This window comes from Candidatus Jettenia sp. AMX1 (assembly GCF_030263775.1).
Classification (GTDB): Bacteria; Planctomycetota; Brocadiia; order Brocadiales; family Brocadiaceae; genus Jettenia; species Jettenia caeni.
The window spans coordinates 1-45215 of sequence record NZ_SZPP01000032.1; the positions used below are offsets into that span (position 1 = coordinate 1).

At 39.7% G+C, this 45215-nt stretch carries 40 protein-coding genes, 1 pseudogene and 1 CRISPR repeat array; of the genes and pseudogenes, 20 read left to right on the forward strand and 21 right to left on the reverse strand.

Features of this window, described 5'->3' with window-relative positions; translation table 11 throughout:
- Nucleotides 1-284: 284 nt before the first annotated feature.
- A pseudogene (locus FBQ94_RS17465) lies at nt 285-428 on the reverse strand (type II toxin-antitoxin system HicB family antitoxin); the annotation flags it as partial.
- 564 nt (nt 429-992) lie between these two features.
- Between FBQ94_RS17465 and FBQ94_RS10505 the strand changes: the two are divergent.
- The 5 genes from FBQ94_RS10505 to cas2 all read left to right on the forward strand — a co-directional run bounded on the left by FBQ94_RS10505 (nt 993) and on the right by cas2 (nt 4576).
- Entirely contained in the window at nt 993-1886 is an 894-nt protein-coding gene (locus FBQ94_RS10505) for an SEC-C metal-binding domain-containing protein (protein ID WP_040544422.1), read from the forward strand.
- 157 nt (nt 1887-2043) lie between these two features.
- A complete protein-coding gene (gene cas4 / locus FBQ94_RS10510; RefSeq protein WP_007222608.1) occupies nt 2044-2553 on the forward strand; it encodes a CRISPR-associated protein Cas4 in 510 nt (169 codons plus the stop codon).
- Between the two features lie 73 nt (nt 2554-2626).
- Complete coding sequence (locus FBQ94_RS10515) at nt 2627-2995, forward strand: four helix bundle protein (protein ID WP_040544751.1); 369 nt, start codon at nt 2627-2629, stop codon at nt 2993-2995.
- A gap of 89 nt (nt 2996-3084) precedes the next feature.
- Nucleotides 3085-4077 carry a type I-B CRISPR-associated endonuclease Cas1b gene (cas1b, locus tag FBQ94_RS10520; RefSeq protein WP_007222610.1) on the forward strand — a complete coding sequence of 331 codons (993 nt, stop codon included), beginning with the start codon at nt 3085-3087 and terminating at the stop codon, nt 4075-4077.
- A 232-nt stretch (nt 4078-4309) separates the two neighbouring features.
- Nucleotides 4310-4576, forward strand: coding sequence for a CRISPR-associated endonuclease Cas2 (cas2, locus tag FBQ94_RS10525; protein WP_007222611.1), 267 nt, complete (start codon nt 4310-4312; stop codon nt 4574-4576).
- Nucleotides 4577-4901: 325 nt separating this feature from the next.
- Nucleotides 4902-5508: a CRISPR direct-repeat array (repeat unit 29 nt; unit sequence CTTTCATTGAACCTATAAGGAATTGAAAC).
- Between the two features lie 490 nt (nt 5509-5998).
- Here cas2 and FBQ94_RS10530 read toward each other — a convergent pair.
- From FBQ94_RS10530 to hemB, 14 genes are all read right to left on the reverse strand, one after another.
- Nucleotides 5999-7015 (reverse strand): DNA/RNA non-specific endonuclease, encoded by a 1017-nt coding sequence (locus FBQ94_RS10530; RefSeq protein WP_007222612.1) that lies wholly within the window; start codon nt 7013-7015, stop codon nt 5999-6001.
- Between the two features lie 600 nt (nt 7016-7615).
- Entirely contained in the window at nt 7616-8011 is a 396-nt protein-coding gene (locus tag FBQ94_RS10535; protein ID WP_083849305.1) for an acyl-CoA thioesterase, read from the reverse strand.
- Between the two features lie 121 nt (nt 8012-8132).
- On the reverse strand, nt 8133-8918 hold the full coding sequence (locus FBQ94_RS10540) for a dihydropteroate synthase (RefSeq protein WP_007222615.1): 786 nt from the start codon (nt 8916-8918) through the stop codon (nt 8133-8135).
- Nucleotides 8919-9072: 154 nt separating this feature from the next.
- Nucleotides 9073-10032 carry an acetyl-CoA decarbonylase/synthase complex subunit delta gene (locus tag FBQ94_RS10545; protein WP_007222616.1) on the reverse strand — a complete coding sequence of 320 codons (960 nt, stop codon included), beginning with the start codon at nt 10030-10032 and terminating at the stop codon, nt 9073-9075.
- Nucleotides 10033-10158: 126 nt separating this feature from the next.
- Nucleotides 10159-10950, reverse strand: a complete 792-nt coding sequence (locus FBQ94_RS10550) for a nucleotide-binding protein (protein ID WP_007222617.1) — start codon at nt 10948-10950, stop codon at nt 10159-10161.
- Nucleotides 10951-11160: 210 nt separating this feature from the next.
- A complete protein-coding gene (locus FBQ94_RS10555; protein WP_007222618.1) occupies nt 11161-13089 on the reverse strand; it encodes an ASKHA domain-containing protein in 1929 nt (642 codons plus the stop codon).
- A 132-nt stretch (nt 13090-13221) separates the two neighbouring features.
- Complete coding sequence (acsC, locus tag FBQ94_RS10560) at nt 13222-14562, reverse strand: acetyl-CoA decarbonylase/synthase complex subunit gamma (RefSeq protein WP_007222619.1); 1341 nt, start codon at nt 14560-14562, stop codon at nt 13222-13224.
- A gap of 199 nt (nt 14563-14761) precedes the next feature.
- Nucleotides 14762-15376 carry an ATP-dependent Clp protease proteolytic subunit gene (locus FBQ94_RS10565; RefSeq protein ID WP_007222620.1) on the reverse strand — a complete coding sequence of 205 codons (615 nt, stop codon included), beginning with the start codon at nt 15374-15376 and terminating at the stop codon, nt 14762-14764.
- A 108-nt stretch (nt 15377-15484) separates the two neighbouring features.
- Complete coding sequence (gene acsB / locus FBQ94_RS10570; protein ID WP_007222621.1) at nt 15485-17668, reverse strand: acetyl-CoA decarbonylase/synthase complex subunit alpha/beta; 2184 nt, start codon at nt 17666-17668, stop codon at nt 15485-15487.
- 27 nt (nt 17669-17695) lie between these two features.
- Nucleotides 17696-19660 (reverse strand): anaerobic carbon-monoxide dehydrogenase catalytic subunit, encoded by a 1965-nt coding sequence (cooS, locus tag FBQ94_RS10575; RefSeq protein WP_007222622.1) that lies wholly within the window; start codon nt 19658-19660, stop codon nt 17696-17698.
- 162 nt (nt 19661-19822) lie between these two features.
- Nucleotides 19823-20599: an ATP-binding protein gene (locus tag FBQ94_RS10580; protein ID WP_007222623.1), complete on the reverse strand. Its 777-nt coding sequence runs from the start codon at nt 20597-20599 to the stop codon at nt 19823-19825.
- A gap of 195 nt (nt 20600-20794) precedes the next feature.
- The gene (locus FBQ94_RS10585; protein WP_007222624.1) at nt 20795-21250 is read right to left on the reverse strand and encodes a hypothetical protein; all 456 of its coding nucleotides are present in this window, start codon (nt 21248-21250) and stop codon (nt 20795-20797) included.
- Nucleotides 21251-21320: 70 nt separating this feature from the next.
- On the reverse strand, nt 21321-23663 hold the full coding sequence (locus tag FBQ94_RS10590; protein ID WP_007222625.1) for a diguanylate cyclase: 2343 nt from the start codon (nt 23661-23663) through the stop codon (nt 21321-21323).
- Complete coding sequence (hemB, locus tag FBQ94_RS10595) at nt 23648-24673, reverse strand: porphobilinogen synthase (RefSeq protein WP_007222626.1); 1026 nt, start codon at nt 24671-24673, stop codon at nt 23648-23650. Before hemB ends, FBQ94_RS10590 begins: the two co-directional genes overlap by 16 nt.
- A gap of 162 nt (nt 24674-24835) precedes the next feature.
- On the opposite strand from hemB, the gene mazG reads away from it, so the two are divergent.
- The 6 genes from mazG (at nt 24836) to FBQ94_RS10625 (ending at nt 31999) form a co-directional block, all read left to right on the forward strand.
- Nucleotides 24836-25642, forward strand: coding sequence for a nucleoside triphosphate pyrophosphohydrolase (gene mazG / locus FBQ94_RS10600; protein WP_007222627.1), 807 nt, complete (start codon nt 24836-24838; stop codon nt 25640-25642).
- 377 nt (nt 25643-26019) lie between these two features.
- The gene (gene mqnE / locus FBQ94_RS10605; protein ID WP_007222628.1) at nt 26020-27240 is read left to right on the forward strand and encodes an aminofutalosine synthase MqnE; all 1221 of its coding nucleotides are present in this window, start codon (nt 26020-26022) and stop codon (nt 27238-27240) included.
- 170 nt (nt 27241-27410) lie between these two features.
- Entirely contained in the window at nt 27411-29336 is a 1926-nt protein-coding gene (locus tag FBQ94_RS10610) for an FAD-dependent oxidoreductase (protein WP_007222629.1), read from the forward strand.
- Nucleotides 29337-29348: 12 nt separating this feature from the next.
- The gene (locus FBQ94_RS10615; RefSeq protein WP_007222630.1) at nt 29349-30689 is read left to right on the forward strand and encodes an alkaline phosphatase family protein; all 1341 of its coding nucleotides are present in this window, start codon (nt 29349-29351) and stop codon (nt 30687-30689) included.
- Nucleotides 30680-31447: an MBL fold metallo-hydrolase gene (locus FBQ94_RS10620; protein WP_007222631.1), complete on the forward strand. Its 768-nt coding sequence runs from the start codon at nt 30680-30682 to the stop codon at nt 31445-31447. The genes FBQ94_RS10615 and FBQ94_RS10620 overlap by 10 nt, the downstream gene beginning before the upstream one ends.
- 12 nt (nt 31448-31459) lie before the next feature.
- Nucleotides 31460-31999, forward strand: coding sequence for a cysteine hydrolase family protein (locus tag FBQ94_RS10625; protein ID WP_007222632.1), 540 nt, complete (start codon nt 31460-31462; stop codon nt 31997-31999).
- Between the two features lie 137 nt (nt 32000-32136).
- Here the strand turns inward: FBQ94_RS10625 and FBQ94_RS10630 are convergent, their stop codons facing one another.
- The 4 genes from FBQ94_RS10630 to FBQ94_RS10645 all read right to left on the reverse strand — a co-directional run bounded on the left by FBQ94_RS10630 (nt 32137) and on the right by FBQ94_RS10645 (nt 35812).
- On the reverse strand, nt 32137-32517 hold the full coding sequence (locus FBQ94_RS10630) for a c-type cytochrome (RefSeq protein WP_007222633.1): 381 nt from the start codon (nt 32515-32517) through the stop codon (nt 32137-32139).
- A gap of 45 nt (nt 32518-32562) precedes the next feature.
- Nucleotides 32563-32970, reverse strand: a complete 408-nt coding sequence (locus FBQ94_RS10635) for a cytochrome c (protein WP_285442124.1) — start codon at nt 32968-32970, stop codon at nt 32563-32565.
- Between the two features lie 732 nt (nt 32971-33702).
- Entirely contained in the window at nt 33703-34242 is a 540-nt protein-coding gene (locus FBQ94_RS10640) for a hypothetical protein (protein WP_007222635.1), read from the reverse strand.
- A gap of 301 nt (nt 34243-34543) precedes the next feature.
- The gene (locus tag FBQ94_RS10645) at nt 34544-35812 is read right to left on the reverse strand and encodes a 4Fe-4S binding protein (protein WP_007222636.1); all 1269 of its coding nucleotides are present in this window, start codon (nt 35810-35812) and stop codon (nt 34544-34546) included.
- A 206-nt stretch (nt 35813-36018) separates the two neighbouring features.
- On the opposite strand from FBQ94_RS10645, the gene era reads away from it, so the two are divergent.
- From era to FBQ94_RS10660, 3 genes are all read left to right on the forward strand, one after another.
- Nucleotides 36019-36918: a GTPase Era gene (gene era, locus FBQ94_RS10650; protein WP_007222637.1), complete on the forward strand. Its 900-nt coding sequence runs from the start codon at nt 36019-36021 to the stop codon at nt 36916-36918.
- Between the two features lie 159 nt (nt 36919-37077).
- Entirely contained in the window at nt 37078-38649 is a 1572-nt protein-coding gene (locus FBQ94_RS10655; protein WP_040544425.1) for a DUF2851 family protein, read from the forward strand.
- Between the two features lie 282 nt (nt 38650-38931).
- On the forward strand, nt 38932-39582 hold the full coding sequence (locus tag FBQ94_RS10660) for a lysophospholipid acyltransferase family protein (protein WP_007222639.1): 651 nt from the start codon (nt 38932-38934) through the stop codon (nt 39580-39582).
- A 176-nt stretch (nt 39583-39758) separates the two neighbouring features.
- On the opposite strand, the gene FBQ94_RS10665 is transcribed toward FBQ94_RS10660, so the two are convergent.
- On the reverse strand, nt 39759-39944 hold the full coding sequence (locus tag FBQ94_RS10665; protein ID WP_040544428.1) for a hypothetical protein: 186 nt from the start codon (nt 39942-39944) through the stop codon (nt 39759-39761).
- Nucleotides 39945-40399: 455 nt separating this feature from the next.
- Here FBQ94_RS10665 and FBQ94_RS10670 point away from each other — a divergent pair, with 455 nt between their 5' ends.
- The 4 genes from FBQ94_RS10670 (at nt 40400) to FBQ94_RS10685 (ending at nt 42108) form a co-directional block, all read left to right on the forward strand.
- Nucleotides 40400-40594 carry a hypothetical protein gene (locus FBQ94_RS10670; RefSeq protein ID WP_007222640.1) on the forward strand — a complete coding sequence of 65 codons (195 nt, stop codon included), beginning with the start codon at nt 40400-40402 and terminating at the stop codon, nt 40592-40594.
- Nucleotides 40581-40943 carry a type II toxin-antitoxin system PemK/MazF family toxin gene (locus FBQ94_RS10675; protein ID WP_051006220.1) on the forward strand — a complete coding sequence of 121 codons (363 nt, stop codon included), beginning with the start codon at nt 40581-40583 and terminating at the stop codon, nt 40941-40943. The genes FBQ94_RS10670 and FBQ94_RS10675 overlap by 14 nt, the downstream gene beginning before the upstream one ends.
- Before the next feature lie 398 nt (nt 40944-41341).
- Nucleotides 41342-41761 carry a DUF433 domain-containing protein gene (locus tag FBQ94_RS10680; protein WP_007222642.1) on the forward strand — a complete coding sequence of 140 codons (420 nt, stop codon included), beginning with the start codon at nt 41342-41344 and terminating at the stop codon, nt 41759-41761.
- Nucleotides 41758-42108: a DUF5615 family PIN-like protein gene (locus FBQ94_RS10685; RefSeq protein WP_007222643.1), complete on the forward strand. Its 351-nt coding sequence runs from the start codon at nt 41758-41760 to the stop codon at nt 42106-42108. Before FBQ94_RS10680 ends, FBQ94_RS10685 begins: the two co-directional genes overlap by 4 nt.
- Nucleotides 42109-42335: 227 nt before the next feature.
- Here FBQ94_RS10685 and FBQ94_RS10690 read toward each other — a convergent pair whose 3' ends face one another.
- A complete protein-coding gene (locus FBQ94_RS10690) occupies nt 42336-43619 on the reverse strand; it encodes an MFS transporter (RefSeq protein WP_007222644.1) in 1284 nt (427 codons plus the stop codon).
- Between the two features lie 798 nt (nt 43620-44417).
- On the opposite strand from FBQ94_RS10690, the gene FBQ94_RS10695 reads away from it, so the two are divergent.
- On the forward strand, nt 44418-44615 hold the full coding sequence (locus FBQ94_RS10695; RefSeq protein WP_007222645.1) for a hypothetical protein: 198 nt from the start codon (nt 44418-44420) through the stop codon (nt 44613-44615).
- The gene (locus FBQ94_RS10700) at nt 44615-45004 is read left to right on the forward strand and encodes a type II toxin-antitoxin system VapC family toxin (protein ID WP_040544430.1); all 390 of its coding nucleotides are present in this window, start codon (nt 44615-44617) and stop codon (nt 45002-45004) included. The genes FBQ94_RS10695 and FBQ94_RS10700 overlap by 1 nt, the downstream gene beginning before the upstream one ends.
- Nucleotides 45005-45215: the final 211 nt, after the last annotated feature.

Sequence of the window (45215 nt, forward strand, 5' to 3'; positions counted from 1 at the left end):
GATGAAATTAGGAATGCCGGAAAGTTATGCGATCTCATAAATTGCATACTACAGGGAAAAACTGCTTTTTTATCGGATTTGTGCAACAAAGCCATTGATACTTGAAGATTTGATACAGGGATTTCGGATTTTCGATTCCTTAAGAATTTCAAGGATGAAGAATTTTCTCAAAAAATAAAAGGTAACAATTTGGCTTTTTAAAAGATATCTTTAAACTGCTTGCTTACAAATAACAAATCGTGCCTGAACAGGCTTTTTGGCTATGATTACTGGAATTTTAGAACTCATGGAGATAATCCAATGGAGATTTCTTTCACATGCATTAACCTTTCTGCCTGCGGGATCTCTTTGGACTGTTTCAAGAGGGATTCTAAATGAAGTTCGATTGCCTCCCGAATATTTTTACGCGTGGTTTCGATTGTCGGCCCGTTGGAATAACATCAGGAAGGGTGGGAGAATATGCATAGTAGTCTAGTCTTCGCCATCATCCTCCTTTTCGATTATAGTTTCACTGGAGATTTTTAGTTCTTCATGTACTTCGGGCTTTTTGTGGTAAAATATGGAGAATCTAAATGAACAGGGATAGGACGAACGGGATAAGAATGATGTACTCAAAATTATAGCATCCAAGAGATGAAATCGAACAGAATAGGGAAAAAGTTGAGTCTTTGGCTGTATGAGAGTGTATGAAATGTATGGGATTCTTAACATGTCATTGCGAGGAGTGAAGCGGTTGCGAGGCGAAGCCGAAGCAAACTCGGAGATCCCTTGCTGATACGCTCGGAACAGGCTCCGCAATCTCTGCCTTTGGGATTGCTTCGGAAAAGACCCTCGCAATGACCGGCAGGATAGTCTTTCCTCAGTCCAAGATATGTTCGGTTTTCATCCTTTGGCTTACTATAAGTTGAAAATCATTACGTATATCCATTCGTGCCTATTCGTGTTCATTCGTGGCTAATCTCAAATATTGTATGCATTAAGAAGGGGTTGCTATGGTGGATTACCAAACATTGGATGACGAGTCGCTCGTAAAACTTCTTTTCACTGAAGCAGATCGGCTGCCACGAGCGGCGGTGGATGAATTTGTTAGACGTGGTGAACGGATGATAAAGCCACTCGATGAGATCGTATCAAAAGAGTCCTGCTGGAGAAGCAGCATACCAGAATGGTGGGCCGTGATACATGCCGTATTTATTCTCGGTGCAATCGATACAAAGGAGGCTGTTTTACCCCTGATGCGTGCTTTACGATTGGCAGAAACGCATGATGTTGATTGGATTACTACGGTACTCCCATCGATATTTGGTAAATTAGGAATGCCAGCAATAGATGAACTGAAAAAGATTGTAAAGGATAAGATGAATGATTGGAGGGTTAAGGATTCAGCAGTAATGGGATTGGCAGCTATTACTATTAACCATCCAGAGATTGAAGATGATATTTTTCCTCTTATCCATTCCGTGTTAACCGATACGGAAGAGGATATCGATGTGAGAGGATGCGCAGGAAATGTACTCCTCGATTTTGTACGCAGCGAATACAAGGAGTCACTTCTTGCTTTTTGTGAGGAAGAGGAAAAAGCAGAAAAGGATGAATTTGAAATTGTTGCATTCAGCGTGGAAGATGTCAAAGAAGTTTTTTCCAAAAATGAAAAAAATATCGACTATTACACAAAAGATTGGTTGTCTTTTTATGATGAAGACGAGATAAAGAAACGGCAAGAACGGTGGAGAAGAGAAGAAGAGGAAGAATTAGAATACCTTGAAGAGGATGAGGAGTTTTTAGAGCCTTTTACCCCTGAAAAGCGAAAAATCGGTCGTAATGAACCCTGCCCATGCGGCAGCGGAAAGAAATATAAGAAATGTTGTATGAATAAAGAAAAATGATTGAAGGCAGAATATAGAAGTCAGAATTCAGGAGCCAGAATCCAGAATTCAAAATAAAGACGTTTTTATTTTTTCCATTCTGACTCCTGACTTCTGGCTCCTGAATTCTTACTCCTGAATTCTGTATTCAGAAAAAAATTGTAACAGGTGCAAAGTTATGAATAGCTCTCTGCATAATATCCGCTTCACCGGTACCCAAATTAACTATTTCTTCCTTTGCAAGAAAAAGCTCTGGTACTTTTCCCATGATATCCAGATGGAACAGAACAGCGATGCCGTCTACCTCGGAAAGTTGATTCATGAGACATCGTATGAACGGGAGAAGAAGGAGATTGATATTGATGATACCATTAAGATCGATTTCATTGGGAACGACAGGGTTATTCATGAGGTAAAGAAATCTGATAAGGTGGAAGAACCGCATATCTGGCAGTTGAAGTATTATATCTGGTATCTGAAGCAGAAGGGTGCTGATGGTATTACCGGTAAAATAAATTATCCCAAACTGAGAAAGACCCTGGATGTATTCTTGGAACCGGAGGATGAAGAGAAGATTCAATCGATTTTAAAGGAAATACAAGGGATTATAAACACTGAACTACCACCAGCAGTAGAGCGGATGAAGATGTGTAGAAATTGTAGTTATGGGGATATTTGCTGGGTGTGATGAGGCAGAATTCAGAATCCAGGAGACAGAATTCAGGAGCCAAAATATAGAGGTGAAGAGAAAGGAGTGTGGTATGGAAAGGTTGCCGGCAAAAAGTTTTCAGGACTTGATTGTTTGGCAAAAGGCGCATCAATTTGTATTAGCTGTTTACGGTTTCAGCAACGACTTCCCTAAAAAAGAGTTGTATGGGTTGACATCTCAAATAAGGAGAGCTGCGATTTCTATTGCAGCAAATATTGCTGAAGGGTTTAAGAAAAAGACCAGGGCTGATAAAGTACGGTTTATGAACATTTCCCAGGGTTCCCTGGAAGAGTGTAGATACTATTTAATCTTAACAGAGGATCTCAAATATGGTAATGGTTTAAAGTTAATGTCACAGCTTGAAGAAGTCAGCAAATTATTAGAATCATACTCTACTTCTATTCTAAAATCTTATTTATAATTAGATGTTATCTAAGTTTTATTATCTTCTGACTCCTGACTCCAGACTCCTGGCTTCTGTCTTCTGTCTTCTGGATTCTACAATCACTTATGAAACAAAACTACTACATCTTTAACAACGGCCGCCTGAAACGGCAGGAGAATACGATCTTCTTTGAAAAGGAAGATGGCTCGAAGTCCGTTATCCCTATCGAGAATACAGAAGCCCTTTACGCCTTTGGGGAAATTGACTTCAATACGAAGCTCTTTAATTACCTGGCACAGAAGGGCATACCGGTACATGTCTTTAACTATTATGGATTTTATTCGGGTAGCTATTATCCGCGAGAATATTTAAACTCGGGACAACTCCTGGTAAAACAGGTGAGCCATTACACGAGCCGTCAAAAGAGGATTGCGATTGCAAGGGCGTTTGTGGATGCAGCCAGTTTTAATATCCTGAAGAATCTGAGATATTACAGTAACAGGGGCAAGGGATTAGACGAATATATTAATACGATTGAAGGATTCAAGGCGCAGGTCGATAAAGTAGAATCAGTTGAAGAGTTGATGGGACTTGAGGGGAATATCCGAAATACCTATTATAAGGCATGGCCTATGATTATTGACCAGGAGATAAAATTTGAACGCAGGGTGAAACAGCCGCCCGATAATATGATCAATGCCCTTATTTCATATCTGAACTCAATGGTCTATACAACATGTCTTGATGAAATATACCATACCCAGTTGAGCCCGCTTATCTCTTATCTCCATGAGCCGGGAGACCGCAGATTTTCGTTAAGTTTAGACCTGGCTGAAATATTTAAACCCATTTTTAGTGATAGAACGATATTTACCCTACTGAACAGACAGCAAATTACCGAGACGGACTTTATGACGGAAGTAAATCTCTGTTATCTTAATGAGAAGGGAAGAAAGGTTGTAATTAAGGAATATGATGAAAGGCTGAAAACCGTAATAACCCATAAGAGACTTGAAAGGCAGGTTTCTTATCGGTACTTAATAAGACTGGAATGTTATAAGCTGGTTAAGCATATTATTGGTGAGCAGGAGTATGAGGGGTTTAAAATTTGGTGGTGAGTTTTTAGCCACAAATGGACACAAATTTACACGAATGGGTTTGCAGAGGCAGATTTAAAATCTTCCTCTTAAAGTAACAGGGGCAGGTAAGATGGGTAAGATAGGAAATGACTGTTTATCCAGCTCATATAAAAAATGGAAATCCTTATCAAACCAATATCGGTTCCTATAGTATTCGATTCGTGTTTATTCGTGACCAACTAATAAAGTGGCTAAAAGGAGAGGGGAAAGAATGTATGTAATCGCCGTTTACGATGTAGATCAAAAGAGGTGTGGAAAGATGTTGAAGCTGTGCAGGAGTTATCTTCACCATATCCAAAATTCTGTATTTGAAGGAGAGATTACCGAAGGCAAGTTGGAAGAGTTGAAGGTAAGTGCCAAAAAGATAATGAATGAAGACGATGAGGATTCGCTCATTTTATTTAAGTCAAGAAATGAAAAATGGCTGGATAAGGAGATCGTTGGTTCTGAAAAAAGATCTGTGGACAATATACTTTAGTCTTCAGAACAGAGTAATATTTTAGCCACGAATGAGCACGAATAAAAAGGGAGCGAATATTTTTATCATATGTGGAAATTTTTGTCTATGTATGGTTAAATACGGAAGTAAAGTCTGTCAACCACAGGGAAAATAGTTACAAAAACATCTTGGATGATCTGTCTCGGAAGTTAAAAAGAAGACTATAGTGTTATCAGAAGGTGACTTAAATATATCCTGTCAACCTATGAGTATTTTTACATAACTGGAGGTCGACGAAAAAAATGATAATTTCTCACATCCAAACGAGCCGAAAACCCTCATATTTCCTGTACCCATAAAGCGGCTTTCATTGAACCTATAAGGAATTGAAACCGATCTGGAATAAGTTCATATCCCTGAACCGATTCCTTTCATTGAACCTATAAGGAATTGAAACTTTTTTACATGGGCATCACTCAGACCACAATAAATGCTTTCATTGAACCTATAAGGAATTGAAACTGATGAGATCATCTACGATGAAGACGAATCCGAAGCTTTCATTGAACCTATAAGGAATTGAAACACAAATATCCAAAGTAATCGGTATGGAAAATACCATCTTTCATTGAACCTATAAGGAATTGAAACTCCATTGTGAATGTGATTTCCCGAAGGCTTTCTTTCTTTCATTGAACCTATAAGGAATTGAAACGGTAGCAAGGGGTTCTGCCTGCCCTGATTGTGCAATCTTTCATTGAACCTATAAGGAATTGAAACTACGATGAGGGGCTTGAAAAGAAATTTCTTTCTGCCTTTCATTGAACCTATAAGGAATTGAAACGAAAATATTACCTTGAATTTCCTGCAAGGTGGTTCCTTTCATTGAACCTATAAGGAATTGAAACGGGGTTCTTTAATATTGCCCTGTGCGTCTACGGGCTTTCATTGAACCTATAAGAAATTGAAACAATCATACAAAGAAAGAATTGTTCCGCTTCACAAGTCTTTCATTCAACATAATTTACAATAAGAGGCTCCAGAGTATTTGTCATTGCGAGGGGTTTTTTCCCGAAGCAATCTTTTCTCAACTATTCAAGAGATTGCTTCGGACAATACCCTCGCAATGACAAGTTAAACACTACACGGACAAACCATGTCCCCGTACGCCTTGAACGGGGGCATGTCCCTGTAAGCATCGTTTGTGTGTGCCACCCTGAAAACCGCTTACATACAATGAAAATTCCTCTACAATGAACCTATAAGGAATTGAAATAACTGTTCGAAAAATATATTTTGTAAGAAACTTATGTAGGATGAACCTTTCGGTTTGCTTCTCTATAATAACAAGGCTAAAACCTCGCCATACATTTTTCCTCCGATGTGAATACAAGAGATTAAAACCCTATGGATAAAGAATAAAAAGAAATCAAAAAGACCTGATATCGTTTCCGCAAGACTTTAATTCATAGTATCGTACCTTTCCGTTTTTCGACTTGTATGAGTTTGATTTTCATGTAAATAACAGTACCCATCAGGATTCTTCGTCTTATTCTTACATCTCTTACCAGACTTGGTTATGCTTTTGCATTGCATCACCGCCATACTTGATTTCCCTACAATATCTGGTGTATCGAATCTCCAATTCTTGAGATTTAACGTTGATTCGATAAGCTCTTCCTGCTCATCAGGAAGAAGATGAAAAAAATCAATTCCTGTTAACTTTTCAATGTTATCAATCGTTAAAGCATATTTTTGTAATGATTCATTTGATCTCATATTCGGAATAACAAAACCGATACCCTTAATATCAGGCTCTCTATAATCTAAAATTATCTTATAAAAATATTTCGGCACAGAAACTTTATTTTTACCAATGGTAGGTAAACCTTTTTTTAAAACAGGACCGGTGACAATATATATTGACCGATTATCCCTTGCCCATTGCCTGACCAACTCTTCTAATTTTTTCCAAATCCCCCTGTTAAAACCAGGCTCTTGCGGACTAATATTACTATAATAAAATGATTCCTGCATTGCTACTGAAGACCATGCCATATCACCAGCAGGCGCTAAATGACCTTTATCATAACCAAATCCCTTGTAATCCTTACCATCTGCCGTTTGCCCTTTAACCCTAAGATCGGGAATAAACTTATCAGACCTCTCATACATGGCATAGGTCTCTTCTCTCGTTAATTCATAAGCAACCCAACTTGCCTGTTCATGCTCTTCGTTATAAGAAAGGACAAATGCTGAATAGGTAAGTATTTCATCATTTTGAGTGCATTTTGGGATTTCTAAATGTTGGATAGTCCGTGGTTTTAGATTGCAAAGAGGCTCCTTTATCAGACAAGTGTGAGCCTTATTCTCGCGAGCAAGAGTTTCTTCTTGCACAGGAGGATTACTCATAATAAATAAAATCAAGATACCTAAGAGGGTAATGGTTTTTATCGTTTTTGTTGAATAGGTTCTCATTGTTCTTCCCAAATAACGTTAGTGTTCTAAGTTTTTAATATTCCTGGTACTCACAGTAATATATGAATAATCCAAAGAAGTTGATTACTTCGGGATTACCCTATTATGCGGGAACTGTCTTTTACCTTTTGGCTGATTATGGTTCTCTTAATTTTCCTTTATCAGCAGTAGGCAGAATTTTTTTAAAAAATCAGAGGGAAAGAGGAGGATATCCACCCTGTAAGATAGAAAGCTTATCGGACAGCAATTTTCTAACAGGGTAAAGGGAATATCTTCTACCGATTTTGGATAATTACGGAATAACTACCTTTTATAGAAAAGTTGGCTCGCAAAGGAGCATCGAAAAATATGTGAGATGGTTGAGACATTGAACTGCGATAGGATGAGGATTTGAACTGGCAGGTATTGATTGTTGCACAACGAAAAATACTGGGATGCAAGCACACACATGGTGAGAAACAAAAAAAATAAGACTGCCTGCATACCGGATTCGATGAGATGATGAGGATGAGATTCGGATTGATTATACATATTGATAATCAAAACAGGCCTGTGCTGAGCAGGATATGCTTTAACAAAATGATTCTTTGTTTACATCTCTCATTGCAAGAGTTTCTTTAGCTTTTCAGGCATGGCGGTAGGCTTACGGCTGGCATTGAGGCAGGCTAGCTTTGTAAAACCTTCGGCGATAAGTTTATTATCGCCTTCGCGGATAATTTTATGTTTAAATTCTACGGTGGCATGTTTTAGTTCTGAAACGAAGGTCTGAATGATCAGGATATCATCGTAATGAGCAGGCACGCGAAACCGGCAATGAGCCTCAGTAACGGGAAAGTAGATATGCTCCCGCTCCAATTCTGAATATGGCAATCCAAGATTTCTCAAAAATTCTGTTCTTCCCATTTCAAAATAAACAAGAAAATTGGCATAATAGACAATACCCATCTGGTCAGTTTCCTGATAACGAACGCGTGTTTTGATTTCGTGAATTTTCATAAAAAAAGGCACGGTTTTAACGTGCCTTATATAAAGAGCCGAAATAGTAAGTTACAGAAGAAAGATAATTGCAGAAAAAAATGTGCCGTGTAAGCCTGAATTCTCTCCATGTTAATCCAATTTATTTTCTACATGCCGTAAGATAGGAATCACTGTAAACGTGCTGATTCATAATAATCTCTGCTGTTATTGCAGCATCCATTAAATCCTTATCAAGCACATCCATGACAGCAGCATCCAGTCCATATGAGATTCCCATGGTTAAAAATATACGGGCTAAAAGTCTTTTTTCCTTTGTTCCCTGAGAGAAATTACTGAGCCCTACATTTCGGTGTGGCGGCGGATCAGAGATCATTTTGATCTGGTTGAAGATGTCAAACATGAGCGCAGGCTGTTTCTGATCGACATTAATAGGGAAAAGTACGGGGTCTATGTATACCTTTGACAGTTCATACTCATGCTCTACCGCCTTTTCCACAATCTTCATGGCAATCTCCATACGCCGTTCAACATCCTGGGGAATACCACATTTATCCATCGTAAGACATATCAGCGATGCGTTGTATTCCTTAGCCAAAGGCATGTATTTATCTAATTCTTCAGGGTCACCCTTTGAGGAATTGATTAAGACCTCATTTTTAATCACCGATAAACCGGCCTTTACGATATCAAATTTTTGACTGTCAATCGCAATGGGCGTCTTTACTGTATCCTGAATAACCTCAATTAACCATTTCATCGCTCCGGCAGGATCAGCCGTAGCAGTGCCCACATTCACGTCCAGAAAACTAGCCCCGGCCTCTGTCTGTTTTATCGCAAGTTCTTGCACAGCCTTTGGGTCCTTATTTTTTATAGCTTCACGTACATCTTTAAACATACCGTTGATACGTTCCCCTATAGAAATCATCGTATGTTTACCCTTTCTCTTTCATAAATTGTCACACCTTAACTTCACCGCAAAGTCTTCTATTACGAGAATTTCATATTTCGTGTTTCTTATTTCCCGTTACACGAGAAACACGAAACGCAAAACATCTTTGCGCTGAACTATTACGCTTTTTTTAGTATAAACGATCAATACATTTTTTTACTGCTGCAACAGCTCTGGGATGATTCATACGAATAATATCAACACCAGATTGCAAAAGGCTGGTGGCAGTAATGGTTTCCCACATCGGACCTCTTTCTTCCCGAGGGCCCCACTGGGGAACATCGTTATCGTTAGATTTAGCCTCTTTTGACCGCCATGCCTCATGACCAACATCGCAGATTACCGGCATGGACATCATTTTATCGCCCGTAAGAGCGGCCAATCGTTCACGTTCCTGAATAGAATAGGTATACTCCAAACCATAGCCCAGGGCGCCGGTTGATTGGAACATTACTATTCGGTTGAGCGGAAAATCCATCTCAGACACGAGAATATTAATCTGTTTTCCAATGTTAATATCTACAGGCGCCATGGTAATAATGCTGTGTCCATCTGCCAGACATGTAGCGGTAAGTGTCTTATAGTTATCCTGTGATACAATGCCTAACAGACAATTTTCTCCCCTGGCAGCCTGGCTCACTTTAGGCATTACCTCGTTATCTTTCTCATCATGCTCACACCCCCAGATAATGAGAGGAACACCTACTGCTGCGAGGATAGATTTTACCGTTTTTACCGCATCTTCTGCACTTTTGTTACCTTTGTCAGGATGGATTCCATCAAGCTTAAGACAGATCAGATCAGCCCCATATTGCTCTACACATTTTTTTGCCCATTGTGCCGGATCGTTGATGACGTCGGCAAAAGGCTCGGTTAAGGTCTCAGTCCAGTCATCAGGCGGTGTATCATACACATCCATAGCAATTACCGGCTTATGGCCTGGATTTCCCTCAAAATCCATAAAAGGAATACATTTTGAGCCACCAACGGTGATCGTCTTTTGTCGGCTACCTCCTTTATCCTTTGTAGCACCAATAGTAATCTCATTGACACCACTTGTCCACTTGTCCGCTACATTTGGTATTTCCATCATTTATCTCCTACTATCTATCAAAAACGTAACCACAGAGTACACAGAGGAAAAACTTTAATAACCTTTGAAATCCAATCCTCAGTAAAATTTTGAAATTTAAGCATGGAACACTATTAAACAATATTATATGAGATCAGGCGCCGTCTTCTGAAGCATACTCGCCGGCAGGTGTTTTTGTAAAAACTCACCCAGTTTTCGGTATAATTCATTTTCACGGAAAATCTCAAATATGGGTGCCCCACACGCTGCAGTATCATACACCTCCTGATCGAACGGGAATATCGCAGATATCTCAATCCCCAAACTATCTAACTTCTGCTGAAGATTCTCATGAATGCCATTTTTCGGTACCCGGTTCAATACACAGAACTTTTGCCTAATCGTAATTGGAAGCGAATCGGCTAATTTAAGGATCCGTTGCATGGTCAATGCGCCAACAATCGTTGGCTCACTTACAATCATCAGGAAATCTACATTATTCGTAGTCCTGCGGGAGAGATGCTCCATACCAGCTTCATTATCTGTTACAATAAAAGGATAGGTTGTTCCTACTTTATCAAGATATTTCCGCAGAAGATTGTTCACATAACAATAGCACTTCGGACCTTCGGGCCTACCCATAGTCAGGAGATCGAATTTGTCCTTTTCAACAATAGATTCCTCAATAGCATACTCAATGTATCTATCCTTGGACATTCCCGAAAAATCAACCTTCTTTTCTACAATATCCTCACGGAGATCAGCAACGGTACTCTGTACATGCAATCCGAGCAACGAACCTAGCGAGGCGTTAGGATCGGCATCGACAGCAGATACAGGCTTACCAATCTCCTCGGTAATATATCGAATAATAAGAGCAGAAAGGGTTGACTTTCCCGTTCCGCCTTTTCCGGCGACTGCAATATTAAACGCCATATAAAAACCTCATAATTATTATCTAAAATCTACTATTACCGCAGAGGACGCAAAGGACGCAGAGAATTAAGTTAAAAGAAAAAAGCCCCATCTTTTATTTAACGCTTTATCATAGTAAAACAGTCGTCTTGCCTGTTCTAACCACTAGTTTATTAAGTCTTTCATCTTCACCCACCTCCGCGCTCTCTGCGCCCTCTGTGGTGAATATTTTTATGAAACCTTCAATTCCTCTACTACTGATGGAAATTTTTCGATGTCGGTATGAGGTAAAAAGTTTGCCGATATATATTCTTCCATATATTTATTGTTATTCATAAGATCGAAATACGTCATCTTTGATGCAATCGCCCTTGATACTTCATAAGCATCTTTGGAGAAGAGAGACATTTTAGCACCGATTACAGAGGTATTTCCAACAAACTGAACTTTCGAGATAGAGATATCAGGCAGCATTCCAATGGTGATTGCGCTTCGCACATCCAAATAGTTACCAAACCCCCCGGCAAGGTAGAGCTGCTCGATATTATTTATATCCATGCCCATAGATTCAATTAATGTAGAAATTGCCGAATAGATAGCAGCCTTAGATCGTATAAGATTTTGAATATCGGCTTGCATAATGACTATATCCTTTTTTGTGGCAGTTTCGCTTTTATCTGCCAGAATAAACTCATATCCATTATCTGTTTTTCTTAACCGGTCTGTATCTATCCCTTTCTGGAAATTTCCCGTCCTGTCAATAACACCGCTTCTTACAAGAGTGGCCAAACAATCCAGCAATCCTGAGCCGCATATCCCACTCGGAGGAGTATCACCAATTGTCTTGTAATTAACATCAAAATTCTTTGTTATGTTTATCTTTTCTATAGCGCCTTTCGCTGCACGCATGCCACATGAAATACCACTACCCTCAAAGGAAGGTCCCGCCGACGCTGAACAGCATACCATCCAATCTTTATTACCCAGTACAATTTCGCCATTAGTACCTATATCAATAAGGAGTGACAATGCCTCAGCCTTATCTAACCGTATAGCAAGAACACCGGATGTAATATCACCACCCACATATGCCCCAACACAGGGCAGTGTATACAGCAAACCCTGATTATTAGTTTTTATACCTACTTCAGCAGCCCGGAGAGAAGGTATAAAACTGACGGATGGAAGATATGGTTCTTTTCTGATATTCGTAGGGTCTAAACCTACCAGGAAGTGAGTCATTACCGTATTTCCAGCACAAACAACAGCGCCGATATCATGAATACTTAATTTATTCCTTTTAACAAGCGTGGATATCAGATGATTTATGTCTTCTATGAGAACCTCTTGCATAATGTCCATTGCATCATGCTGCTCAGCATGGATAATTCTCTGGATGTAGTCATCTCCGTACTTGATTTGAGAATTATAGGTAGCTTCAATATCAATAGTCTCTGCGCGACAAAGGTCAAGAAGATGAGCTACCACGGTAGTTGTACCAACGTCTACAGCAACACCGTAGTTATTTGCGCTCACATCCCCTGCCTGTACCTCAAGGACCTCAACAGAAGGTCCCCGATATCCAAGGGTAGCTGTAACCTTCCATTTACTATTCCTCAAAATAGCAGGCAAATGTTTCAGGACGGTGAAATTTGTTGTCAAATTCTCTAACGGGATATCTGTCTTAACCATAATATCCTGACAGAGTCTTTCATAATCTGCCATACTATCATCCAGGCTGGGAGGGGATAACTCCAGATATAGCTTGCTCACCAGAGGATTTTGCTTAAATTGTTCTGCTCCCAGACTGACCGCCGCAAGTGAACCCGGAAATTGCGGATAATCACTAACAAGAATTTGACTTTTATCAAGCCTTGATTCCTCTGGTATTAAAACCTCCAGGTCATCAACTACTTTTGTCCTGCAGGCCAGGACATATCCTTGCTTTACCTCTGCTGCAGAAATATGAGTGGTCGGCATACTATCTATCTTGCCACTTTTCAGGATTACTTTACATTTACCGCAGGTGCCATCACCACCACAGAGGGCATTGATAAATAAATCACCCTTGTAGGATGCATCAAGAATGGTTTTCCCTTCTTCAATATCTACCGTAACTTCACTGGGAAGAAAATTTATTTTATAATGTGAATTTTTCAATAGTATTATTTAGCATAGATAAAATTTTAAATGAGGATAACGGCTTTCACTGATAAACACAGGCAATTTCTTTCTTCTTATTAAAATCCACACAATCTGTACCCAATATCAATATTCTATAAAAATATATTTTTAAGGCTTCCACACGGTTTTTAGATACGAGGCGAGCCCTGATGCCTCCCGCGGCCCAACCATTATCTCCCAACCGAGTGTCTCTTGCAATTTTCCAGACATCACAGCTACCAGCCCCGGAATGATAAGTTTTCTGTGCTTTACTTTCGTCTCCACCTGAGCATCTGCCATAGCCTTTGCAACAACTTTATCATTCAGTTTGTCGCCAGAATATGCCGTCAATACCGAGGTACCACCGGTATCTACGGATAATATGAACGCAGGAATACGACTTCCCTCAACCTCACCTTCTACCGTATAATAAGTAAGCGAGAAATTTGTTGTGAATAAGACCGGAGAATCTTCCTTTGCATCCCCCACGGCATATAATTTTGGTTCAACCTGAATTGGTTTTTGTGGATCAGTAAATATATTTGTCCTGACAGTAAGCAATGGCATAATTCCCCAGGACTCACAAGTATTGACCACAACAATACCGGCGTACTTCACCAGATAGGTACTGGCCATTGAAATTTCCTGAAATGCATCATCATCACAGGCAAAGGTAATCATAGGAAATCCAAGAGCGCGGAAATTTTTCTTTAATGCAGCTCTTCTTATCCTGGTTAGTTTCTGAAGTACCTCTTTCGGTTTGTCACCGCTCACATCTAATACAATCTCCTCAACGCCAACCTTTTTTACCCGTTCAGCCAGATCGGCAAGCTCTTCAAGCGTTGGAGCAGTTACCGTCATAGGGCAATTCTTTTCCTTCGCTAACGCAGCCATAGATTCACAATTGCCCGCATTTGCACCGTGGATCAGGGGTCTCTTCTCAGCGCAGTTTGCCAGAGCCGCTTTCATATTATCAACGGAGGTACTACTCAAAATAATATTCAAATGAGAGCCATCGCTTACTTTCTTTGCCGCATCAGCAAATTTTTCTGCGCTAGCACTCTTGTTGATGATTGCCACAAGATCGATCTCTATCTCTGTGCCAACACGGGACATTTTTAAATTGTTAATCTTCTTTAAACGATTATCAAAAGCAGCATCATCCAGATCGTCATGAATAGTAACAGCTATGCCTGTAGGATGATAAAATTTTTCTTCATGCCTGAATAATACATTTTCTTCACCAATCTCCACCTTCCTGGCACCTGTACCGACAGTTACAAGTTTAATTGGAGGCGCAGAGGCAGCTCCCAAAACTCTCTTAGCCTCTTCACTCACATCAGGACAATCCGACAGGTTTGCCTTTTTTTGCGCCAATTGCATAGCAAATGCCAGACATGTGGGTCTTCCACACTTTTTACAATTTGTTTTGGGAAGTAATTTGTAAATGTCTAATCCAGTTAGTGCCATTCTTTACTATCCTTTCGCATAAATAACTATTGCCAAAACCTGACCACAGAAAAAATCTTTATCGTTTCACTATGGTCTCTGTATTTCGTCTTTCACTTATCAAATGAAAAACCACCCATTTATCCTCTTTGAACGAAGAGGATAAAGGGTGGTTATACAATAATGAATCTTCCATTGGTATTGGGGCAATTATCATACATTACACTTTTAAATCATCACTCTTCTGTATGATTTTACTGACCAACCCATACTTGAGAGCCTCTTCTGCAGACATCCAAAAATTTCTCTTAGTATCTGTCTCTACCTTTTCTACGGATTGCCCCGTTTCTGCTGAAATTAACCGATTAATCTTTTCCCGGCATTTGAGTATTTCATTCGCTTCAATTTGAATATCAGAAGCCGTTCCATGAATACCGGTAGAAGGCTGATGAATCAGAATACGCGCACTGGGCAAGCTAAACCGGTTTTCTTTTTTTGCTCCGAGAAGGATAATTACAGCAGCGCTGGCAACAACTCCTGTACAGATAGCGTTTATCCTTGGTTTGATAAACCGCATCATATCGTAAATTGCAAAACCAGCATCCGCATCGCCGCCGGGGGAGTTAATGAACATTTTAATATGATCATCACTTTCCGCTTCAAGAAGTAAGAGTTGCGTCATGATCTGTTGCGCCATTTTCTTACTCACCTCATCCGTTACCATAACAGTGCGAGTTTTTAATAATTTTGAAACAAAATCTCCGCCTCGCAGCTTTTCCTTTTCTTCTCCGGCATCTTCATCTTTATTTTCTAATAATGGCATAGTAAAAATCATGAATAAACTCCACAGGCAAAAACAAAAAATATTACCAGCACAATACTCATTTTATCAAGATACTATAAAGCTGGTTATCATTAATGTAATATTGTTTAAGATACATTTTTAGAACATTGGCGCCAGAACTAATGCAGGGTGATTAACCTTTTGCATGTAATTTAAAACCTCTTCCTCTGTCTGTGCAACGGTCTCATCGGCTATTTTATTGAGAAAATCTTCAAGACCCAGTTCTTCTGCCGTCTTAATAAGAGTTTCTGCTAACTCTTCCTTCAAGGCTTTAGGCATCCAAACAACACGCGCAAGACCTCCGTCCGCAGAAATAAATTTTCTGCTGCCCAAATAAAACTTGCTATGCCCCATAAAACCAGGGGTTTGCAATCCACCGCCTACCGTTCCGGCAAGCGTGGAAAATTTCATACCACAAGGGGTCATTTCAGCAAAGTCACGATCTACCACCATGATTCCATTGGTCATAGGTAACATGGCAGAAATACATTCAAAACATCCACAACTCGTCATCGGGTCTGTCATAATGCTGTACAAACTTACCTTCTCAAGCGATCTGTTCGAACCGTTGAATATAAACGAATTGGTACCTTCCCACTGCCCCAGTCTTTCATCAACAGTTTTTCCTCTTTCTATTGGTTGGTTTGGACCGGTGGGATTAATTTCATATCCAGCCTTCCCGTCTAACCAGCTAACAGAACCACACAAACCAGAACGTTCCGGAGTAACAACACAAATGTGAGTAGGCGCAAAACTCTGGCAGAGTGTACAACTATAAAACATACTAACCGAATCATCGGTCATACCTTTTAACCTTGCATCACGTTCTGTGTATGCGGCACGCACATCTTTCAGGAGTCTTTCTACATCTTCTTTTTTCGTATATAAAGTCACCTGTACCTTATCCAGAATGGCACCAAATTCACCATGGAATTTAGCATGAATGATATTCCCTATATGCCTGATCCTAAAACCTGCTTTAAAGGCTTCTTTACTGATACGGTGACGAATAATATCCCTCTGGCCCATATGGAATAAACCCTGAGCTTCACCAAGGAATCGATGCATTTGCCGTTCAAAAATAGGTTCAAAATCTGGCTGCATTTTTCGACCAGACACCTCAACCATGATACCCAAAGACACACCGGGGCCGGCGGGAATCTCGTCTAAATCCGGACCTATAACCTGTATCTTACCATCCTCAACCTCATCGATTTCTTTGGTGCACACATATTCAAAAGCAGGTACTCCAGGACCGCCAATCTCAATTTGCATATCCTCTTTCCGTATGCGTTCACCCTCAAAGGCAGGACCATACGGGACAGGGATATCCAACTTATGAATTGATATCTTTAAGCCACGTACCTCAACACATTTATCAACAATCTTATCAACAGGCACCTTAGAAACCACATGCTCATAGGTACAAACACCGGTAGGTAATATTTCAGGAATATCGATATTGGTAATCGTTGGAAAGCCATAGTTAATGGCACCAGCAGCATTTGCATATTGTTCATCAGTAACTTTAGTACCCAATGCAAGGACAAAAGCAAAGATACGGTTCTTATTATACAGAAGATTCCTTTTAAAATCCCCCGGCGGGACATTACCAAACGAGAGAGCTGCCCTATTGGCAAAACCTAAGGAATATACTGCAGCGGAGGTCTCTTTTCCAAAAGGCACAAGACGAGTATCCCAACCCATTTGGACACCTTTTTCAGCTAACTGTTCGGCAAAAGACACACCAAAGTTATCAGATTGTATAAACACATAGAGGTTTTTTTGCTGAAGCTCTCTTGCAATCTTGACGGCTGTATCTGCATCAGGAGCACACCCTACTATGGCAGCAAACCCTGGTGCCGTACCATCGACAAATTCAATACCCCGTTCACGCATAATAACATCATCTGCTGCCCCCAACCATATCCCGTCTACCGGGTGAGGCCCGATTAAATATTTACAGGCCTCATAGATCTCTTCTGCAAAAAGTGTTGCCATACCCGCATCTAAGGTGTGACCCAGGTATGGAACCCAGTGTTTTTCAGCAGGCAATGGAGGTAACATACTCCTTGCCAAACCTATCACATGTACACAATCCTCTAAGGTTTTTACCGGAATACCCGTCATGGAATAAATGATAGGCAAATAATAGGCTGTATTGGGAAATTCCACTTTACAGCCAGCTCCCTTTTGTGCAATTGCTTCAGCAAGCTTTTTATCAGCTTTATCTACAATTTGGTATGCACCGCGAATAGCGGCGGAACAGATGATTTTTGACATAAAAAATACCCCTTTAAATCTTTTTTCTTAATGATGTCCAGGAACAGGTTTACATTCCCTTTCCAATGCTCTTCGCTCTGCCATATCATAGAGTTTTCTCTCTTTTGCTGTATTTATGCCCAGCGCATCTCTCTTTTTCTCTATGTGATCCATCATCATTTTACCTATTTTCTTCAGATCACGCTCAAAATCCCATCGTGCACCAACCAGATCTTCCATCTCTTTGGTTAATAACCTTTGCATATCAGGCGCACCAGCCACCGGCGAATTCATGCCAAAGACGATATAAATACCAGATGCTACAAAAAACTGACCAATAGCAATTGCCTTTTCGCTCATCCATTCCAAACATGCACCGGCAACCGGTAAATCACTAATATCGTTTCCCAAACCGCCTTCTTTTGCCATTTCGGAACATGCTATCAAAATACGGCTATTATCAACACAGGCGCCAGAATGAAGGACAGGTGGTATACCTACCGCTTCACAAACTTCCCGGAGCCCTTTACCGCATTCATCTTTTAATTCAGGGATCATCAATCCACCGGAAGCGCATTGCCCCGCAGCACAACCTGTCGCCACTACTAATATGTTGTTGGCTATGAGTTCTCTTACCAGATTTACGTAATTCTGGTCACATGCGCCTGCCCTGGGACTTGTACAACCGGCAATTCCCACAACACCGCGAATCCTTCCGTTTATGATATTATCGTTCAAAGGACGGTAACTTGCACGGAACCTGCCGCCTAACATATATTTAATTGTCTCATGGCTAAAACCAGCAATAAGGTTCGGCTCGGCACTGCTCGGAATAAACACCTTATTATTATCGCGGTTTTTATAGTTATCGATAGCCATCATAATAATCTTCTTTGCTGCTTCGAGGGCATGCTCATCGCTAAATTCTACATGCTCCGCCCCGTCGATCTTTGCCTTTGATAAGGTTGTTACAATTTTCGTATGGAAGTGCTTTGCCGTTTCAGCTAAAGCCTGCATCACGCATTGTATATCAACAACCATCAACTCAACCACACCAGTCGCTATAGCCCCCTCCTGTATAGTCATATGGCCGGCCATAGGAATTCCATGCCGAACAAGAAGCTCATTTGCAGTACAACACAGACCAGCAATCACAAGACCTTTTGCCCCCGTTGCATGTGTCGCTTTTATGACATCCGGATCACCCGAAGCAAGTACGATGGCTTCGGCAAGCTGAGGTTCATGCCCGTGAACAACGATATTTATATGGTCTTTTTTCATAACACCTAAGTTTGACCTTCCCTGCACAGGCTTCGGCGTACCGAACATAATATCCTGCAGTTCGGTTGCTATCATACAACCACCCCAACCATCTGCTAACGCCACGCGCATGGACTGCTTGGTAAGGTTCCGATAGTCCTGATCACCACCCATCCCTGTTCGGTGCAAACTCTCAGTAACCTCACGGTCAATTGCTCTGGGCGCAATGCCTAATTTTTCCCATATCTTTTGACGCGCTTCCGGCGCCCTTTTAAGGAACAACAAAGTACCATAGGGTTTTCCAAACTCCATTAATGCCATCTCGCCAACTTCTTCAGCGATTTCATTTATCTTGCGGTCCTTTGTCTTCACGCCAAAACACTCAGCAACCATCATAAGTTTATCCACATCTTTAATACGGTAACCTGGTGCTTCACCCCTTGCGGTAGCAACTAAGAGGTGAGCTGCGGCACGCGCATGGTCAGAGTGGCATGCAGTGCCGGCACCATTCATACGAAGATAATGCCGGGCTGCAAAGGTATTGGCATCAGCTCCGCAAACACCTTTCTTTGGTCCGTTTCCAAAAGGATCGATATTGCATGGTCCATAGTTACAATGACGACAACACAATGCAAGACTACCATATCCACACTGAGGAAGCTGGGCCTGGTATCTGTCATACATGGTTTCTACTTTAATTTCTTTCATCCGATCAAGCATTACCTGATCCACTGTTTTTTGTTTTTCTTCCATACAAAAATCCTCCGTTATTGTTTTTAATGAATATCAGTATAACCCCAAGTTAGCTTATACAGCTATACTGAATATTCACTCCATTTCTCTATTTCCTAATGATAAATGGAATGATACATTATAATTGTAAATGCATTATAAAATCAAGGGAAAATACAAACTCTAGCTACCTTTTATACAATCTTCCAGCTTATCTTTTATTTGCTCAACTTCTGATAGCAATTGCTTATTTTCGGCGAAAGCTGCCCGCCCGTCAATATCCGATTCAAGAATCCTATCGCTATAGGAAATAAATCCCAAGACAGGCACACCGTTCAATCCTTTTTCGATCAATACTTTATGCTCTTTCGATGCCACCTTATTGCCCACCGCATAAATCGACTTAAGACCTATATCATCTGCTAATTTTTTGACTTGAAAAGCTGTTTGTATACTCTTCGAGCCAGGTTCTACTATTATAATTAAGGCATTTACGGCCCTTACCGTGGCACGACCAAGATGTTCTACTCCAGCTTCCATGTCCACAATCACAACCTCATCCCGTTGCAAGATTAAATGACTCAATAATGTCCTTAAGAAGGCGCTTTCCGGACACGCGCAGCCACCTCCGCCCCTCTTTACTGCCCCCAGCACCATAAGCTTTATACCATCTTGTTCCAGCGAAAATTTATCAGGCAAATCGGAAACTGTTGGATTTAACTGAAAAAACTTTCCGTATTCTTCGGAAGTAGCACCTGTACGCTCCTTTATCAAGTCCTTCATCTGACTGATCGGTATTATTTCTGTTACATTTTTAACCCCCAGAGTTGCTGCTAAATTTGACACTGGGTCTGCATCTATTGCTATAACCCTTTTCCCACACTCTGTAAAAACCTTTGCCAATGCAGCCACGAAGGTTGTTTTTCCAACGCCGCCCTTGCCTGAGACCGCTATTTTCATATCAATTACCCTTTTCGTTCAAACCAATATTTTAATGAATACTATGCCAGCTATTTGTATTATGTAATCATTATTATTTACCAATAATATTATGTATAAAGTTTAGCAAATAACTAAATGATAACCAAGAAAATTTCAAAAATAACTATTCATTATTTGATCTATTTTTCTTTTTATACACTTCCATAAATTAAATTAATTCTTTGAGAGCATTGATAAAATAGCCTTTTTACAATCTATAAGATTAGAAAGAGTCAAACCAAAAATACGTTGCCCAAAATTAGGAGTCCATGCCCTTGCAGATAATCGGCAATGCCTCTGTTTGTTTTCCTTTGGAAGAGATGGGTAAATCGCAATATCGTACCCCGATGCCTTCCGTAAAATATTCTCATGCTCTTGATGCCAAATTTGCTCATCAATCTCCAGCTCCAGCCCAAACCTAATAAAATGCTCACCAAGTGGCACCTCACAATACAGCCTGTCTTCTTTCAGATTATCTCTGAACCTTATCAGAAATACCCCGTTCCAATTTCCGTCAAAGGGAAAATCCTCTGATTCCAGCTTAAAATCATGCCTGGCACAGGCAAAATCAAGGAGTTGATTTCGCATGGCCTCTAAATCCGATCTATCCGGCCTTCTTTTTTCTTTCATAACGTTCCCCATTCCTCCAAAAACAAAAGAGAACCAATACTTTTATTTTACCCGAATATATTGGTTTTCTTTATCCTTTTTGCTTCCCCCTTTTCTGCTCATACATTCGCTTATCTGCTTGCACAAGCAATTCATCAATAGAGCATGGACGTTCCGGATTATAGTAAGTTATACCCACACTAATCGATATAGCAAAGGAACGATTTCTTTTTTTATTGTGCAGATCGATTTTTTCCTGCAAACGGTCATGAACAATATTACCGTCAGTATCGGTATTTTCCATCATGAGAACCACAAACTCATCCCCACCAATACGGGCACTAATATCCGATTCACGAAAGGTTTCTTTCAGTATATTTGCTACATCAATCAATGCAAAGTCTCCTTCCTGATGACCCAGCGTATCATTAATCCTTTTCAGTCCGTCTAAATCGATAAAAATCAACCACATTCCTCTTTTAATCCTGTTAGCAGTTTTTAACTGTTGTCCGGCAAGGGTTAAAAATCCACGACGGTTATTAAGGCCGGTAAGCTCATCAACAAGTGATAAGACACGGAGTTCTTCCTCCATTCGCTTACGCACAGTAATATCGCGAATAATTGCTGTATAAAATGTCCCCTTTCCCGTCTTCCAATCGCTGATGGAAAGCTCCATTGGAAATTCACTGCCGTCTTTCCTCAGTCCGTGTACCTCAATGGTTTTACCAATAATCTTTTTTTTGCCCGTTAAGTGCATACGCTCTATTCCCTTGATATGGGCATCCCGGTACCGTTCGGGCATCAGGGGAGTTATTGACTTGCCAGATACTTTTTCTTCTGAATAGCCAAAGATGCTCTGAGCTCCTTTATTCCAGGATATAATATTCCCGCTGCTCTCTGCTAAAATGATTGCATCTGTTGCTGTTTGCACTACGGTACGGAACCGCTCTTCACTCTCCCGCAGCAATTTCTCTGTATGCTTTTGCTGTATGCCGAGAGCAATAGTATCCGCTACGGAGCCTAATGCTTCTAAAGTCGATTCCTTAAGCTGTTTTTTACTGAACATCGCCATAACTCCTACAACACTACCTTCAATAATGAGCGGATAGCCAGCGAAAGCAACTATTCCTTCCCGCTTCACCCATTCCTGATCATGGATATGAGAATCGCCGATGATAGCATTCGTCAAATATGGCTTGTGGTTTTTGGCAACAAGTCCAATTTTAAACTTACCAACAGGCACACGGCTATGGGTTCCGTCAATATGGGCATACATCCCTGCACTAGCCCGTAATTCCAGATTTGCATCCTCTTTATTAAGGGTCCAGATACGAGCAAGCGCCGCATCCAGATGTTTAACCATAGACGTGGCACAGCCTTGTAATACATTCTGCAAGGTTTTACCTTGTGTAACAACAATACCCACATCAGCAATGAAGGCTGCCAGGCGCATTCGTTCCGTAAGCTCATCATTCACACGCTTATGCTCAGTTATTTCATGCATCAATTCACGGTTAACCAAATTGATTCCCTTTGCACGCGTTTGAGCTGTCTGGACAAAATAAACGAGCATGGCAAGCAAAATGCTTATAAAAATGCCGGAAATTAAAAAATATTCTGGAATATAAGAGCGTATTTGTGCAAATCGCTCCGATCCGGGCCAAACACGTACAAGCCAGGTAATTCCATAAAGGTTAACGCTTACTTCCCGGCCCCATTTCATTTCATGCAAGTTGTTGTACACTTCCCGCCTGTATATTTCTTCATTATCCTCAAAAATTGCAAGTGAATAGCCAGGGGTAATATTTTTTAATTCGGCATCAAAGAGCGTTTTGAAACGAAATACACCCACAATAAACCCATCAAAATCCTTGCCCTTAAATACCGGCACATAACCCAGAAATCCCTTCCCACCCTGAGCAAAATCTATAGCAGGCGTTATCGTAATTTCTCCTGTAGCACGAGCCTTCTCAAGCGCAATACTTCTTTTCTTCTCATGTAAAAGGTTAAGGTCCAGAGTAACTTCATTTCCTCCAAGCGGCACAATCCACCGTACCAGCGACGAACGGTCTACCCATTCAATAGACTGAAAACCCCTGAGATGTTTAAGATAAAACAGTGCATCCGACTCCCACGCCTCTTTTGGTGTGCCACCCTGTATCTCCCAGCGTTTAGCCATACGCAGGAGTGATGACATTTTATAATCAATACGAGCTAATAACTCATTTTTCGCAATAAGTAATTGCGACTCAGTAAGTTGCTCAATTTGAGAATTCTCATGTCTTAATACTATATGCCATGTAAAAAGCGTTCCTATTATAGCACTTAGGCCGATAATAATAGGGAGTAGTACTTGTACAACTTTCCCTTTCACTTTATTCTTTGTCAATACTTTAGCTACTTCCATTTCGAAAAAATTTATTTTCTCAACCATTGAGCAGCATCTTTTGCCCAGTACGTTAAGATGATATCAGCGCCGGCACGTTTGATGCTTGTCAAAATTTCCAACGCTACACGTTTTTCATCGATCCAGCCCTTCTCCGATGCAGCCTTCACAACAGAAAATTCACCGCTCACATTGTAAGCTGCAACAGGATACTTGAATTTATCTTTTATTATACGGATAATATCAAGATAGGCCAACGCTGGCTTTACCATTACAATATCAGCCCCCTCTTCTATATCCAGCGACACTTCACGAAGCGCCTCAGCGGCGTTGTGAGGGTCCATTTGATATGATGAGCGGTCGCCAAATCCGGGTGTAGACTCAGCGGCCTCCCGGAAAGGACCGTAGAAACCTGATGCGTATTTGGCAGAATATGCCATAACGGGAATGTGCTCAAAACCATTCTCGTCGAGTCCCTGTCGAATCGCTCCTACACGGCCATCCATCATATCACTCGGAGCTATAATGTCTGCGCCTGCCTTCGCATGGGAAACTGATTCTTTTACCAGCAGTTCCAGAGTCATATCGTTATCTACTTCAAAATGACCTGTCCTGTCATCCGTTCTAACAAAACCACAGTGGCCGTGATTAGTATATTCACACATGCAAACATCGGTAATCACAAGGATATTTTTTACTTCTCTCTTAAGAGCAATAATTGCTTTCTGAATAATACCTTCATCTGCATAGGCATCAGAACCCATTTCATCTTTTTTCTCGGGGATCCCGAATAGGATAATGCCGGGAATGCCAAGTCCCTCCAAAATTTTCACCTCTTCAACCAGCTTGTCAACAGACATCTGAAAATTTCCAGGCATAGAAGGTATCGGCTGCTTAATACCTTTTCCTGGACGGACAAAAAGGGGCATAATCAAGTCATCTATCGATATCTGTGTTTCTCGTACCAGCCGCCTTATATTTTCATTGCTGCGCAATCTGCGTAAACGTCGTTCTGGGAATCCCATAATATTTTCTCTCATAAAAGTTTGAAGAATCATGTTCCCGAACCTCATCAGGAACAGGTTTTAAAATACGTTAATATATTATCATCTGGATGTTTGACTTCAATAAAAATAATTGCTAAAATCCGGTATTACATTTGTGAGAAGGTACACCACAAAGAGTCATTACGAAAAATTTTATATACGGGTATAGTATCAATGAACACACCTGAAGTTAAACCCATTTCCTTATTACAAGATTTGATTGAGCTGACGCAGAAATTACGCGGTAAAGATGGATGTCCGTGGGATAAAGAACAGAGCCACATATCCCTAAAGCCACATTTAATAGAAGAGGCATATGAGGTAATAGATGCAATAGATTCCGGAGACCCGTCTAAACTGAAGGAAGAACTTGCTGATCTCTTTTTTCATATTATCTTTCATTGTCAAATTGCCAGGGAAAAAGGACAATTTGATATAGGCGGTGTAATAACACTATGCCTTGACAAGATGACACGTCGCCATCCGCACGTCTTTGGAGATGCCACAGCAACCACTCCGGACGAGGTAATTCATCAATGGGAGGAGATCAAAAAAAAGGAGAAGGGATATGAAGAAAGAAAATCTGTTGTAGATGGCTTGCCGAAATATCTCCCGGCACTTCAAAAGGCTCAGAAAGTACAAAAGAAAGTTGCAAAAGTAGGTTTTGATTGGACAAATATCAACGATGTAATCGCCAAGGTGGATGAAGAACTTGCGGAGGTTAAAGAGGCAATTCGTGAAAAAAAACCGGAACATATAGAAGAAGAGGTTGGAGATCTCCTGTTTTCCATGGTAAATCTTTCCCGTTTTTTGAAGCTCGATACGGAAAATGTACTCCACAAAACAATCTATAAATTCGTTGATCGCTTTAAAAAAGTTGAAGCAGAACTTGCTTCGATGGGAAAAGATATTGAAGCATGTACCTTAGAGGAAATGGATGCTGTTTGGAATAAGATAAAGGTAAAAGATAAAAAAACTTAAATCTATAACGAAAAGACACGGAAATATTACGGGCAGATTATAGCTTTGGCATCTTTTATACTGCAAGCTACAAAGCCTTCGGCAAACATTCAAGCTGGTGGTGGTAGAACGGGATTAGTCAATATATTTACGATTTTCTTTCCTCTTTTATCTTTGCTATTTTACCCCTTAATAAACACGTACACTCTTTTTTCTGTATTCTCTCATAATTTATAATATCCAGGTGACAAGACATATTCCTTGATTTTAAACTCGAATTCTGATATTTTCATAAAGTTCCAATTTATAGAGGTTTTTGCTGCCTTTGGCAGTAGCTTCGCAGGTTCAATCGCCCTCGATTAAACCATACGTGTGAATTCAGCCAGGGAACTTGAGCTGTGCTCACAGTGGTCATCACCATACCGAATGTTTCAGTTCAATCGAGGACAATTGAATCAGCATTATGGAGTTATTTTGCATTTGTTATCCTACACAAGATGGAAAAACTACTGAAACAATCATCAATATATGACATCCTCAAAAAGGCGGGAAGTGGTGAACGGCTCACTTTTGATGATGGAGTGCGGCTTTTCAGGTCCAATGATATTCTCCATATTGGTCATACAGCAAATAGTATCCGTGAACGAAAAAATGGTAATGTGGCATATTACATTATCAATCGCCACATTAACTATTCCAATATTTGTGAGAATCGGTGCAGGTTCTGCGCATTCAGCCGAGATAAAGAAGAAGCGGGCTCATATGTCATGGATACGGAAGAAATTCTGGAAAAGGCTGTAGCTGCTACAGAGGAAGGCGCAACAGAATTACATATTGTAGGCGGATTACACCCAGACCTCCCCTTCGATTTTTACAGAAAGATGATTCACGAAATTCATGAAAGATGTCCTGAAGTACACATCAAGGCATTTACCGCTGTAGAGATAGAACATTTGTCCCGACTGGCAAAACTCCCGGTGCACCAAACGTTGAAAATACTCAAAGAGGCAGGACTTGGTTCCTTACCGGGAGGCGGCGCTGAGGTATTTTCTCCAAAGGTACGTGAGCAGTTGTGTCCGGAAAAACTCAGTGGCGAAGGTTGGCTACAGGTAATGCGTGAGGCCCATAATTTGGGATTACAGAGCAATGCGACTATGCTTTATGGTCACATCGAAACACCCGAAGAAAGGGTTAATCATCTTATAAAGTTGCGAGAGCTTCAGGATGAGACAGGCGGCTTTATGGCCTTTATTCCACTAGCGTTTCATCCCAAAAATACTGAATTATCGAATCATTTCAGTACCACAGCAATGCTGGACTTGAAGGTCATCTCAATCAGCCGATTAATGCTGGATAATTTTGATCATATAAAAGCGTATTGGATCATGCTGGGAATTAAACTATCCCAGATATCTCTGAGCTTTGGAGTGGATGATATTGATGGAACGATACAAGAAGAAAAAATTACCCATGCTGCCGGTGCTGAAACCCCGGAGGCATTGTCTGTTCATGAGATTACTACGTTAATCAAAGAAGCCGGTCGTGTTCCCGCAGAACGCGATACCCTTTATAATCTGGTAAAAAGAAAACAACAAAATATCATACTTCAAAAAGCATAGGTTACTATTCGTAGTATTCACCACAGAATTTCACGGAATAATATCGAAGCATAGAAAAACTAATAAATTTTAATATTTCTCTTATTCAAAATTTTTATCATTTTCTGTACCATTCTGTGTCTTTCCGTGGTAAACCCTTATACATTTGAATGAGGAGGTCTTTCAAATCAATGACTATATTTCCAAAACTCTTTAGTCCTTTCAAGATCGGTTCTCTTGCTATAAAGAACCGCATGGTAATGTCGCCAATGGAAACTCATTTGTGCGATAAAGAAGGTTTTGTAACAGAAGAGATTATCGCCTATTACAAAGAGCGTATATTGGGAGGAGTAGGTTATATTACTCTGGAAAACACCGCTGTAGAACCAGCCGGCAGAGTTAATGACGGCATGCTGTGCATACATAATGACAAATTCATTCCGGGATTAAAAAGGCTGACGGATTCTCTACATACTATAGATGGAAAGATTGTTATACAATTGAGTCATGCAGGAAAGGAGGCCTTACCTTATTTTACTAATTTAGAGCCTGTGGCCCCTTCCGCTATTCCCAGTCCTTTAACGAAACAAATGCCCAGGGAATTATCCGCCGCGGAGGTCAGATCCATGGTCAATACCTTTGCCGAGGCTGCTGCCCGTGCCGTTAAGGCCGGGTTCGATGGTGTTGAAATCCATATGGCACACGGCTATCTGGTTAACCAGTTCCTTTCTCCTGAATCCAATATACGAACTGATGATTATGGAGGGGACACACATCGCCGTTCACGTTTTGCAAAGGAAATCGTTAAAAGTATCAGAAAATGCGTCCCCGGAGATTATCCTATCATCTGCCGTATTAGTGCGGACGAATATACCGATACAGGACTCAAATTAGAGGAAAGCAAAGAGATTGCAAAGGTATTAGAAAGGGCAGGCGCTAGTGCTATTCATGTTTCTGCATGTAATTACGCATCCGCTTTCTATAACATACCGTGCTACTATCTGGAAGAAGGATGCTTTATTCATCTTGCAGAAAGCATTAAGTCTGTTGTAAAAATACCCGTGCTGGCAGTAGGCAGGATCATAGACCCTGCTATGGCTGAAAATACGCTACAAGAAAATAAGGCTGACCTTATTGTATTCGGCCGTACCCTTATTGCAGACCCACACCTTCCTAATAAGGTGAGAGAAGGCCAGATGGCTGATATAAGGACTTGTCTGAGTTGTAACCGATGCATTGAGAGTATTTCTGATAAAAGGCTTGTATGCACTGTTAATCCTTATCTCGGAAAAGAAGGGGTCTCTCATTTACAAAAAACTGCACGCCCCAAAAAGATATTGGTTGTTGGTGGCGGACCAGCGGGGTTATCTGCTGCGCACCTATTATCTACCCGTGGACACGATGTTACGTTATGGGAAAAGGAATCGCAACTGGGAGGAAGTTTTCGTTACGCCTCTATGGCGCCCAAGAAAGACCCTATGAGGAAGTTTCTCGATTATTTAATAAATCAGGTGAAAAAAACAGATACGGCGGTGCATCTTAATAGAGAAGCTACTGAAATGTCTATTAAGCAATTTGCGGCTGACGCAGTCGTCCTCGCTCATGGTGCCAGTAACATTCCTGTAGAAATCAATGGCACAAAGAATAATGGCGTACTCAATGTTAAACAGGCATTTTCAACAGCTCATTCATTGGGGAATACTATTGCAATTGTTGGAGGAGGACCTGAAGGTTGTGAACTTGCAGACTTCCTTGCATCCCAGGGTAAAAAGATTACCCTTATAGAAATGAGGCGCGTTCTTGGATTAGAGTTAGTCGCACATCCCCGCTATCATATTGGTGAACGTCTTAAAAAGATGGGCGCTCAGCTCCATCTGAATACAAAGGTAACTGAGGTTGGGCAGAACTACATAATCATCAGCCGCCGAAGGGAATCAGATCAAAAACTCGAAGGTTTTGATACTATTATCATTCCTACACTCCACCAACCCAATAACACCCTTGCAGCATCTCTTCAAGGCTCTGTGCAAGAAGTGTATACCATTGGTGATGCAGTAGGAGGCCGTACTGCACTTGAAGCTGTCGCAGAAGGGGTAGAGATTGGAATGAAATTGTAACAGATATTCCAGATGAATAATCATGCAAGGAAAAAGACAATTGTAATCGGATTGGACGGCACCCCTTATAGCCTCATCTGTAAATTAATACAACAAGGTGTATGTCCAAATTTATCCAGCTTGATATCTACCGGCTCATTACGGGAAATAAAATCTACGCACCCTCCCATATCCTCTGTGGCATGGACATCTTTTATGACAGGTATGAATCCGGCTAAACATGGGATTTTTGGCTTTGTAGATAGGATTCCCCATACGTATGATGTGTATTATCCAAATTCCCGTCACGTAAAGAGTGAACCAATTTGGAACATCCTTCGCAAACACAACATGCGATCTGTTCTCATTAATATACCATCGACATATCCGGCGTCAGAGATATATGGCATACTTATTGCTGGTTTTGTAGCTATAGATCTTGCACGTGCAACGTTCCCCAATTCAATTGTCCCTGTTTTAAAAGAAATGGGATACAAAATTGATGTTGATACACAACTCATCAATGAATCTGAAGACCAGTTAATTCAAGACTTATACCTGACATTAGAAAAAAGAATACAAGCAATCCTTCACTTCATGAAGAGTGAGGCCTTTAGTCTTTTTGTTGCAATTTTTACCGAGACAGACAGATTACACCATTTTTTCTGGGAGTCTACTATAAGAAATAATATAAAATACCGTTCCTTATTTTTGGATTATTACAAGACAATTGATCTCTTTCTTGGTAAGGTTATGGAAAACATTGATGGCAATACGACTCTCATAATTTTATCAGACCACGGATTTTGTGAATTAAAACAAGAGGTATATATAAATTACTGGTTACAAGAAGAGGGATATTTACATTTTAAAATAACTCCTCCTAAATCTCTCCACAATATAGGAGAAGGTTCGATGGCTTATTGTCTGGATCCGGGGAGACTGTATATCAATTTAAGAGGCAGAGAGCCCAATGGATGTGTAGAGGCCGGCTATCATTACGAGCAATTGAGAGAGATGATTATCTCCAAACTTACAGAAATAAGAGATCCCACTACAAATATACCTATCATAGATAGGGTCTATAAACGGGAAGAGATTTACCATGGAATATACTTTGATAAAGCACCCGATCTTGTCATCAAGCCCAGACAAGGCTACGATTTAAAAGGCGCCATGTATCATACAACACTATTCGACAAAGGTATCTTTCGCGGCATGCATACGTATGATGATGCCTTTGTATATATTAATAAAAAAAATATTATCAAGCACTCGTTGGAGATTATTGATGTTACCGCAACTATTTTAGCATCACTGGATATTCCAATACCCGGCGATATGGACGGTATCAATTTTATAAAATGGAATTAACGATTATTGGTTCTGGCACAGGAATGCCTTCTAAAACAAGGGCATATCCTTGTATATATCTCAAGATAAAAGATAAACACCTTGTTTTTGATACAGGCCCTGGCTCTCTGCGTCAACTATTCCTCATTGATGTTACCTATTTGGATATCAATCATCTGTATTATACCCATTTTCACCTGGACCACTCATTAGACCTTGCATCTATTCTCTTTACTATGCGGTATAATCAACCTGTAAGAACCCAACCTCTTTATATTACAGGCCCTATCGGTTTAAAGGCATTCTATGAGAAATTATTATCGGCCTTTGGGGAAACAATAAAACCAAAAGATTTTCATGTATATCTTAAGGAGATCGATAAAGGGGAACTGGTCTATGATGAATGGAAGATCATTGCAGAGCCCTTACAACATTCAATGCAAAGTATTGGCTTCCGGATAGAGTCACCTCATGGTAAAGCAATGGTGTATTCCGGAGATACTGATTATTGCGATGGCATTCTTCGTTTAGCCAAAAGAGTTAATACCCTGGTTCTTGAATGCTCTTTTCCTGATGACCAAAAGATTCAAGGGCACCTTACGCCCCGATTGTGTGCCCAGATTGCGCATGAATCACAATGCGATAGATTAATACTTACCCACCTTTATCCAACCTGTGATAGAATCATAAAAGAAAATGAAAATTTGTTGAAAGAACTAAAAAAAATTTATAATGGCAAAATTGCCTTCGCAGAAGATTTTGATAAATTTACTCTTTAGTAAGGATGAAATATGGGCGCATTAAACAAGCCAGAAGAATCATATGCCATTATCATAGCCGATATGTTGAATGATTTCGTGAATGAACAGGCCCCTCTTGAAGTACCCAAATCAAGAATGATAATTGATCCTATTAAGGGTGAGATAAAAAAGGCGAGAAAGAAACGGACCCCTATAATTTACTGTTGTGATGCGCATAAAAATAATGATCGGGAATTTCAATTATGGCCAAGGCATGCCGTGAAAGGAACGAAGGGCGCACAAGTCATTCAGCAGCTTGAGCCTCGGAAAGAAGATTATATGATAGCAAAAACGAGCTATTCTTGTTTCTATAAAACATCGTTGGATACATTACTAAAGAAATTGGGGATAACCGGGGTAATAATTACTGGTGTTGTAACGAATATTTGTGTTTTATACACAGCGGCAGAGGCTTATATGAGAGGCTATAAGATTGTGATACCTCAAAATTGCGTTACGGCGCTTACCCAAAGTGAGCATCAATTCGCTTTGCAACAAATGAAGCGTATTTTCCATGCAAAGATAGTATAATTTTCTAAATAACAAAAAAATATCTACATAAAAATACTAAAATACAAAACGAAGAGGGCATGTAAAACGTGCATTTCACATACCCTCTTATTTTTTGCCGCTATGGATATTGAATTACCAATATATTTTTCAGCAAATTATTTTGTTGCAAAATTTCTTACAACCATTGCCATCTTTTCAATCATTTCAGGTGACATCTTTCCCTGATAACCGGGGCATTTTCCCTTCCCCTGATTGATATGCTTTACGAGTGCTTCATCAGTCCAGGCAGACTGGAAGCCAGCATCAGTAAAATCAGGTACGCCGTATTCATGTCCTTTAGCAGTCCCCTTACCACCGTTTCCGTGGCAGTAATAACAGCTCTCTTGAACTGCAAAGCCCAAACCTGCGAAGATCGTATATGGGCTCTTCGTAGTATCACCAGCCTTGTGCTCTGTTAAGGCCCAGGTGGAACTAGCTAAAGACAATCCCAATCCTGCAACGATGGGTACGATATACGATAGGCGAAACATTTTCATAATTCAACTCCTCTCATTTATGATTATTAGTAAACACTTAAGATATTACGGAACGAGCTTTAGTTCTGATTTATAAATCTTATGGCAATTTCTGCAGGCGATGGTAAGCCTTCTAAACTGCACCTGAATTTCTTCCAGATCCTTATTGGAAGCTGCTTTTTCAATCTCATTTGCATGATAGATAGCTTCTTCATTTAAAACTTTGTAATTCTTATCTGGTGAAATGCTGTCCATGGAAGTCTTTGAATCTGAAGAGATTGACTTTGCATGTTCAGTGAATTTTGCAAATTGAGCATCATCTGCGGCTGAAAGTCCTGTCATTGCCCTCATTCCCTGAAAGTTATCCCACATCTTTTTGCATAATTCGCTCTGGGTCTGTCCATAACTAACTGATGCCATTGCAGTAACAAATAAAGCAACTGTCCCGGCGAAAATACTTTTTTTTAGCCTCATTTTTCCCATCCTCACTTTCCTTTTAAAATAACTTATATGCTTAGCACTATTTCTACAATTATTAAACTTTTCTATAACTATTTTTTGGAACAAGACTATTTAAACTGCAGATAGGGCACCTATTCTTCAGTTAGCATCTCTAAAATTTAGTTATAAGCCCCCGTCTTCAGACCTTCCACTTCACCTCCCTTCATACCAAAAATATATGGAATAGCATTGAGCAGTATAAAACAACTTAGCACTCCGCAAACAATCTAAATAATCAAGCTAATTTGTTATATTCAAGGATCCTCAATAATCAAGTATAATGAAACAAGTACTGCGACTATTTTGTTTAACCTATCTGCTATGAAATTTCTACAGATTTAGGTATTAAGGTGGAAATAGACTTCTGCGCTACAAGATTATTTGATTATTTTGATAAACCCTCACTAATCTAGAATCACAAAGAAGCACATAAATGCGAAGAACAAAGTAGTCAGAAGCTAACTCGTAATTGTAATGATTTTCCCTGAATTAGCCCTACTACAACATCAAAGGATTGCCATGCGGGATTTTTGAAACAATACTTTTGGACTAATTTTAAAAACAAAATTTTTGACAATATATCATTGAACACAAGATGAGTCAAGCAAAAATTTTGTTTGCACACCTGCTGAAAGAATTTCAAAAATCCATTTTCCTTATTTAATAAATTTGATCAATAAATCTGAAGTTTTCCACAAATATCCGTTACCAATCTTTTGGAACACTCGGCTCCTTTGGAGCAGGAATCTCTTCCTGTCCGGGTTGTAACTCATTCTTCTTACCTGGATATAATTGTGGATAAATATGAATCCCCAGATGCTTATGACATAAGGCGCACGTTTGCCGCAACCGCCGGACCTGCCATTGAGAATCCTCCAGGGAACCTTGTTCATCCTTATGCTTTACAACTTCAAGCATTTTTTCAGCTTCTGTTAGCATTGTCTTATTAAGGTCCTGATACTTTTTATCATCAGGCCGGGAAAACTTACTAATGATTATTTTTGTTTGCTGTACAATATTAGCACTTGCTTCAGCGATAAGATTCCAATCATTATTCGTATATTTATAATATCCTGATATTTGTTCTACAGCCTTGTAACTTTTGTCTATTTCACCCATAATCTTGGCTAATTCGCTCTTTTCTTTATCGCTTTTAGCAGATGATTCTTCAGCAAACGTGCAAATCGCCATACCACAAGTACCAACAACAATTACCAATGCCGCTAAAAAACCTTTTCTAACCAACGTCCTTTACCTCCGTCAAAGAATAAAATCAATCTCTTACGAAATCAAAGCATTCATAAATAGCTTTAATTTTTATCCCAACTAGCACATGCCGTACCAAAATAAGTAAAAGAACCAACATGTTTCGCACCAATAGTTTAACGCTACTAGTTTAAAGCGAGCTATGTAATGTATAAAAAAATGGCTTAAATTAACCACACAAATAGAGATATATACCAAAATCAATTATGCAAAATAACAAAATGGTCATTATAAAAAAATTTTAGTATATGTCAAATATTTAATTTAACTGGAAAGCTTGTTATTCTGTCTCGAATTGACCCGCTTTGTGAAGATATTTTGGCTGATCAAGTTCTGATATCCTGAGTATATATTCTGCATCTGAAATCTTGGTATACCAATGTCCAGTAATACGGGCTACATTTGTTAAAGCAACGTAAAACCCGATTAACATAAGGGCATAAAGTCCATAATGAATTTTCTTTCGGTCCCTAACGAGTTTCATATCTAATGCTCCATTTACCGGACAAGCATTAACACAATCATAACACGCTACACACTCATGAGTCAGAACATGCCTCTTTTTCTCTACAACAATATGTGACGGACATGCTTTGGTACATTTACCACAGTCAATACACTTTTTCGCATCTCGTGCAATCCTGAAAGGACTCGCATAAGCAATAACACCTAACAAAGCGCCGTAAGGGCAGAAAAAACGGCACCAAAAGTTTTTATTAACAAGTGAAATGACCAGCATTGCCAGTATAACCGATAACGCCATGCCAGACATATTCGTGAAGAATTTCAGCATTTTAACATCCGCTACACGAATAAAAGGTACACGCGTGTACATCATTTCCAATTGTGCAATAGGCATTTTGATAATAATGACCTGGATAAAAAAGGCAAGAATTGCGTATTTCCATGCCCGGGCAATTATATCATTAACTTTATCTGACCAGAATCTTCTGGGTACGGCAAATGGCAATACTATCGCCAAAGCATAGGCGGGAATGAGATGCCTGAAAATAGGTAATTTGAAAGATTCCATGGTCAACATTTCTAAAATCAGCAAGGCAATAATGGGTACGAAAATAAGGCTCAAACCCGCTGTGAATCTTGTGGGCACATTCCGCATTATATGAGAAACTCGTTGCGGAAGTTTTTTTAAAAACCAATCCCCCAATCGCCATTCCCATTCAGAAATAGTGCCGATAGGGCAAATCCAACCACAGAAACCTCTCCGGAAAAACAGGGCTGTTAAAAGTAATGTCCCAAAAATAACAAATCCTGCCGGATGAATGGAACTAATCCTCCCTGTACCAAAGAAGTATTTTGTGCCCATAAGTGCACTAATTGGCAAAAAGGACTCTACCCCTGGTGGTCTCGGCATATAGAATCCCTTTCCACCTGACTCACAATAGCTAACGAAGGTATAAAACTGCCAGCCAATAATACATACTACAACAAGAAATGCTAGTTGTGTATACCATCGAACTCTTTGGGAATTCAACTTTTTCTTTTTATTTTTAACAGCCTTTTTGGTATTTGACTTTTTAATTTCCATAGAAAGATCCTGAACTAGCACAGACGTAGAATATTGTTGTTTCACTTCTTCCAAGTAACATCCTCCATATTTTTGTTTAGGTATCACTAAAGTGCTTGATTCACAGCAATCGAAAGTTTAGAATGCTAAGTAGCAGTTAATTATGTAAAATATTATATTAATCAAAATTAACCTATGTATGCAAGTAATTTTGGCGCAGATACGGTATGGAATTAAATAAAAAAAATTTCAAGTCAGGTTATGTGGCTATTATAGGCAAACCCAATGTAGGCAAATCAACTCTTATTAACGACCTTTTGGGATGTAAATTATCTATCGTCACCCCGAAACCACAAACAACGAGAAAAAAGATCATGGGTGTATTAACCAAGGAAGATTATCAGATTATCTTTTATGATACACCAGGTATTATTGAACCAAGATATGAGTTACAAACATATATGGTAAAAACAGCTTACAGTGTAATAGAAGATGTGGATGTAATTTTGTTGATGGTAGAACCATGTAAGCCATCTACCGATAAAGACAGAGAAGTTCTCAAAAAATTATCTCAGGTAAATGCACCTGTTATTTTAGCTGTTAATAAAGTAGATCTGGTAGAAAAAGATAGTCTTATACCCATTATCTCGGCATATGATGCCCAATTAAAATTTGCAGAAATCGTACCTATCTCAGCCCTAAAAGGAGTCAATATAGATCTGATGCTCTCCCTTATTGTAAAATATCTGCCCGAAGGAGAGCCTTTCTATCCAGAGGACTATATGACTGACTACAATGAAAGATTTCTTGCTTCTGAAATCGTCAGAGAAAAAATCTTCGAATTTTACGGTGAAGAAATCCCATACTCCACAACTGTGGAAATTGAAGAATTTAAGGAACGGGAAGCAGGCAAGGACTTTATCAGAGCTATTATTTATGTGGAACGTAACTCTCAAAAGGGAATTATTATCGGGGAAAACGGTAAGGCTATTAAGCATGTTGGCGTTATTGCCAGAGAAGAGATAGAGAAGCAAATAGGCAGGAAAGTATATCTTGAGCTCCAAGTCAAAGTTATGGAAAAATGGCGGAAAGATAAAAGCAAACTTCAGAAGTTAGGATACAAATAACAAGGTTAAATAAAGACTCCCGTTTTTAGGTAAAATTTACCGGATAAAATTCAGGTATAAAAGAATTTTAAAGTTTCCGTATCCTACCAAAATCTTTACTCATGGCCATTCAATAACTCATGTAACTCATGCATTACTATAAGTCATACACAAGTATTTATGCTTAACCTCAATAAATATCCTACAAATTGTTTTTCATATACCTATCGACAACTTATAAGCTCATTACACAACAACGTAAATGTAGATATAAATAACCATTCATCCTTATTGGTTCTCGAGGGTACGGAAAAACTCATCAAGGAAGAATTGGTTCGATGTATCTGGTTTGGACAGCATTTTAAAAAAGATAAACTCTATACCGACGATGGCCTACGCCTGGAAGTTTTATCACCAGGGTGGTGGAATTCCGAAGGAGGACCAGATTTCAAACATGCGGAAATTCTTCTTGAAGGTAAGGGACTTATAAAGGGTAATATTGAAATTCATGTCTTTGCATCTGATTGGATGAAACATCAACATGATAAACAAGAAACCTATGATAGTATATGCTTACATGTCACAATGTGGAATGATAATGAAGGAAAATACATTAAAAATTCTTTGGGACAAATAGTTACGCAATTGACCCTGTCCCAATACTTAGATGCAGAGCTCGACGATATAATCGATGTAGTTGATATTGAATCTTATCTAAAAGGTCGAAAGGTACACGCCGGGCACTGCCATAGAGAAATAGGAAATCAGAAGATAGATGAACAATGGGTAGGTCATTTCCTTGATTATGCCGGAGATGAACGTATTCTTCAAAAGGCAAAAAGGTATGAGGAGTGGCTAAAGAAAAAACCCTTTGAGCAAACAATCTATGAAGCAATTATGGAATCACTGGGATATAAGGAAAATAAAGAATCATTCCTAAGATTAGCCTCTCTCGTATCCCTGAAAGATTTTCACTCCTTAATTCCCGAGGACGTCCCTGTCCAAATGAAGAAACTACATACCCAATCTTTATTACTAGGCATAGCAGGTTTGCTGCCTCACCAGAGAAATTCAGAGAAATCATATAATGATGAGACAACAAAATATATAAACGATCTCGAAGACGCATGGAAGGTGATTCAAGCAAAAATTAATAAAACCTCTATGATAAAAGACGATTGGTCTTATGCAAAGATAAGACCTGCAAACTTTCCGGAAAGAAGGATTGCGGCTATTGCCAATATCCTCTCTGAATGTGCACCAAACGGTATCTTCCATCGCATCTTATGGATATTTCAAACAAAAGAAGATTACACAAGAGAACATATCAATACATTAATCAATACTACTCAGTCCCTTTTTCTCAATATTCACGACCTCTATTGGTCGTACCATTATACCATAGGCGGCATAAGGCTTAAGAATCCACAAAAATTACTTGGGAAGGAGAGAACTTCCAACATCTTCATTAATGTTATCATCCCTATCCTGCTTATCTATGCCAGAAAACATAACGATGTCAGACTAGAGAAAGTACTGCATCTTTTGTACAGAAATTATCCACCACTTCCCATGACGAGTACACTACGGTTCATGGAAAATCGTATCTTTGGACAATCAAAGGTAGCAAAGAAAATTATAAACTCTATCAGACGACAGCAAGGATTATATCAGATCTTTAAGGATTTCTGCGAGAACGACAATATTAGCTGTAATAAATGCGTTTTGTATCTGTCCATGGTTGAAAGCTAAATTCACTATTTCTATTTGGGGCGCGGATAAACACAGATTATCAGGATATTAAAAACAATATTTTAATACTGGTTCATTGAACCGAAGTCGCGCCCGATTAACCGTTATGGTTCAATCTGCAAGATTGAATCAGACGTCCCCGTCATGGCTTTGTTTATGAGATATCTTAGTACGATCTCGTAGAAAACATTATAGTGAAATGGTACTAGATGAGAAGGTTTTTGCTAATCTTAGGGAATAAGTCTGTGTATATCTGTGTAAATCCGCGTCCTAACTTCTAAAATGAAAAAGGTAAAATTTTTAATTATAGGATTTCTGGGTTCCTGGTTAATAAGGTTATTAGCCTTTACCATTCGGATTGAAGACATTCCCAAAGGATTTAATAAGAAAACCAAAAATCTCCCTGCCATCTATGCCTTCTGGCATTGCATGATGCTCATTCCAGCTTACGTAGGCCGTAAAAGCAAGATACAGGTACTCATCAGTCAGCACTCTGATGGTGAATACATCGCACGGGTAATTAAGAAGCTGGGGTTTGGTGTTATTCGGGGATCGACTACGAGAGGTGGTATGCGGGCTGTAAAGGCACTGGTTGATAAGGCACGAGAAGGATATCCTCTGGCAATTACTCCGGACGGTCCGAGAGGACCTCGATACGTAGTCCAATCCGGCAGCATTTATCTTAGTAAAAAGACACAATTACCTATCATTCCAACCGTTGTCGGATTATCCAGCTATTGGGAACTTCCCAGTTGGGATAAATTTCGTATCCCAAAACCATTTTCCCAAGCACTAATGATGTACGGAGACCCCATTTATATCCCACAAAATCTCCGTGAGGAAGAAATGGAATACTATCGATATCTCTTAGAAAAAACCATGAAAGAAATGGCAGAAAAGGTGGATAATTTAGTACGGCAAAAAGGTACGTAAACGATTTCTTGTTATTGAAGGATTAATTGAGAGTTTAGATCAACCAGATAAGAAGATTCATGAGATAGCAGAAAAAAGGCTTAAGGCAGACAGAGAAGCTAAATTTGATAGTATTCCAATGGAAGAGATCTTTAGTAAAAAAGTTTGAAAGATTCACCTTTTTACCTATTTTATCCTTAATGCGAAACTTGGGCTAACGTTGTTGACTTGTAGTGTTCTTCCTCAGTACGGTCAGTTCTTTCAATTGCGAAGCCCAAAAGCCCTTTACAGGCATCTTCTTTCATGTTGATCCCCAACAGTACAACATACGTTCCAGCAATCGCATTTACGGAGATGGAACCTTGCTGATTTCTTTCTCTCATAAAATTACCTATTTAATAATTAGTTACGTAATCAATTATTCATCTATTTAAAACAGCAAACACTGGGGAAGGCAGTATAAAACTGCCTTCCCCAGTTTCATTAAAGAAACAATTACCAACCCACAAGACTACCAGCCAGTATCTTCTCTTGTCCCTTTAATTTTTTGATCTTAACCTTCATTTCACTCACTCCCTTTCATATATGTAATATCCTTTCGCTAATCTGCCGCTGGACGCCAGCGGCCAAATACTATTTGACCGCTTTTTAACTACTTGTTCCCAAACCATGTGCTGAACCTGTTGAAGCATCCGTTTGGAAACACACTTGCCTCGAAACTCTGTTTCGAGTACAGATCATACCTTTCTTTACCCTTAATATTCTTCATATTCTTCATTGACATTAATATTTTTCTACATTTATAATATTAATGTACTTCATTATAGGGGAATAGATTATGGCTATAGAACTTTCTTTAAAAGACTTAACAGATGCGATTGAACACCTGAATCAACAGGAACAAAAAATACTTTTGTCTAAATTATTATCTCTGCAAAAACTCTCATTAGACGATTTATCACTCCTTAAGGTGGCCGAACCCTCTTTCGACTTCTGGGACAATCCAGAGGACTCGATATATGACAATCTTTAATAAAGGTGATGTAATATTAATACCTTTCCCCTTTACTGATCTTTCGGCTACAAAACAACGTCCAGCTTTAATAATTTCCTCCGATCAATTTAATAACAACCATAAGGATGTCATTGTTATGGCTATCAGTTCGCAGGTACCTTCTCAGGTTCCAGAAGATGAATATCTCCTTTCCTCCACAGATCTGAAGACTTCGGGTTTACCAAAAAAGTCTATAATTAAATTGGGCAAAGTAGTTACCATTAATCAAAGTCTGATTATAAAGAAATTGGGAAAAATACCAAATCAAACAATAGCATCAATTTTGAATCAATTTAATACATCAATCGTCAGTAATACCAATGTATAATATATCTCACGAGTTATAATTTCTTACCTTCTCATTGACTGATTTCAAGAAACAACGTTTGGAAACATGCAATACAATAAACATTACAATACAATCAAGTAGATATTCATAGATAGGGGTAGCAGTTTTTCAACTGCTACCCCATGCTCATTAAAGAAACAATTACCACGTCACCACACTACCTTGTGGCTTCTCTTGTCCCTTTAATTTCTTGATCTTAACCTTCATTTTCCTCACCCCCTTTCAATTATTTAATGCTCTTCTACTAAACACCTCTGGACGCCAGCAGCCAAATATGGTTTGACTGATTTTTTACTGCTTGTTCCTAAACTCCTTGACAATACTAGTCTTACCATGTAATATATTGTCATACAACGTAATCTAGATAAGGAGATAGTATGCCAACAGTTCAGAAAAGTATAAGGATTCAGGAAAAAACACTGAAAGAAATTGAACAAATAGCCAGAGATACCGGCAAAGAGTTTTCTGTTGTTGCAAATGAACTGCTTGATGAGGCAGTGAGGATGCAGCGGTGCCCGGGTATCGTCTTTACCGAAGGCACAACAGGACGAAGGGCCCGGATTGCAGGCACAGGCATTGAGGTCTGGGAGGTTATTGCAACATACAAAGGTGTTGATGAAAACCTTAATCGCTTGCAAAAGGCTTACCACTGGCTCACAGAACAGCAGTTGAGGTCTGCCATAGGTTACTACAGAACCTATCCTGAAGGGATCGACCTTCTTATAAAGCAGAATGCAGGGTTGACTGAAGAGCAGGTTCATAAAAAATACCCATTCCTTATCAGAGAGGACCGTTGAAATATTATCTTGATGAAGATCTGAGCCCAAAGATTGCAGAAATACTCAGAAAGCACGGCATAGATGCCGTCAGCGCCCATGAAATCGGCATGGCGCAGACTGAAGATAAAGAACATCTTAACCTGGCAGCCTCTGAAAAGAGATGCCTTGTAACACGCAACAGGAACGATTTTATCCGCCTGACCGTTCAATTCTTTCACGAGCATCGTTCTCATAGTGGAGTCCTCATAATTCCTCATACCTTACCAAGTGATAATTTCTCACTAATAGCAAGAGCTATTATGAAATATGATTCAAAACACTCTCATGATGTAAAATCCTATGGTATCGATTTCCTGAAATCTTAATCATACGTAGGGTGGATTAAGGCGTTGGTTTTTACGCCGAATCCGCCAATACTGTTTCTTATTGCGGATTCAGGCTTTACCGTGAACTCAGCCGAACGGTTTATAACCTGAACCCAAAATTTCGCATCTTTCTATTACGCTTCGAATTTGTGAACGATGTCAACCAATAACCGTGCAAATATACGGGTTCAATTTACAAAATTGAACCTGCAAGGGAAAATAAAGCACTAACCTTCGTAACTTGATTTAATTTGATCATTCACCAGAGGGAGAGTTCTCATCCGTATAGCCATCCTTACTCCAAGCCCTGCACCAACAAATAACAAAATTGACATAATTACAAAACTTGCCCTGGTATTGTAAAATTTTATTAACACGCCAATACCCAGTACTAATGACAAGGTAAGGATAGAATTTGACCAATCCAGGAAGCTCAGAAATCTGCCCAGAAAATTGTTGTTTACCTGTCGTTGAATAGAGGTTATGTAAAAAATATGGGTCATTGAGCCTGATAAGCCAACAAGAAAGCTTGCTGGAACCGCCTCAAATAACCCCCCTGCCAGGGCAAAGAGGAGATAGCCCATTCCCATTCCAACCGGTCCAATCCAGAAAAAAATATTTTCTCCCCAAAAACGGATCAAGGCGACAAGAACGAGTGATCCAACGATTGCTCCTGTTCCAAATACTGCATCGATCGTGCCCAGGGCCGATGGGCCTCGTCTTAATACCTCTGACACATAGGGGACTTGTAGAACAGAGAGGAGATATTCCGTCATCTGTGGAAGCAGAAAAATTACGGAAATACCCAAAATCACGGGAGTTACTTTTATATAGTGTATACAGGCAGTAAAATTCTTCCATGTCTCCACCTTTGCTCTCATAGCTGCTTTTTTGGATGATACAAGGGGGAACCGGAGCATAAAGAAAAGGCATAGGGCGCCAAAAATATATGTGGATGCATCTATGAGGAGTACCCTTTCAATGGAAAAGTATTCCAGGATAACCCCTGTAAGGCCACTCCCGATAATCCTTCCCGTTTGTACCGAAGAGCCTACAAGGGCATTGGCTGCGACAAGTCCCTCTTCAGGGACGATTTCTGGTAACAGGCTAACCACGGACAGGTTAAAAAAGACATTGCTAATCGAGATCAGGATACAGAGTGTGAATAGTAAAGCTATACCGAGAAGATTTAATTTACAAAAAAGCACACCACACAAGATTATAGCTGCATTCAACAGGATAAGTATTAGGGCGATACGTCTGCGGTCCCATCGGTCTACTATAGTTCCGGCGAGCGGGGCAAAGAGGATCGTGGGCGCTATTGATACCGCAATTATTCCACTCAGTGATATGGGAGATCCCGTAAGTTTGAAAATGGACCATAAGACGGTCATTAAAAAGATGTTATTGCCAAAGGTATCGACCAATGCACCGCTAAAATAGAGTGCAAATGCAGGCCTGCGGAGTACGTCAAGGTATCCAAGGGTTTTTGGTGTATGAGAAGGTTCCATAATTAAGTCCTAGTCCAAAAGAGTTGGAAGAAACAAAATCATAATATGGCTGATGGTTGGATGGTTGATCAATTAACCATATAACCATCTATCCATATAATCATTCAGCCGCATATTTTGCAAAAAATGTAAAAGTTGATACGAAAGAGCAAGGCACAAGCAATACAACAAAAATCCAATCAAGTTAGATATTCATTACATGGGGAAAGCCGTTTTTCAACTGCTTTCCCCAGTTTCATTAAAGAAACAATTACCACCCCTAAGTACTACCAGCCAGTATCTTCTCGGGTTTCTTTAATTTCTTGATCTTAACCCTCATTTTCCTCATCCCCTTTCATATACGTAATTTTTTTCGTTAATCTGCCGCTGGACGCCAGCGGCCAAATAGAGTTTAACTGCTTGTTCCTAATCCAAACGAGTTGGAAAAGACAAAATCCGAAGCACAAAGTTTACGAGTCAACCCTGTCAGGGTTTTAAACCCTGACAGGGTTAGTTTTGCGGATATTTTTGTTAAAAAATATCAAAATATTTTTGTAAGCGCCTAAACTTTACCCCAGCCCACATCTTGTTTCCAAACCCTGTGCTAAACCTATTGAAGCATCTGTTTGAAAACACACTTGCCTGAAATTCCTGTAAAAGTTTATATTTTTTAAGATACAACCCCTTTGATCCTCGCAACAGGATACTATATATCCTTATTGACTATTTCCTACCATCAGAGTAAAATTCAAATGATCTTATGAAAAATCATTATGACAATATTAAATTTCAATCTGTTAAATTTTAAGGACAACCGTTATGCATAACTCAACCTTATTAAACGAAATCAAATTGATAGAATTAAAGCTACAAGCTCTTAAAACTCAGGTGAAATCTAAAAAACATAAAGTTAAGACTCATACCTCAGCGGCTCTTTACGGCTTACTAAAAGGAAGCCAGGATATTACGCCCGAAGATATAGAAGCCGTTAAGATAAAACTAAAGGAACCTATTTAGTGTATATAGTGACTGATACACACCCATGGGTGTGGTTTCTCACAGCAAGTTCTCGACTAAGTTCAAAGGCTAAATCAGCATTATCAAACCCTTCCAATATTATTATCATTCCATCAATAGTAACGATGGAAATAAAATACCTTTACCACCGTAAGCGCATACCACTATCCTTTGAAGAGGTCTTACAACAAGTCGAAACTGCTGAAAATATCCTTTTCCATCCAATGGATCTTTCGATTGTATCTATTGCACCCACCGGCTTTGACATCCACGATGCTATCATTATCGGTACAGTAATCCAGTCTGCTGAAGAGTTTGGACAAGTAGTGTCACTTGTTACAGCAGACAGGACAATAACCGATTCTCATCTTGTTCCAGCAATATGGTAAATATTTCGGGGCTTCCGGTAAAAATTAACCTGGTAGTTTTGGATACCTAATAAACAACTGGACAAATTCAAGTCGTGATTAATATAAAATCACTGCACTAACTTTTGTATTGTGTAGAGTAAAACACTGGCGTAGTGGCTACAGGCTGAGGTTTGTCTTCCCCGTTTCTCTCCGTTTCCTCTGAGAGTGTCACACGATCACAACCATACCC

Bases quoted from the DNA above. Each gene is read 5' to 3' on its own strand.
- FBQ94_RS10550 (WP_007222617.1), bottom strand. From the start codon at position 10,950: ATGGCGTTTAATATTGCAGTCGCCGGAAAAGGCGGAACGGGAAAGTCA.
- FBQ94_RS10680 (WP_007222642.1), top strand. From the start codon at position 41,342: ATGCCAACAGTTCAGAAAAGTATAAGGATTCAGGAAAAAACACTGAAA.
- FBQ94_RS10620 (WP_007222631.1), top strand. From the start codon at position 30,680: ATGGAATTAACGATTATTGGTTCTGGCACAGGAATGCCTTCTAAAACA.
- FBQ94_RS10695 (WP_007222645.1), top strand. From the start codon at position 44,418: ATGCATAACTCAACCTTATTAAACGAAATCAAATTGATAGAATTAAAG.
- FBQ94_RS10670 (WP_007222640.1), top strand. From the start codon at position 40,400: ATGGCTATAGAACTTTCTTTAAAAGACTTAACAGATGCGATTGAACAC.
- cas2 (WP_007222611.1), top strand. From the start codon at position 4,310: ATGTATGTAATCGCCGTTTACGATGTAGATCAAAAGAGGTGTGGAAAG.
- FBQ94_RS10540 (WP_007222615.1), bottom strand. From the start codon at position 8,918: ATGATTTCTATAGGGGAACGTATCAACGGTATGTTTAAAGATGTACGT.
- FBQ94_RS10655 (WP_040544425.1), top strand. From the start codon at position 37,078: ATGCTTAACCTCAATAAATATCCTACAAATTGTTTTTCATATACCTAT.
- acsB (WP_007222621.1), bottom strand. From the start codon at position 17,668: ATGTCAAAAATCATCTGTTCCGCCGCTATTCGCGGTGCATACCAAATT.
- FBQ94_RS10615 (WP_007222630.1), top strand. From the start codon at position 29,349: ATGAATAATCATGCAAGGAAAAAGACAATTGTAATCGGATTGGACGGC.
- FBQ94_RS10635 (WP_285442124.1), bottom strand. From the start codon at position 32,970: ATGAGGCTAAAAAAAAGTATTTTCGCCGGGACAGTTGCTTTATTTGTT.
- FBQ94_RS10545 (WP_007222616.1), bottom strand. From the start codon at position 10,032: ATGGAAATACCAAATGTAGCGGACAAGTGGACAAGTGGTGTCAATGAG.
- FBQ94_RS10515 (WP_040544751.1), top strand. From the start codon at position 2,627: ATGGAAAGGTTGCCGGCAAAAAGTTTTCAGGACTTGATTGTTTGGCAA.
- FBQ94_RS10580 (WP_007222623.1), bottom strand. From the start codon at position 20,599: ATGAAAATAGCGGTCTCAGGCAAGGGCGGCGTTGGAAAAACAACCTTC.
- FBQ94_RS10585 (WP_007222624.1), bottom strand. From the start codon at position 21,250: ATGAAAGAAAAAAGAAGGCCGGATAGATCGGATTTAGAGGCCATGCGA.
- FBQ94_RS10625 (WP_007222632.1), top strand. From the start codon at position 31,460: ATGGGCGCATTAAACAAGCCAGAAGAATCATATGCCATTATCATAGCC.
- FBQ94_RS10645 (WP_007222636.1), bottom strand. From the start codon at position 35,812: ATGGAAATTAAAAAGTCAAATACCAAAAAGGCTGTTAAAAATAAAAAG.
- FBQ94_RS10660 (WP_007222639.1), top strand. From the start codon at position 38,932: ATGAAAAAGGTAAAATTTTTAATTATAGGATTTCTGGGTTCCTGGTTA.
- FBQ94_RS10630 (WP_007222633.1), bottom strand. From the start codon at position 32,517: ATGAAAATGTTTCGCCTATCGTATATCGTACCCATCGTTGCAGGATTG.
- FBQ94_RS10610 (WP_007222629.1), top strand. From the start codon at position 27,411: ATGACTATATTTCCAAAACTCTTTAGTCCTTTCAAGATCGGTTCTCTT.
- FBQ94_RS10590 (WP_007222625.1), bottom strand. From the start codon at position 23,663: ATGGTTGAGAAAATAAATTTTTTCGAAATGGAAGTAGCTAAAGTATTG.
- FBQ94_RS10565 (WP_007222620.1), bottom strand. From the start codon at position 15,376: ATGATTTTTACTATGCCATTATTAGAAAATAAAGATGAAGATGCCGGA.
- cas4 (WP_007222608.1), top strand. From the start codon at position 2,044: ATGAATAGCTCTCTGCATAATATCCGCTTCACCGGTACCCAAATTAAC.
- acsC (WP_007222619.1), bottom strand. From the start codon at position 14,562: ATGGCACTAACTGGATTAGACATTTACAAATTACTTCCCAAAACAAAT.
- era (WP_007222637.1), top strand. From the start codon at position 36,019: ATGGAATTAAATAAAAAAAATTTCAAGTCAGGTTATGTGGCTATTATA.
- mazG (WP_007222627.1), top strand. From the start codon at position 24,836: ATGAACACACCTGAAGTTAAACCCATTTCCTTATTACAAGATTTGATT.
- cas1b (WP_007222610.1), top strand. From the start codon at position 3,085: ATGAAACAAAACTACTACATCTTTAACAACGGCCGCCTGAAACGGCAG.
- FBQ94_RS10675 (WP_051006220.1), top strand. From the start codon at position 40,581: ATGACAATCTTTAATAAAGGTGATGTAATATTAATACCTTTCCCCTTT.
- FBQ94_RS10530 (WP_007222612.1), bottom strand. From the start codon at position 7,015: ATGAGAACCTATTCAACAAAAACGATAAAAACCATTACCCTCTTAGGT.
- FBQ94_RS10535 (WP_083849305.1), bottom strand. From the start codon at position 8,011: ATGAAAATTCACGAAATCAAAACACGCGTTCGTTATCAGGAAACTGAC.
- FBQ94_RS10690 (WP_007222644.1), bottom strand. From the start codon at position 43,619: ATGGAACCTTCTCATACACCAAAAACCCTTGGATACCTTGACGTACTC.
- FBQ94_RS10665 (WP_040544428.1), bottom strand. From the start codon at position 39,944: ATGAGAGAAAGAAATCAGCAAGGTTCCATCTCCGTAAATGCGATTGCT.
- FBQ94_RS10505 (WP_040544422.1), top strand. From the start codon at position 993: ATGGTGGATTACCAAACATTGGATGACGAGTCGCTCGTAAAACTTCTT.
- cooS (WP_007222622.1), bottom strand. From the start codon at position 19,660: ATGGAAGAAAAACAAAAAACAGTGGATCAGGTAATGCTTGATCGGATG.
- hemB (WP_007222626.1), bottom strand. From the start codon at position 24,673: ATGATTCTTCAAACTTTTATGAGAGAAAATATTATGGGATTCCCAGAA.